At 65.4% G+C, this 57,671-nt stretch carries 52 protein-coding genes (1 of these 52 running past the window's edge); 26 read left to right on the plus strand and 26 right to left on the minus strand.

Features of this window, described 5'->3' with window-relative positions:
* Positions 1-334: 334 nt before the first annotated feature.
* From ABR323_RS19620 to ABR323_RS19640, 5 genes are all read right to left on the minus strand, one after another.
* Positions 335-676 carry a hypothetical protein gene (locus tag ABR323_RS19620; protein WP_439450500.1) on the minus strand — a complete coding sequence of 114 codons (342 nt, stop codon included), beginning with the start codon at positions 674-676 and terminating at the stop codon, positions 335-337.
* Entirely contained in the window at positions 673-1,620 is a 948-nt protein-coding gene (locus ABR323_RS19625) for an RHS repeat domain-containing protein (RefSeq protein ID WP_439450583.1), read from the minus strand. Before ABR323_RS19625 ends, ABR323_RS19620 begins: the two co-directional genes overlap by 4 nt.
* 11 nt (positions 1,621-1,631) lie before the next feature.
* Complete coding sequence (locus ABR323_RS19630) at positions 1,632-7,019, minus strand: hypothetical protein (protein WP_439450501.1); 5,388 nt, start codon at positions 7,017-7,019, stop codon at positions 1,632-1,634.
* Between the two features lie 223 nt (positions 7,020-7,242).
* Positions 7,243-8,247, minus strand: a complete 1,005-nt coding sequence (locus ABR323_RS19635) for a 2-hydroxyacid dehydrogenase (protein WP_439450502.1) — start codon at positions 8,245-8,247, stop codon at positions 7,243-7,245.
* 97 nt (positions 8,248-8,344) lie between these two features.
* On the minus strand, positions 8,345-11,215 hold the full coding sequence (locus ABR323_RS19640) for an autotransporter domain-containing protein (RefSeq protein WP_439450503.1): 2,871 nt from the start codon (positions 11,213-11,215) through the stop codon (positions 8,345-8,347).
* A gap of 230 nt (positions 11,216-11,445) precedes the next feature.
* Here ABR323_RS19640 and ABR323_RS19645 point away from each other — a divergent pair, with 230 nt between their 5' ends.
* From ABR323_RS19645 to ABR323_RS19665, 5 genes are read left to right on the plus strand one after another with little or no spacing between them, the layout of a single operon-like run.
* The gene (locus ABR323_RS19645; RefSeq protein WP_135272739.1) at positions 11,446-11,979 is read left to right on the plus strand and encodes an RNA polymerase sigma factor; all 534 of its coding nucleotides are present in this window, start codon (positions 11,446-11,448) and stop codon (positions 11,977-11,979) included.
* On the plus strand, positions 11,976-12,944 hold the full coding sequence (locus ABR323_RS19650; RefSeq protein ID WP_439450504.1) for a FecR family protein: 969 nt from the start codon (positions 11,976-11,978) through the stop codon (positions 12,942-12,944). Before ABR323_RS19645 ends, ABR323_RS19650 begins: the two co-directional genes overlap by 4 nt.
* Before the next feature lie 11 nt (positions 12,945-12,955).
* Positions 12,956-15,754 carry a TonB-dependent receptor plug domain-containing protein gene (locus ABR323_RS19655; protein ID WP_439450505.1) on the plus strand — a complete coding sequence of 933 codons (2,799 nt, stop codon included), beginning with the start codon at positions 12,956-12,958 and terminating at the stop codon, positions 15,752-15,754.
* Positions 15,755-15,800: 46 nt separating this feature from the next.
* Positions 15,801-16,757 carry a hypothetical protein gene (locus tag ABR323_RS19660; protein ID WP_439450506.1) on the plus strand — a complete coding sequence of 319 codons (957 nt, stop codon included), beginning with the start codon at positions 15,801-15,803 and terminating at the stop codon, positions 16,755-16,757.
* Positions 16,754-17,461 carry a hypothetical protein gene (locus tag ABR323_RS19665; protein WP_439450507.1) on the plus strand — a complete coding sequence of 236 codons (708 nt, stop codon included), beginning with the start codon at positions 16,754-16,756 and terminating at the stop codon, positions 17,459-17,461. Before ABR323_RS19660 ends, ABR323_RS19665 begins: the two co-directional genes overlap by 4 nt.
* Before the next feature lie 116 nt (positions 17,462-17,577).
* Here ABR323_RS19665 and ABR323_RS19670 read toward each other — a convergent pair whose 3' ends face one another.
* From ABR323_RS19670 to murJ, 8 genes are all read right to left on the minus strand, one after another.
* On the minus strand, positions 17,578-18,084 hold the full coding sequence (locus ABR323_RS19670) for a hypothetical protein (protein WP_439450508.1): 507 nt from the start codon (positions 18,082-18,084) through the stop codon (positions 17,578-17,580).
* A gap of 23 nt (positions 18,085-18,107) precedes the next feature.
* Positions 18,108-18,785, minus strand: a complete 678-nt coding sequence (locus tag ABR323_RS19675) for a lysoplasmalogenase (RefSeq protein ID WP_439450509.1) — start codon at positions 18,783-18,785, stop codon at positions 18,108-18,110.
* Complete coding sequence (locus ABR323_RS19680) at positions 18,782-20,665, minus strand: M61 family metallopeptidase (protein ID WP_439450510.1); 1,884 nt, start codon at positions 20,663-20,665, stop codon at positions 18,782-18,784. The genes ABR323_RS19675 and ABR323_RS19680 overlap by 4 nt, the downstream gene beginning before the upstream one ends.
* Positions 20,666-21,105: 440 nt before the next feature.
* Complete coding sequence (ispH, locus tag ABR323_RS19685) at positions 21,106-22,056, minus strand: 4-hydroxy-3-methylbut-2-enyl diphosphate reductase (RefSeq protein ID WP_439450511.1); 951 nt, start codon at positions 22,054-22,056, stop codon at positions 21,106-21,108.
* Between the two features lie 27 nt (positions 22,057-22,083).
* The gene (gene lspA, locus ABR323_RS19690) at positions 22,084-22,608 is read right to left on the minus strand and encodes a signal peptidase II (protein ID WP_135272732.1); all 525 of its coding nucleotides are present in this window, start codon (positions 22,606-22,608) and stop codon (positions 22,084-22,086) included.
* The gene (gene ileS / locus ABR323_RS19695; protein WP_439450512.1) at positions 22,608-25,439 is read right to left on the minus strand and encodes an isoleucine--tRNA ligase; all 2,832 of its coding nucleotides are present in this window, start codon (positions 25,437-25,439) and stop codon (positions 22,608-22,610) included. Before ileS ends, lspA begins: the two co-directional genes overlap by 1 nt.
* Positions 25,436-26,383, minus strand: a complete 948-nt coding sequence (locus ABR323_RS19700; RefSeq protein WP_439450513.1) for a bifunctional riboflavin kinase/FAD synthetase — start codon at positions 26,381-26,383, stop codon at positions 25,436-25,438. The genes ileS and ABR323_RS19700 overlap by 4 nt, the downstream gene beginning before the upstream one ends.
* Positions 26,384-26,458: 75 nt before the next feature.
* A complete protein-coding gene (murJ, locus tag ABR323_RS19705) occupies positions 26,459-28,063 on the minus strand; it encodes a murein biosynthesis integral membrane protein MurJ (protein WP_439450514.1) in 1,605 nt (534 codons plus the stop codon).
* Positions 28,064-28,180: 117 nt separating this feature from the next.
* On the opposite strand from murJ, the gene rpsT reads away from it, so the two are divergent.
* The gene (gene rpsT / locus ABR323_RS19710; protein WP_025873851.1) at positions 28,181-28,450 is read left to right on the plus strand and encodes a 30S ribosomal protein S20; all 270 of its coding nucleotides are present in this window, start codon (positions 28,181-28,183) and stop codon (positions 28,448-28,450) included.
* Between the two features lie 200 nt (positions 28,451-28,650).
* On the opposite strand, the gene cgtA is transcribed toward rpsT, so the two are convergent.
* The 3 genes from cgtA to rplU all read right to left on the minus strand — a co-directional run bounded on the left by cgtA (position 28,651) and on the right by rplU (position 30,490).
* Positions 28,651-29,703 (minus strand): Obg family GTPase CgtA, encoded by a 1,053-nt coding sequence (gene cgtA, locus ABR323_RS19715; RefSeq protein WP_324809013.1) that lies wholly within the window; start codon positions 29,701-29,703, stop codon positions 28,651-28,653.
* 194 nt (positions 29,704-29,897) lie between these two features.
* A complete protein-coding gene (gene rpmA, locus ABR323_RS19720) occupies positions 29,898-30,161 on the minus strand; it encodes a 50S ribosomal protein L27 (protein WP_439450515.1) in 264 nt (87 codons plus the stop codon).
* Between the two features lie 11 nt (positions 30,162-30,172).
* Complete coding sequence (gene rplU, locus ABR323_RS19725) at positions 30,173-30,490, minus strand: 50S ribosomal protein L21 (RefSeq protein ID WP_004148331.1); 318 nt, start codon at positions 30,488-30,490, stop codon at positions 30,173-30,175.
* Between the two features lie 319 nt (positions 30,491-30,809).
* On the opposite strand from rplU, the gene uvrA reads away from it, so the two are divergent.
* From uvrA to ABR323_RS19740, 3 genes are all read left to right on the plus strand, one after another.
* Positions 30,810-33,803, plus strand: coding sequence for an excinuclease ABC subunit UvrA (uvrA, locus tag ABR323_RS19730; RefSeq protein ID WP_439450516.1), 2,994 nt, complete (start codon positions 30,810-30,812; stop codon positions 33,801-33,803).
* Positions 33,803-34,210: an acyl-CoA thioesterase gene (locus tag ABR323_RS19735; protein ID WP_088435939.1), complete on the plus strand. Its 408-nt coding sequence runs from the start codon at positions 33,803-33,805 to the stop codon at positions 34,208-34,210. The genes uvrA and ABR323_RS19735 overlap by 1 nt, the downstream gene beginning before the upstream one ends.
* A gap of 97 nt (positions 34,211-34,307) precedes the next feature.
* Positions 34,308-35,033: an enolase gene (locus ABR323_RS19740; RefSeq protein ID WP_439450517.1), complete on the plus strand. Its 726-nt coding sequence runs from the start codon at positions 34,308-34,310 to the stop codon at positions 35,031-35,033.
* A gap of 87 nt (positions 35,034-35,120) precedes the next feature.
* Here the strand turns inward: ABR323_RS19740 and ABR323_RS19745 are convergent, their stop codons facing one another.
* Positions 35,121-35,567 carry a copper chaperone PCu(A)C gene (locus tag ABR323_RS19745; protein WP_439450518.1) on the minus strand — a complete coding sequence of 149 codons (447 nt, stop codon included), beginning with the start codon at positions 35,565-35,567 and terminating at the stop codon, positions 35,121-35,123.
* Positions 35,568-35,601: 34 nt separating this feature from the next.
* Here ABR323_RS19745 and ABR323_RS19750 point away from each other — a divergent pair, with 34 nt between their 5' ends.
* The 4 genes from ABR323_RS19750 (at position 35,602) to ABR323_RS19765 (ending at position 39,226) form a co-directional block, all read left to right on the plus strand.
* The gene (locus ABR323_RS19750; protein WP_012510409.1) at positions 35,602-36,378 is read left to right on the plus strand and encodes an enoyl-CoA hydratase/isomerase family protein; all 777 of its coding nucleotides are present in this window, start codon (positions 35,602-35,604) and stop codon (positions 36,376-36,378) included.
* Between the two features lie 88 nt (positions 36,379-36,466).
* Positions 36,467-37,387 (plus strand): acyl-CoA thioesterase II, encoded by a 921-nt coding sequence (gene tesB / locus ABR323_RS19755; RefSeq protein WP_004148214.1) that lies wholly within the window; start codon positions 36,467-36,469, stop codon positions 37,385-37,387.
* A gap of 4 nt (positions 37,388-37,391) precedes the next feature.
* Positions 37,392-37,901, plus strand: coding sequence for a pathogenicity-like protein (locus tag ABR323_RS19760; RefSeq protein WP_439450519.1), 510 nt, complete (start codon positions 37,392-37,394; stop codon positions 37,899-37,901).
* 107 nt (positions 37,902-38,008) lie between these two features.
* Positions 38,009-39,226: an RNA polymerase sigma factor gene (locus tag ABR323_RS19765; RefSeq protein ID WP_439450520.1), complete on the plus strand. Its 1,218-nt coding sequence runs from the start codon at positions 38,009-38,011 to the stop codon at positions 39,224-39,226.
* Between the two features lie 51 nt (positions 39,227-39,277).
* Here ABR323_RS19765 and ABR323_RS19770 read toward each other — a convergent pair whose 3' ends face one another.
* Positions 39,278-39,838 (minus strand): EF-hand domain-containing protein, encoded by a 561-nt coding sequence (locus ABR323_RS19770; RefSeq protein WP_439450521.1) that lies wholly within the window; start codon positions 39,836-39,838, stop codon positions 39,278-39,280.
* 156 nt (positions 39,839-39,994) lie between these two features.
* On the opposite strand from ABR323_RS19770, the gene ABR323_RS19775 reads away from it, so the two are divergent.
* The 3 genes from ABR323_RS19775 (at position 39,995) to ABR323_RS19785 (ending at position 42,310) form a co-directional block, all read left to right on the plus strand.
* Complete coding sequence (locus ABR323_RS19775) at positions 39,995-40,750, plus strand: arginyltransferase (RefSeq protein ID WP_135272720.1); 756 nt, start codon at positions 39,995-39,997, stop codon at positions 40,748-40,750.
* Between the two features lie 38 nt (positions 40,751-40,788).
* Complete coding sequence (locus ABR323_RS19780; RefSeq protein WP_439450522.1) at positions 40,789-42,006, plus strand: endonuclease/exonuclease/phosphatase family protein; 1,218 nt, start codon at positions 40,789-40,791, stop codon at positions 42,004-42,006.
* A gap of 67 nt (positions 42,007-42,073) precedes the next feature.
* Complete coding sequence (locus tag ABR323_RS19785) at positions 42,074-42,310, plus strand: hypothetical protein (protein ID WP_439450523.1); 237 nt, start codon at positions 42,074-42,076, stop codon at positions 42,308-42,310.
* A gap of 62 nt (positions 42,311-42,372) precedes the next feature.
* Here ABR323_RS19785 and purT read toward each other — a convergent pair whose 3' ends face one another.
* On the minus strand, positions 42,373-43,560 hold the full coding sequence (gene purT / locus ABR323_RS19790; RefSeq protein ID WP_439450524.1) for a formate-dependent phosphoribosylglycinamide formyltransferase: 1,188 nt from the start codon (positions 43,558-43,560) through the stop codon (positions 42,373-42,375).
* Positions 43,561-43,697: 137 nt separating this feature from the next.
* On the opposite strand from purT, the gene ABR323_RS19795 reads away from it, so the two are divergent.
* The 5 genes from ABR323_RS19795 to ABR323_RS19815 are packed head-to-tail and all read left to right on the plus strand — an operon-like array spanning position 43,698 to position 46,396.
* A complete protein-coding gene (locus tag ABR323_RS19795; protein ID WP_135272717.1) occupies positions 43,698-44,579 on the plus strand; it encodes an SPFH domain-containing protein in 882 nt (293 codons plus the stop codon).
* Positions 44,580-44,624: 45 nt separating this feature from the next.
* A complete protein-coding gene (locus ABR323_RS19800) occupies positions 44,625-44,804 on the plus strand; it encodes a hypothetical protein (RefSeq protein ID WP_004148134.1) in 180 nt (59 codons plus the stop codon).
* The gene (locus ABR323_RS19805; RefSeq protein WP_135272716.1) at positions 44,801-44,980 is read left to right on the plus strand and encodes a DUF4177 domain-containing protein; all 180 of its coding nucleotides are present in this window, start codon (positions 44,801-44,803) and stop codon (positions 44,978-44,980) included. The genes ABR323_RS19800 and ABR323_RS19805 overlap by 4 nt, the downstream gene beginning before the upstream one ends.
* A gap of 3 nt (positions 44,981-44,983) precedes the next feature.
* On the plus strand, positions 44,984-45,577 hold the full coding sequence (locus tag ABR323_RS19810) for a PH domain-containing protein (protein WP_439450525.1): 594 nt from the start codon (positions 44,984-44,986) through the stop codon (positions 45,575-45,577).
* A 9-nt stretch (positions 45,578-45,586) separates the two neighbouring features.
* A complete protein-coding gene (locus ABR323_RS19815) occupies positions 45,587-46,396 on the plus strand; it encodes a M15 family metallopeptidase (RefSeq protein WP_439450526.1) in 810 nt (269 codons plus the stop codon).
* A gap of 180 nt (positions 46,397-46,576) precedes the next feature.
* Here the strand turns inward: ABR323_RS19815 and ABR323_RS19820 are convergent, their stop codons facing one another.
* From ABR323_RS19820 to ABR323_RS19835, 4 genes are all read right to left on the minus strand, one after another.
* The gene (locus tag ABR323_RS19820) at positions 46,577-46,948 is read right to left on the minus strand and encodes a DUF423 domain-containing protein (protein ID WP_439450527.1); all 372 of its coding nucleotides are present in this window, start codon (positions 46,946-46,948) and stop codon (positions 46,577-46,579) included.
* A gap of 104 nt (positions 46,949-47,052) precedes the next feature.
* Positions 47,053-48,126 (minus strand): SRPBCC family protein, encoded by a 1,074-nt coding sequence (locus tag ABR323_RS19825; RefSeq protein WP_135272712.1) that lies wholly within the window; start codon positions 48,124-48,126, stop codon positions 47,053-47,055.
* A gap of 234 nt (positions 48,127-48,360) precedes the next feature.
* Positions 48,361-49,002, minus strand: a complete 642-nt coding sequence (locus ABR323_RS19830; RefSeq protein WP_439450528.1) for a response regulator — start codon at positions 49,000-49,002, stop codon at positions 48,361-48,363.
* Complete coding sequence (locus ABR323_RS19835) at positions 49,002-50,198, minus strand: sensor histidine kinase (RefSeq protein ID WP_439450529.1); 1,197 nt, start codon at positions 50,196-50,198, stop codon at positions 49,002-49,004. The genes ABR323_RS19830 and ABR323_RS19835 overlap by 1 nt, the downstream gene beginning before the upstream one ends.
* Positions 50,199-50,348: 150 nt before the next feature.
* On the opposite strand from ABR323_RS19835, the gene ABR323_RS19840 reads away from it, so the two are divergent.
* The 5 genes from ABR323_RS19840 to ABR323_RS19860 are packed head-to-tail and all read left to right on the plus strand — an operon-like array spanning position 50,349 to position 53,370.
* Entirely contained in the window at positions 50,349-50,945 is a 597-nt protein-coding gene (locus tag ABR323_RS19840) for a GNAT family N-acetyltransferase (protein WP_439450530.1), read from the plus strand.
* Positions 50,891-51,736, plus strand: a complete 846-nt coding sequence (gene minC / locus ABR323_RS19845; RefSeq protein WP_135272709.1) for a septum site-determining protein MinC — start codon at positions 50,891-50,893, stop codon at positions 51,734-51,736. The genes ABR323_RS19840 and minC overlap by 55 nt, the downstream gene beginning before the upstream one ends.
* 35 nt (positions 51,737-51,771) lie before the next feature.
* Positions 51,772-52,581, plus strand: a complete 810-nt coding sequence (gene minD / locus ABR323_RS19850; RefSeq protein ID WP_004148075.1) for a septum site-determining protein MinD — start codon at positions 51,772-51,774, stop codon at positions 52,579-52,581.
* 2 nt (positions 52,582-52,583) lie between these two features.
* Positions 52,584-52,844, plus strand: a complete 261-nt coding sequence (gene minE, locus ABR323_RS19855; protein WP_004148073.1) for a cell division topological specificity factor MinE — start codon at positions 52,584-52,586, stop codon at positions 52,842-52,844.
* Between the two features lie 46 nt (positions 52,845-52,890).
* Positions 52,891-53,370, plus strand: a complete 480-nt coding sequence (locus ABR323_RS19860) for a hypothetical protein (protein WP_439450531.1) — start codon at positions 52,891-52,893, stop codon at positions 53,368-53,370.
* Between the two features lie 214 nt (positions 53,371-53,584).
* On the opposite strand, the gene ABR323_RS19865 is transcribed toward ABR323_RS19860, so the two are convergent.
* The 3 genes from ABR323_RS19865 to ABR323_RS19875 form a co-directional block, all read right to left on the minus strand.
* Positions 53,585-54,814, minus strand: a complete 1,230-nt coding sequence (locus ABR323_RS19865; RefSeq protein WP_439450532.1) for a DUF819 family protein — start codon at positions 54,812-54,814, stop codon at positions 53,585-53,587.
* Positions 54,815-54,945: 131 nt separating this feature from the next.
* Entirely contained in the window at positions 54,946-57,024 is a 2,079-nt protein-coding gene (locus ABR323_RS19870; protein WP_439450533.1) for a prolyl oligopeptidase family serine peptidase, read from the minus strand.
* 228 nt (positions 57,025-57,252) lie between these two features.
* A protein-coding gene (locus ABR323_RS19875) for an OPT family oligopeptide transporter (RefSeq protein WP_439450534.1) crosses the window boundary here: on the minus strand, positions 57,253-57,671 show its end. Its footprint extends 1,546 nt past the window's final position; only the last 419 of its 1,965 coding nucleotides appear in the window; its start codon lies beyond the right edge, outside the window — the gene reads right to left on this strand; it ends in the stop codon at positions 57,253-57,255.

Consider the following 57,671-nt stretch of genomic DNA (forward strand, 5'->3'; position numbering starts at 1 on the left):
ATTACGAATGCGCCGCTCTACCAACTGAGCTATTCCGGCTTAGCTCGCTATTGTAGTGGCTGCCAAGCGCCAAGGTCAATTGCCTCGAGGGCACAGCCAAGACGATCTGCTGCACCCTCGGGATTTCCGCTGCGAACGGGTCGTCTGCCGCATCCTCTTCACTTCTTCAGCTGGTGCGCTGTCACATCGGGCGTGTTCCAGAAGTACCTCAGCATTGGCGCGACTGGAGTCTTCTAGGGCAGACGGCAGCTAGGCGGCACCATGTTCTTCCAACCCATCGCTCTACCTGTAACAAATCGTGGTCGTCCTCTCACATCCACTTGCTTTCTCCCATCTACTGGATCCTGAACGTGCATCCATCCTTGCCCACGACAACGTCCAATGCCTGACGAGCACCGGCGGCAACATAAATATCCCCGCCGCAATGGATCTCCTCCGACTGAGGTGATCGCCGATATACAACTTCCGCCGCCGAGTCCGTGACAACGTCCAGACGGCCAGACGCCTTCTCACCCGCCGGCAACTGTTCGGTGCCAAACGTGCTTCCTCCGGCCTGCAATCTGACCTGATAGATCGCCTCACCAGATTCATTGCTCAAACTTACCCCGAGACCCGGTGGCGAACTGCAGCCAATCAGGGACAACAGCCCCCACCCCAGCAAGATCGAACCTCTCATTTTCCCCACTCCTCTACGTCGGTGCTGAGCGACCCGTCTCCAACTGCTGACATGCATGCGGCCGCGCACGTGCGCCCAGAGCCACTATACCTCCGTCCAACTTCATTATTGAAAAGGTCCATAAGCACCTCACGTCTTGGGCCGCTACTCCATGCTTCGTGTATGTCGCCAACAGACTTAGCGCTGTTCTGACCAATTGTGTTCGCCATGTCACATGACCAAAGACAATGTCGAAATGCGTCTCCCTTGCCATTGTGCTGCCCTGGGAGGCCTGACTCCACCGCTGCAGCCAGTGATCTGTCCGCTGCAGACTTGGCTTTCCATGTTGGTAGCAGACCGATTGAATTCACAATCTGCTTCTTCTCGCCATTTGAATCGGATTCTTTGTAATCTCTGGATGATGCATTGGATACTGCCATCCTCGGAGCACCAGTTTCTCGCTTATCGTCGACAGGACTCCGCGCGGATGTTCGCAAACCCGCGACACCGCCAGAATCGCAGACGCCTTGGATTCTGGTTCCAGTGCATCCGATACGTCCATCTGGGTCAACGAATCGATACGGACTTCCATTTCCATACCTGTACCTGTTGAACTGCGCCATAGTCCCCCCATAGGCCGTCACAGGATCCACACTTAGAAACACACCCAACTGTGAATCCATGTACCGCTGCTGCATGTAGCTCAAGCCCGTCGAGGCATCACTTACATGACCGGTATAGCCAGGCCCGTCAGCAACCGGCTGGCCCACCACCGCGCCATACGGCTCATAGACAGTCCGCCGGATCACGTTGCCTGCCGCGTCAGTCTCAGCAACCGGCGAGCCCAAGGCATCGGTGTGGATATAGGTGACCGTCTCCGCAGCAGCCTGATTGAACAATCCAACGACAAGCAGCACTGCACCGGCAGCGGCTCGAACCAGCAGCGTCTTCATTCCTGCGATCATGGCGCCGCCCCTCAGTTCGACCAGGCCGAGCACGCCTGCGCATTGCAGGCACGCACCTTGTAACCACCCTGGCAGCGGGTATCGAGGTCATACCCGATACCTTCCGCCCTATAGGTCGCGCCTCCACTGCTTGAACGCATGTTGTAGTAGGTGGCGCCTGGTGACGCATTCCAGATGACCGAACAGATGTTGGGGCCGCTCTTGAGAATCTTCACACCGGTCGGCACGGGCGGTGCACTGGAAATGGCAACCAGGCCGGCAGCAGAGCTGGCGCTGCAACCTGCGGGATTACAGGCACGCCCGCGGTAGTAGAAGTTGCCTCCGCCCCCCTTGGTCAGGGAAGCCGTCCGATCCCCCGCAATCAGCGACCAGTTGGCGCCGTCAGTACTTTCGTCGATTTCATAACGCGTCGCGTCCGCCACTTCCAGCAGGGAGATCGAGTACGCCGCGCCGATTCCAACTCCATCCGGCACGCGCAGAACAGGGGTGCCCGGAGGGCCAATCACACGCACACCTGCTACTGCTGACCATGGCCCGCAGCCGGCAACGTTGCAACCGCGCACCTGATAGCCCCACTGGCCGGGCCAGCGGCCACCACGAGCCACCGAGGTCGCGCCATCCTCCTGAGCGAGGCCGAAGCCGCCGCCATTGAGCTGTTCCATCAGTTGATAGCTTGTTGCGGCAGGAATCGCTCCCCACGACATACTCACGGTGGAACTGTAGCTTGTACCGCCGAGATTGATTCCTGTCGCCTGGACGGGGGGCAATGTCACCACGATGGCGCCGGTGGCACTCGCCGCGCTGCAGCCGGCGTCATTGCATGCGAAGGCGCGGTAGACATAACGGCCAGCGATTCGCCCGCTGACGGCCAGCTGATTGCCACTGATCCGGTTGATCTCAGTCCACGCGCCGCCATTGAACTGTTCTTCGATGCGATAGCTGCTGGCCTGGGCCACGCTCGACAAAGAGAGGACAAAACTACCGTTGTAACTCGCGGCAGGCACTGACAGCGTCGGCACGGACGGGGCATACAGCGCTGTAACCGTCGCTTCGGCCGAGTACGCGCCGCAGCCCTGCGGATTGCACGCTTTGACCCGATAGCGATAGGCCCCTGCAGCCTTGCCGGTCACTGGATAGGTGCGGCCGGGGCCATCAAGCAGCACATTCCAGCCAGCGCCCACGGCTTCCTCAAGCACAAAGCGAGCGGCACCCTGCACCGCTGACCAGCTCAAGGAGTAGGTGCCGTTGATGCCTTGTGCCGGTGCCGTGATCACGGGCGCAGCCGTGGGGGCAAGCTCTACCTGGATGGAGGCTTCCACGCCCCACGCTCCACAGACAGTGCCATTGCAGGCACGCCCACGATAACGATACGTACCGGAGCCGCGTCCGGTAAGCGAAACCGTCAACGCGGTCCCTTGATAGACGGCCTGCCACGTTCCCGTCCCTGACTCCTGTACTTCGTAACGCTGCGCGCCTGCGACGGCAGCCCACTGCACGGCAAACGCACCATTCCCGCTGTATCCGGGAACAGTCACTACCAGGGCCGCAGGGGCGATATCCACCGCGCGCTTGGCAACAAGGCTACCGTTGAGCTGGATATAGTCGAGCCCCTTGGCTTGGCGCTGATCGTGCTGGTAGCGCAGTACGCCATCCTGACCATAGAAGGAGCGGATGTTGCCATTGGGCGCACTGGCCAGGGTCCGCCGCCCATGCGCGTCATACTGATAGGCCTCCTTCCCATCAACCTCGCGCAGGCGATTGCCGTAGTCGAAGCGGAACGCCACGCCGTTGCGAACCTTCAGGTTGCCTTGTGCGTCATACCCGAGCCCGGTCACGGTCGCACCACTGGCGACATCCCGCACATTCGTCAACCGATTGTTGAAGTCGTACTCAAAGGCCTGCCGCCGCGCGCCCACGCTGGCGGCGACAATGTTGTCCAGAACGTTATAGGCATAGCTCGCATTGCCAAAGCTGCTCGCCGTCACCGCGGTCAGACGATCCAGCCCGTCGTAACGCATGTCGCGGTTTCCGGGGGCCGCAGGCAAGCCATCACTGATGGCCGCCACGTTGCCATTGGCATCGTAATCGTAACCATCATCGATGACCTTGCCCCCCGCACCGCCATCCGTGCTCCTGTCGGGAAGACCACGCGCATTCTGCGTCATCTGATGGGCGACGCCGTTGCCGTAGGTGAAGCCGCTCATGCCACCATTCGCGTAATAGCGCACGTTGGTGGCGTAGGTTCCGGCCCGTGTCGGTTGCCCCAGCGCGTTCGGGCTATAGCTGATCGCCAGGCCTGACGGCTGCACATGGGTGGCCAAGGCGCCGTTCGCGTCGTAGCCGTAACCCAGTGCCCAGACCTCACTGCCGTCATGCACCACACTCTCGGAGGTCGGCAGCCCGCGCAGGTTGTAGCTGTACTCGTTGATGGTGCTGGCGCCGTTGTTGCGGGCCTGCACGCGCCTTACCTTCCCGCCCGGCCAATAACTCCAGTCCTGATCGCCCCGACCATCGGAGAAGCGCAACGTCACCAAGCGGTTCATGCTGTCGTAGCCCCGGTCAGCCCGGGATGGTGAGGCATAAGCGCCTTCGCTCTCGCACTGAGGGCCCAACAGCGTCAGGCCCGAGGCAGACCAGAGCAGATTGCCCGCAGCGTCGTAGCCCATACCCGTTGCACCGGTTTCGGGCTCCATGCTCTTGCACAGACGCTGGGCACCGTCATAGACATACTGTCGACGCACACTGATGCTGCCATCGCCATTGCGCCGCAGGATCGATAGCGGCTTGCCCAGCGTGTCGCGCTGGATCTCCGTCACCACGCCCTCGGCGTGGAGAATTCGGATGGGCGTGTCCTGGGCTGGCTTGCCATACATCAGATAATCGGTGGTGGTGGCAATGCCACGCGGATTGGTCACCCGTACGCTGCCTCCACCGAGCTGTTCCGTCGTAGTGACCAGGCGGCCGAGCTCGCTGTCCTGCTCACTGCGGACAGGGCGACCAAGTGCGTCATAACCGGTGTAGGTGCCGGGCAGCGCCGAACGGAAGTCGGATGCCGCGCGCGTGGGATAGGAAGTGAATATCGGCCGCCCATTGCTGTCATAGCGGGTCACCGTCTGGCGCAGGGTACCGCCGCGGTCCGCGGCGTCGAACGACTCTTCCAGCACCGGTCGCCACAGCCCGTCGTAGTACGTTACCGCGCGTGCATTGCCGGTACTGGACTCGCGCTTCCAGTGTCCCGCTTCCAGCCCGATCTCCGCTCCCGCTACCTGGAAGAACCGGGTAGTTGAGAGATTCCAGGCCACGCTGTCATTTGCGGCCTGGGTCGCCTGAACGATCCGCCCCATACCGTCGTAATCGAAACTCCGGCTGGCCCCATTGGGCTCCACCGCCGTGCGCACCCAGCCGTTGTCATCGACCTGCAGCGAGGCACTGCTGCCGTCCGGGAAGGCAACGCTCTGTGGCAGGCCACGCTTCCAGCTACCGAGGGCAATCGCATTACCCTTGCCATCGGCCACGGAAGCGAGCGTGCCATCCGGGTGATAGCCCAGCGTCTGCTGCAGCACGCCGAAGGCATAGGTCCGCTGCGGGCGTGCCAACGCGTCGAAGTCTGTACGTTCGGTCTCGATCTCAACGCCACCGACGGTCTGCGTGCTGCGCGCGACCTGACCGAGGATCCAGCGACCGGTATCGTCGAAATACGTGGTCCTCAACGTCCGCGCGCGTCCCAGCGAATTGCTTTCGGTCTGCACGACCGGTCGGACATTCGCATCGAACTGATCGGTCGTGTTGATGAAGTTGACGCCATCCTGGCTGAGGACGGACTGCTTCAGAGGGCGGATCTTGACGGCGAAGGAGTCATCGGCTGCGGTCATCGAACCGTAGCTGTCCGGGAACGGCCCTCCCTGGACCTCAGCCGAACTCATGTAGGTGTTGGTGGTGACCTGTACGATCTGGCCATTGGGCGCGCGAATCGCCTCCTGCAACAACTGCCCCTCGTTCTCGTCTATCTTTCGTCCAAACACACTGTGACGTCGCGTCCCGTCGGGCTCCACCATCGTCGACACTGCAGAGTTCGCCAGACCCGAGTCGTATCCGCCAGACTCGTATGTCCAGGTCAGGCTACCCAGCCCCGGACCCGACAGCGTCTTGCTGGTGATCGCAAAAAGGTCGAACGAATTGTATGCGCGCTGTGCGTAGCGCCCTCCCCCCATGTCCGCGCAGGCCGTACTTTTTACGCCCACCCTGGTACGGCGCACATACTTGAACTCGAATTGTCCACGCGTTCCCGACGGATGGGTCGCGACCAGAGTAAAGGCAGACTGCTCGAACATGGGCTTGGTACAGAGCTTGGGCTCTCCGTCCCAGCTCTGATATTCCGGATTCAGTCCTCCAAACCCGCCGTCCTGCCAGCTGTACTCATAGCCGAAGCGAGCACCATCCGGCTGCTGCACGGCGCGCAGTGCAGGCCAGCGCGCAAATCCCATTGCATTGTTGCCGTCGTTGTACTCGTAGGTCCAGGTCCGGCCATTGGCCGTCGCGCTGGCAATGCGATCCCCGGCATAGGCAATGGAGATGGCGCGACCATCACTGCCACGGATGCCAACCAGCTTGTCGCCCGAATAGTCATAGGCAACCCAGTTGCCATGGCGATCTTCGACTCGGCTGGCCATCAGCAGAACGCGCACCAGCTTTGAACCTACGCCCTGGCCGAGATCCATGAAACCCGCTGTTCGTTCAATACCCACATTGAAGAAGTAGCGATTCCCCGAAGCATCCACGCCCAGGAATCCCTCACCGGGATAGCCATTGGCCGTCGAGCCCAGGCAACTGAGGCGCATGTTGCTCCGAGTACCCCAGCGATACGTTTCGCCATTGGTGGGCTTCGGGTTGGACGCGTTGGCGATCAGCAGCATCTCCTGCTCGCCCTGGTCGGGGACACGCACCTGCACGCCAGTCCATATCTCGAAGGTGCCTACGCCGGTACGTGTCTTTGGGTAGAACGATTGCGAGCAACGCTGCGTCGCTCCGTTACCGGATTCATTCCACTTCCAGATGGAGTCGAAGGTGGCGTGCATGAACGGGACCTCGATGTCCCAGCTGCCAAATCCCCCCAATGGCTGCCGATCCTTGAAGGACTGCACGGCGAGACGACGCTGCAATCTCACCGGCAGCGCGTTGTTTCCTGGCAGGTCAATGTCAGTAACGACAAACTCTGTCGATCCGGAGCTCGGACTGATGCTGTCCCCGAACAGGCTCGAGGTCAGCGGCGCCTGCCCCTCACCCGTCTTGATCCTCTTGTAGTACTCGGTATGCGGCGTGACCGGGCTGCTTGCCCAGCTTGCCCCGGACGACACGACCAATGCCGCGCCCAACAACGCCTGCCACTGCCAGATACGCATGGAACATCCTTTTGTCCAAATGCGCCGGCGATCGCCATGGCTCGGCAATTCACCGACCTGTACTGGCGTCATGTTCTGGCCGGAAAACAGCTGCGCCGTCCCTTGCGCCCCCTGTATCTCTGGGAGGAACAATCCCTCCTCTCACGACAGCTTCATATGATACTCACTCAAAGTAAATACCCCGGCTTACCACTTAGGCCGAAGGCCGTGTCCGCAAGCGGGGTCACCCCACCTCAACCCGGTTCGCACACACCCGCCCACCCGCGAAATCCTGCAGATTCCCCAGCGTGATCGCCGAGATCTCCTGCAGTGCCTCCACGGTGAAGAAGCCCTGGTGGCCGGTCACCAGCACGTTGGGGAAGGTCATCAGGCGCTGGAAGGCCTCGTCGTCGATGATCTCGCCGGACAGGTCCTGGAAGAACAGCGCGCTTTCCTGCTCGTACACGTCGATCGCCAGATGCCCCAGCCTGCGCGACTTCAGCGCACGGATCACCGCGTGGGTATCGACCAGCCCGCCACGCGAGGTATTGACCAGCATCGCGCCGGGCTTCATCCGCGCCAGCGAGGCGTCGCTGATCAGGTGTTGGGTATCGGGTGTCAGCGGGCAATGCAGCGACACGATGTCGGCGCGCGCCAGCAGTGCATCCAGCCCCACCCTCTCGCCGACACCTGCGAAGGCCGCCGACGGATACGGGTCATGCCCCAGTACCGTGCAACCCATGCCCTTGAAGATGCGCGCGGTAGCCAGGCCGATCTTGCCGGTACCGACGATGCCAACCGTGCGGCCATGCAGAGTCCGTCCCAGCAGGCCATCGAGCATGAAGTTGCCTTCGCGCACGCGATTGTAGGCGCGATGAGTCTGGCGGTTGAGCGTCATCACCAGCGCCAGCGCATGCTCGGCCACGGCTTCGGGCGAGTAGGCCGGCACGCGTGCGACGAACATGCCCAGTGCTTTGGCGGTCGCAAGATCCACGTTGTTGAAGCCCGCGCAGCGCAGTAACACGGCACGCACACCCAACGCATGCAGGGCATGCAATACCGGCGCATCAAGCCGGTCGTTGACGAATACACAGACCGCCGCGCAATCCTGCGCCAGCGCAGCCGTATGCACGTCCAGCGCGGCATCGAAGTAGACGAACGAGAAGCCCTGCACGGACGCGTCGCGCTGGTTGGCCTCATCAAGAAAACGGCGGTCGTAGGGGCGGGCACTGAAAACGGCGATCTGCATGGTGGGGCCTGGGTGGAATGCCCTACCGACCATACCGCAGCACCTGCCCTGATGGGATGGCACCGGCGATGCCGTCATCGCCGGTGCCGGGTGCCACTTAGAACTTGTAGCCCAGGCCCAGCATCACGCCGTTCTGGATCTGCCCGTCGCGGCGCTCGCCCACGTAATCGGCCATGATCGACAGCCGCTCGCTGGCGCGGCTGGTCACACCCAGGTTCCAGGCCAGCACCTGCTCGCCCACCGCCTGGCTGCTGGCGCCGAACACCAGATCCGGTGCTGCGGCGAAGCCGGTGCTGTAGCGCGCCTGGGAATCGCCCAGTTCCTTCTGCCAGACCACCCGGGCGCGCGGGGTGATGCGCTCGCCGTTGTTGCCTTCGAAGGTCTTGAACAGCTGCAGACCGGCACCCACGCGGATGCTCTCCAGGCTACCGCTGCGACCAACCAATGCACCGGCACCCTGCCCTTCATTGAAGCGGGTGGCCGACGTACGTGCATAGTCCACCACCGGCAGCAGCGGCTGGATCACCACGCCCTTGCCGGTGGTGAACGAGAACGCGTGCTCCACCCGCGCGGAGATCGCATCGTTGCTGTACTTGGCACGCAGCGGCTGCTGCAGGCCATCGATGCCGTTGATGCTGCGGCGGGTATCGTGGCGCAGATCGGTGTAGCGCACCGCCGCAGACAGATAGCCCCGCGAGTACGTCGCATCCAGGTAGCCGCCGACGTCCAGCGCGCGGACATCACCGGTGAAACCAGAGCCATCACTGGCCTTGGTCGACATGTCGGCCGCGGCCACGCTGACGCCCAGGGTCACGCGGTCATCGGCCACGCGGGTGTCGGCACCGATCACGATGCCACCGATGTTGTGGCTCAGACCGGCCACACCACCGTCGGCATCGATGCGGCCATGACTGGCGAAACCACGCGCCCAGATACCATGGCTGCGTCCAGCATCACCGCTGCCCGCAACGCTGCCCGACGCCGGCTCGACCAAGTGCATGGCCAGCTGGTTGAACAGGCTGCCATGGCGCATGCCCGGCTGCGACGACACCGACTGTGCAACCTGCGAAGCCAGGCCGTCAGCATCACCGCCGCTGCGCATGGCCGACTGGTGCTGCTGCACGACGTTGCCGATGCTGCCCACCAGCGCATTGTCGGCCAGGCGCAAGCTGGCATGCACATCACCGCGCAGGGCACCGGCCTGTTGTGCGATCACATCGCGGTCGGCGAACTGCAGTGCGCCCAACAGCGACTTCAGACCGTTGTCCTGGCGATCGGAGGCAGTCGCCAGCGCGCGGCCCAGTCCATCGCCGGACGTGCCGTTGGCGAACAACCCCAACTGGTCGAAGCCGGGGTTGGCGGTCAGCCACAGGCCGTCAGCCGTCTGCTTCACGTTGAAGCTCAACAGCGAATTGTGGCGGGGACGGAACACATCACCGCTGATGCTGGCGCTGTAGCCGGTGTCGCCCAGGCGCACGGCCTCTTCGAAACCGCCCTGGTAGATCGGCCCCTCAACCAGATCACGACGGAAGTCTTGGCCGTAGTAGCCCTGCGCCACGTTCAGTTCGAGGAAGGCGCCCTTGGAGATCACCAGTGCGCCTTCGGCCTGCTCGTCATCGAAGAAGGTACCCACGCGCAGGCGGCCTGCAGCTGTACCGCCATTCTCGGTGACATCGAACAGCACCTTGCCGCCCGGCATGATGTTGACGTAGCCATGGGTGACCAGATCACCACCGCGCGGCATCAGCGTGCCGAACACGCGCAGGCGGTTGAAACCGTCTTCGCGGTAGGACGGGCCAGTGCCTTCGCCCAGTGCATTGAGATCCATCGCCGTGCCGGCAACGTCGCCGTGGCCAACCAGCATGCCTGCGCCAAGCACACGCACTTCCGAGGCGCGCAGGGCACCGCCTTCCAGGGCGATGGTGCCGTTGTCCACCAGCATGAAGTCCGCACCCGTGGTAGCGGACGTGCGCCAGGTGGCGCCATTGGTCACGCGGATCACACCCATGGCGTTGTCCAGCGTAGAGGCATCCAGATCCGCCAGCCGCAGTTTGGACAGCAGCAGGTCCTGGATATCCGGGTCATTCAGGTAACCCTGCACCGACAGCGGGCCGATGCCCTGCGGGCCGCGGCTTGAAGCGTTGTAGATGCTCTGTGCAAGGTTGATGTAGGTGGATTGCCAGTCGGTATTCCAGCGCGCGAAATCATCATCGACGAAGGCCTGCAGCTGGCGCCCGGTACGCAGGTAGCCGGGGTTGATATCGCCGCTCACGTTCGCGCTCACATTCAACGTGTCGCCCGGATCGCGGTACCCGTTGGCGGTGATGATCCTGTTGCTGTAGATGTCCTGGCCCGGGAATGATTCCAGCTTGCTGCCGCTGCCATCTGGATCAAAGGTGATGGAAGAACCGGTGCTGCGGGCCGGATCGCGGAACACCAGCAGCCCGTTCGGCTGTACCACTTCATACATGGCCTTGTGCAGCAGGCCGGCATCCATGCCACCGCCATAGTTGCCGGTGTAGATCTGGGTCATGCGCGGCGACGGCGTGTAGATCACCTTGCCGCCGCTGCTGGCCGCGTGGATCTGCACCGAGTCGATGATCGGCAGGTCGCCGGCCAGATAGCGCTCGACGCCACCGGACTGCATGATCGAGCAGGATGAAATGCAGTTGCCGGACACGATGGTGTTGAGGCCAGAGGTGCGGATCACCCCCTGCAGCCACTCGCCGGCGATCAACGCGCCACCATTGGAGGTGCGCAGTACCACTTCGCGGATCGGCCGGCCTTCGGCCTGTGCCTTGGCCAGCAGTGCCGGCAGGGACACCACGTCGGCGTAGGTCACATCGCCACTCAGGAAGATGCGATCGCCCAGCACGTGATAATTCATTGCCATGACGTCATCAGCCACGGACATGGTGGCGACACCCATCAGCCCGGCCAGGGCCAGGCTCAACTTCGAATACTTCATGTGTTCTCTCTCCACCCGCAACACGCGGGTAGAACGATCAACGCCGCAGCGGGGCGATCTCCCCCAGTGGATCCGGCGCCGAAATATGAATATATTCACAATGAGAATTCGATCGATGCACACTCTTCCCCATCCGGTCATCGTCGCGTAAAACTCGATGACGCATCTGCCACCGACACGCGAGGCCTGCCCTGTCCACCCCGTCCCCCCTGCTCCATCGCGCGCCGCAGCTGCCCGCGCCTGCGGATGCCTTCATCGCGTTCGTACGCGAAGAACGCGCGCCGCTGTGCGCGTTCCTGCGCACGCGGGGAGTCGGGCCCGAGGACGCGGAGGACATCGCACAGGACTGCATGGAGCGGTTGATCCGCTATCGCGCGCAGGGCCCGGACGAACTGCGCCTGCTGCTGTATCGTATCGCCCGCAACCGCCTGGCAGACCGCGGCCGTTCGCCGCAGTCGCGGCCGCACCTGCCGCTGGCCGAGCACGATGGCAGCGACGAGCCTTCCAGTACCTCGCCCGATCCATTGCGCCAGGCCGAGTCAGGGCAGATGCTTTCCCTGCTGCGGCAGGCCCTGTTCAAGCTGCCCGAACGCGCACGCGAGGTCTATCTGCTCAACCGCATCACCGGCATGAGCTATACCCAGATCGCGCGGCATTGTGGAATTACTGCCAAGACCGTGGAAAAACATATCGCCCGTGCCCTGCAGGGCCTGCGCCAGGAGTTGGGATCGGATCCGCTGCACAACGACAGGGATGGCCAATGAGTGGCACCGCGCACAGGGATGATGCACTGATGTTCGAACGCGCCAGCGCATGGGTAGCCCGCCTGGAAGCCCCGGACTGCACATCGGAAGAACGCGAAAGGTTCGAGGACTGGCTGGCCGAAGATCCGGCCCACGTCAGCGCCTGGATACAGGCTGAAACCCTGTTCCAGCAGGGCGAAGGGCTTGCGGCCGACCCCTGGTTGCGGACCGCCGCAGCGCGTGCCGCGCGACCTGCCCGCCGCCGCCTGCTGCCCGGCCTTGCTGCCGCCGCAGGCGTCTGCCTGGCCATCGGCATCGGATGGATGGTTGCGGTGGATGGCAATCCAACACCGCAGTTGTATGCCAATGACACCCTCCTGCCACGCCAATTGACCCTGGCCGACGGCAGCCTCGCCACCCTCGACGCCGGCACCACGTTGCGCGCCCGCTTCGGCTGGCGACATCGCGAACTGGATCTGGAACGCGGGCGCCTGCAGCTGCAGGTCGCGCCGTCCAGCAAGGCGCTGCAGCTGCGGGCGGGCAACAGCACGGTCCGTGACATCGGCACCACCTTCCAGGTCGAGCGCCTGCGCGATGGCCTGGTTGAAGTCGCACTGCTGGAAGGCGCGGTGCAAGTCAGCAACGGCACGGCCCAGCACATGCTGGCGCCCGGCCAGCAGCTGCAGGTGCTGCCCTCCGGGCGCATCCAGCCCGGCCCGGCGCTGTCGTCCAACGTGGCCGCCGAAGCGTGGCTGCACGGGCAACTGGTCTTCGATGCCACGCCACTGTCCATCGTGGTCGAGCGCATGAACCGCTATGGGCGCACGCCGCTGGTGATCGCCGATCCGGAGATCGCCGGGCTGGCGGTAAGTGGCACGTTCCGCGCGGGCGACGCACAGGAGTTGCTGTCCGCACTGGAACTGGGTTGGTCCGTGGCTGGCCAGACGCGTCCGGATGGCGCGCTGGAACTGCGCCGCACCTACTGAGGAGGCCGGCAGTGAAGGCAGGTCCGGGTGCGCTGCAGTGGGGGCTGCTCCGCGCCCTGCTTTGCCTCGCAGTGGGCATTGCGGCACTACCAGTGGCCGGTGCCAGCGAGCCTGCCGGCACGTTGGAGATCGACGTGGATGCCGGCCCACTGCTACCGGCACTGCAGCAATGGGCACGGCAGAGTGGCACCGCCCTGCTGTTCGACGCACGTGAACTGGATGATCTGCGCACCGATGGCAGCCGTGGCCAGCGCGATACCGGCGCCGCTCTGAAGCAGCTGGTTGCCGGCCTGCCGGTGAACATCCTGCGCACATCCTCGGGTGCCTTTGTCGTGCGGCGGGTCCATCCCGAAACAACTGCCGAGCAGCCGAAAGTGATCGCGACCCCGCGCTTCCCGCGCCCGGCGCCCAAGCCCATCGACACCCCACACCAGGTGGAACTGGCGCCCATCCACGTCACCGGCAGCCGGCTGCCGCGCTCCTCGGTGCAGACCACGCTGCCGGTCACCACCATCGATCGCGATGACATCCTGCGCAGTGGCTACGGCAACCTGTTCGACCTGCTGCGGCATCTGCCCGGCATGAACGGCCACCCTGCCATGAGCACCTCGCGCGGCGGCGATTCACAGTACCTGCCAGTGGGTGCAGCGGCCACGACCAGTCTCGACGGCATGGGCCCGCGGGCGACGCTGTTCCTGGTCAATGGCCGGCGCCTGCCGCGCTATCCGATGGTGTCGCTGGAACAGGGTGGGCTCACCGACCTCGGCGGCATTCCGCTGAGCTTCGTCGACCGGATCGAACTGGTGCGCGGCGGTGCCTCGGCCATCTATGGGGCCGATGCCATGTCCGGCGTGGTCAACATCATCCTGCGCGATCAGGCCGATGGACCCGAAGCGATGCTGCAGACTGGACTCAGCAGCCGCGGCGATGCGGGCCAGTACCGCCTGCAGGCCGCCACCGGCGGCGTGCGCGGCAACGGGGACCGCTGGTTTGCCGGCCTCGATCTGCACCGCGTCGAGCATGTCGCCGGCGACCAGCGCGACTGGCATGCGGAAACCTCGCTGTATCCCATCGGCGCGATCTTCGGCAACTGGTACGTGCCCGCCCGGCGCTGCGAGCCGCCCCTGAAGCGGCGCGAGGACGGCTGCTGGTTCGACAGCGCGCGGCCGCGCTCGCTGCAACCCGCCTCGGATACCGCTTCGACCTACCTGCACTACCGGCATGAACGCGATGAGGGACGCTACGCCTATGTCGAGGCACGGGCCAGTCACAACCGCCAGCGCTTCGACCTGGGCCCGACCGCCGTTGCGGTTGTCTCGCGGGGGATCACCTTCAACAGCGTCCTGCGTGAGGCCGGCAACGTGCGCCCCAGCGTCCGCGCCACCGATGCGGACGTCACCTTCGGCATCGGCCGTGACCAGGGCCGGCGCAGCTGGGAGGCGGGCATCAGCGCGCAGCGCAGCGAAGTCACACTGTCCACTGCTGGCACCGTACGCACGACGCGCCTGCTTGAAGCAACGCAGGCGCGCAGGTTCACTCCCGGCTTCGACGCACCTCCGGCGGCCGAGGTGGACACGCTGTTTCCGTCCATCCGCAACCGCGGCAGCACTGCACAGTGGCAGGGTTGGTGGGGCGTGCAGCGTGAGCTGATGGCGTTGCCTGGTGGTCCTGCACAGCTGGCCACCGGCATCGACTTGCGCCACGAACGCTGGACCTCGCGCCCCGATGCGCTGCTCAGCCAGGGGGACCTCGCATTGGGCCTGCCGCAGCAGCAACGCCGCCTGTCGCGACAAAGCAGCGGCGTCTACGCCGAGCTGGGCCTGCCGCTGGCACCCACGCTGCGCGCAGACCTGGCCGCACGCTGGGACCGCGACGGCGGCTTCATGGCGTTCTCGCCACGTGCCGGGCTGCGCTGGAGCCCGACGCCCCACTGGTCGTTCCTGCTGGCCAGCGGGCGCGGCTACCGTGCACCGAGCCTGTTCGAGCAACGGCGGCCTCCCGGCTACTTCGGCTCGATCTCGCTTCCGGTTTCCAGTGCCCTTCCGGAATGTGCAATCGCCACACGCGGTGGAAGCTGCAGCGTCACGGCCAACGTGGTGGAGAACGATGCACTGAAGGCCGAGCGATCACGCAGCCATTCGCTGGCGGCCACATGGACGCCCAACGATACGTTCTCGCTGTCGCTGACCCATAACATCGTCGAGCTGCGCAACGAGATCCTTGCACTGCAGCCGAGCGACGCGGTGTGGAATCGCAGCACCTGGGAGCTGGATGAAGACGGCCACCTGAGCAGCCTGCGCCTGTCGTTCGACAACATCGGCCGCACCACTTCCCGCAACTGGGTCCTGCGTGGCGAGTACCGCATCGACAGCGGCAGCAATGGCCAATGGTTGTTCTCGCTCGATGCGCTGAAACAGCAGGAACTGCGTCGCCGCCGTGACCACGAGGCCGCAGTGGACCTGCGCGGCCATGTGACGCCGGAGATCGCCGCCGTGTTGAACGTGCAATGGCAGAACAGCAGCTGGGACATCGCACTGCGCGGTAACCAGACCGGGCGCACGCGCGCATGGCTGCCGGGGGCCGAGTGCCCACAGAAGCAGGTCGACCGGAACCACTGCATGAACCCACGGCAGCTGCGCTGGAACCTGCACCTCGCACGTCGGCTGGGGCCGCGCATCGTCGCCGCGCTGGATGTGCACAACGTACTCGATGCACAACCGGTGAACTATCTGGTTGGCAATGGGGGACAGATGCCGGGGCTGGACGACCCACTCGGCCGCTATTACCTGCTGACCCTGCAATTCCGCTGAAGCGTAGTAATCTACGCGACCTGTTCCACCGCGGTCCCCTTCCCCCATGAAAGCCTATCTCTGGTTCTGGGGCGCGTTCCTGCTGTTCTTCGCGTTGCCTTTTCCCTGCATTCTCTATTTCGGCACCTCGTGGCCGGTGGCGCTGGTCGACCGCAGCGCACCGTGGCTGGCACTGTTGCTGCTCGCACTGTCCATCGCCCTGTGGCTGACGCTGCTGTGGGCGTTCCTGCACTACCTGCTGCTGGGGCCGCCGCGCGCACTGCACCGGGTGCAGTCGATCCTGGCCGACGGTGAACCGCGCAGTGCGCTGATCGAGCAGGCCGAACAGACCGGTGTGCAGGTGCGCGGCTTCGCACAATGGAAACTGCAGTTGTCCTTCAAGAATCTGTCCGGTACGCCGATCCGCGAACAGATGCGGGTGGTCGACAGCAAACCGCAGCTGCAGCGCTTCAGCGCCGGCAAGTACATCGATGCGCGCCTCGGGCGGACGCCAGGTGCTTTCCCCAACGTGGTGCTGGACGGCGCCCAGCCCGAACTGAATGTTGCGAGCCTGTGGCGGCGTGGCATCGGTGCTGGCATTGGCATCATCGCGGTTGCCGTTGCCTACGTGGGGGTCTATCGCCTGCAGAGTGAGGGGCTGGGCTGGACCTTTCTGTCGTTCGGTCACCCGCTGCTGGTGTGCCCGCTGGTGCTGTGTGGCTATGTGCTGGGCCTGCGCCTGCTCGGCCGCCTGCTGCACGCCGATGCGCGCGGCGATGCGCTGAAGTACCGGGGCATCGGCGCGGAGGCCAAAGTGCTGAAGGTCCGTCAGACCGGCACCTACCTCAACGAACAACCGCAGGTGGAGTTCCAGCTGGAATACATCGACCGCGAAGGCAACGTGCAGCAGGCCCGCGTGCGCCGCTTCATCCCGCTGATTGAACTGGCCAACATCCCGCGCGAGCACGTGACGCTGCTGTACGACCCGGATGACCGCAGCAACGTGCGTCTGGAGGGTGTATGAAACAGCCGCCCTCCACCCGCGCCGTCTTCCTGGTGCTGCTGCTGGTTCTGGCGGGCGTGGCCGTTGCCGGCGGCGCACTACAGACCATCAGCGAAACGCTGGGGCATCCGGTGCAGGCAGACCGGGGGTCAGCACCGGCCACCGCACAGCCGCAGCGCGAGAAGACCGCATCACTTGCGCCCGTCCCTGAGCCTCACCCCATCGCGATTCCCGAACGCAACAACCGCCTGTTCGATGCGGACTACTTGCTGGCTGCACGCCAGGCGCTCGAGCAGCTGCCGGCACTGGCTGGACAACGCTTGACCGTGTTCCACAGCATCCACTTCTACGACGATGGCCGCATCAACCTGGATCTGGTCGATCCGCAGCAGCCAAGCCACGTCGACAGCTACCACTTCGAGCGTGGCCAGTGGCGCAAGGGCAATCCAGTGAACCCACAGCAGTTCGCACCGACCATCAGCCTGCAGCGCAGCAGCACATCCCTGGCCAGCATCGATTTCGACGCCGTGCCGCGCGTGGCGCAGGCACTGCAGGAACAACGCAATGCCCTGCAGAACCCCGCATCCGAAGTCGGCCACGTCTACGTGATCGTGCGCAAGGGCGGCAAGCTGGTGTGGCTGCCGGATGAAGTCGCCGGCGACCGTGACTCGGTGCGGCTGCAGTTCGATGCGCAGGGTGCGCTGCGCGGCGTTAGTCGCCGGTAGACAGCGCGATCCAGTCCAGCCCCGGCAGCCGGTGCTCCAGCAGGTAGAGCAAGCCATTTGTTCGCTGACCAGAAGACTGGGACTAGCGGGCAGCCAATACGGATGCCCTCAATGGATCACAACTCCCAGTACTTGGAACCTTGGGCTTCATGCAGCCGGGATAGGAAGCCTGCAAGCGAGTCCGATGCTTCAGGCCAGTCTTTTCGCTCGTCCAAAGGCAGGCAGACCAGCACCGAACCAAAGGCGTTCATCACCAGTAGATCTGAGTCGCCGTAGAAGCGGCCAAATACGACATCGCCGCTCCGGAAATCCAACGGACGCGAACCAGCGAGAAAGGCCGTCTGAACGTGTGCATCCTCGACGCTGAGCATCTCCATGCCCCATTGACCGAATTGCTCGTCCTTGAACAATTCCGCCGAAGCGTACCTGTCCCAGAATGCGAGCAACTGCGCTGAACAGCCCTGGAATCGTCGGTCTGCTGGTACCGCAGCACTACGTTGCACAAAGGAAGATCGAAGCAGGAAAGGACACTCCCCATGCTGATGCATGGCGACCCGGGGCCGCGACCACTCCGCCCGTATGGCATCGATAACTGCAGCCAGCGCGTTGATTTCCCTATCCATCAGAAAATCATAACGAGGCCAGGCTACCGATGGCCAGGCACAACCGAGCGGGCGATGGCGTACTGCGCGCCGTAGTACGTGGACAGCACCAGCAGGCTGGCCAGCGGCAGGCCGCCGGCGAAGCGGTCCCAGGCCAGCAGGGAATCGCTGGCGACGAACAGCAACGCACCGGCGACAGCCCAGCGCGCACTGCTGGCTTCCACGGCATCGGGCTGCGGACTGCGCCACTGTCGTGCCAGGGCCAGCACCGCCATCGACGCCAGCACCACCACGTACGCCAGCACCGGCACGCGCATCGGCGCCGGCAGGTGCGGCCACAGGCCAATCACATTGAGCGCAGCGAACGCACCGAGCAGGACGCTGGCGCCAGCCAAGCCGCGCCCGGCGCGCAGGCCATCGCGGAAGGCAACGATGTAGCAGACATGCGCCAGCAGGAACGCGACCAGCCCCGGCACGAACGCGTCCATCGGCAACATCAGCGCGATATCCCCCACGCACGACAGCAGCATACCGGCCAGTACCGCGCGTCGATAGAACGGCTGCGCGGGATCGTGCACGCGCCAGGCGATGGCGGCAATCAGAAGCGTGGTGGTCGGCTTGGCCAGCCAATGCAGCCAGCGCCCGTCACCGTGGAGGAACGCGCCAATGATGGCGAGCGTCGCCATCAGCAGGATCACACCATCGCGGGCGCGCGGTTTCATCGCGCCTTCCACAGGTCCGCCAGGCGATCAGGCTTGCCGGTGATGCGCTCCAGTACCGGGTACTGCAGGCCACCGTGGTAGGCGATGTTCATCGTTTCGATGCGGTCGAACTGCTTCACCAGCAGCACGATCGGTGCCTTGTCCTTCGCCGCGCCGGCAACGGCATCCTTCAAGCGCTGGCTGCTGTACTCGCGGCCGCCCACCGCGATCACCTTCATGCCAGGTGCCAGACCAGCATTGAAGGCAGGGCTGTCCCAGATCACGTCACCAACCGTGCCGTTGTCGAGCACGGTCGCACCCAGCGAGTAAGCCAGCAGCGCCGCCTTGGCACGCTTTTCCTGCGCCTTGTAGGCATCGTTCGGGGCATCGCGATAGACCAGCTTCCAGCCCGCCAGCTCCAGGCCACCGGTCAACGAACCGTGGCCGTCCAGGCGGCCGCGCAGGAACGTCGCCCAGTCATACGGGGCGATGCCGTTCAAGGTCGCAACCACGTCGTCGAAGGTGTAGGGATTGACGTCCCAGTCACCATTGCCGACGCCGAAGAACGCACGCGCGAAATCGTCCAGGCTGCGACGGTTGCCGCTCAGTTCGCGCAGCTTGCCCTCCACTTCCAGCCACAGCATCTGGCCGCCGGAATAGTAGTCCTCGCTCATCTGGTAGTTGCGGTACGGCAGCGTGCGGCGCTGCGCGATGGTCGGGTCGTTGGTGGTGTCCTGCAGCGGTCGCCAGGCCAGCCCCGGGCGACCGCGGTCATAGGTCGCGGCCACATTGGCCAGCATGTCGCGCGCCTGCGCGGCCGACCACAGCCCCGAGCGCGCCGCCAGCACCTGGCCCCAGAACTGGGTCTGGCCCTCGTACACCCACAGCAGGCTGTCACCCATCGGCGTGTTGAAATTGGCGGTAGCCAGATCGGCGCCGCGACGGTACTTGCCGTTCCAGGAATGGGTGTACTCGTGCGGCAGCAGATCGCGCATCCACGCATTGCTGTCCCACTCGGTGAAGTAACCCGGATCGGCGCTGTTCTCGCTGGAACGGTGATGCTCCAGGCCGATGCCACCGAGGCGGTCGGTCAATGCCAGCAGGAACTCATAGTGGTTGTAGTGGCGCGCGCCATAGAGCTTGTCGGCCTGCTGCACCAGCGCGCGGTGCATCGTGATCTGCGCATCGCTCGGCTTCAGCGATTTGGCTTCATCGGCAAACACATTGAGGTGCACCGGCACCTTCGCGCCCGGATCGAGATCGATGCGCTGGTAATGCTCGCCGGCGAACAACGGCGAATCGACCAGGTGGTCATACGAGATCGGCTTGAACACCACGGTGTCGCCGTCGCGGCGCGCGGTTTCCAGTGCAGTGGCGAATGACCAGCCCTTGGGCAGGGTCACGCTGGCCTGCGCCTGCAGGTTGCGCGCATCGACGCCGGCCGGATACAGCGAATTGGCGTTCCACTGCAGGTTGAGCATTTCCGGGGTCATCACCACCCGGCCCTGGCTGCCACCCTGCGAGGACAGGAAATCGAAATGGGCGACGATCTCGCTCACGCCTTCGGGCACGTTCACCTTGAACGCGTAGACGTTGAACTGGTCGCGCTGCCAGGCCAGCGGCTTGCCGTTGGCGGTCACGCGCAGGCCTGCCAGTTTGTCGATCGGGCCGGTGGGCGAATGGTTGCCGGGAATCCACTGCGGGTACAGCAGGGTCATCGGGCCGGGCCTGGCCGGCACGGTGGCGGTCACCTTGAAGATGCGCCGGGCCAGATCGCGGGCGTCCACATCGATGCGCAGCAGGCCGGGAGCCGCCGCGCTCGGCGGTGGCGAGGTCTGCGCCAGTGCAGGCGTTGCTGCCAGCGCGAACAGCAACGACATCGCCAGGGCACGGGTCTTCATCGGGCAGGTTCCAACAACGGAGAATCTTCCGATGCTAGGCCTGTGCAGTGCCCTGCCCCATGGCCAAAGGTCATGGCCCGCGCAAACCCCACCAGAAGCGGCAAACCCGGCAACAAGGCCGTGAGCAGTAGATCCACGCCATGCGTGGATGGGATGGATCCTGAAGCCGTGCGAACCTAGGTTCGCACCCACCAGAGCGGTTTCAGTAGATCCACGCCATGCGTGGATGGATGGATCCAGAAGCCGTGCGAACCAAGGTTCGCACCCACCAGAACGGTTTCAGTAGATCCACGCCATGCGTGGATGGATGCATCCAGGAGCCGTGCGAGCCAAGGTTCGCACTCACCACAACAGTTTCAGTAGATCCACGCCATGCGTGGATAGGATGGATCCAGAAGCCGTGCGAACCAAGGTTCGCACCCACCCGAATCAGCCCGCGGTCAGTCGACCAGACGCAGTCGCAGTTCCTTCGGCAGTGCGAACACCATCGACTCCGGCTCGCCATCCAGCTCGCCCACGCCGTTGGCGCCCAGCTCGGCCAGGCGTGCCAGCACGCCATCGACCAGCACCTGCGGCGCCGAGGCACCTGCGGTGACACCGATGTGCTGCTTGCCCACCACCCATGCCGGATCGATCTCGTGCGCGCCGTCGATCAGGTACGACTCCACGCCTTCACGGCGGGCCAGCTCGCTCAAACGGTTGGAGTTGGAGCTGTTCGGCGAACCGACCACCAGCACCAGGTCGCAGCGCTTGGCCAGATCGCGCACGGCGTCCTGGCGGTTCTGCGTGGCGTAGCAGATGTCGTCGTTCTTCGGGCCCTGCATCGCCGGGAAACGCGCACGCATGGCCTCGATGATGCCGCGCGTATCGTCCACCGACAGCGTGGTCTGGGTGGTGTAGGCGAAATTTTCCGGCTGGTTGATCTGCAGCGTGGCCACCTGCTCCACGTCTTCAACCAGATAGATCTGGCCGGTACCGGCTTCGCGGTTCCACTGCCCCATCGTGCCTTCCACTTCCGGGTGGCCGGCATGACCGATCAGCACCACGTCACGGCCGGCACGGCAGTGGCGGGCGACTTCGAAGTGGACCTTGGTCACCAGCGGGCAGGTGGCATCGAACACCTTCAGGCCACGGCGCTCGGCTTCCTGGCGCACGGCCTGGGACACGCCGTGGGCGCTGAAAATGACCGTGTTGTTGTCCGGCACTTCGTCGAGTTCTTCAACGAAGATCGCGCCGCGCTGCTTCAGGTCGTCGACCACGAAGCGGTTGTGCACCACTTCATGACGGACATAGATGGGCGCGCCCAGCGTTTCGATCGCGCGCTTGACGATCTCGATCGCACGATCGACACCGGCACAGAAGCCACGCGGGTTGGCGAGCAACACATCCATCAGTCAGGTCTCCCGGCAGCGGCCGGCTTACGGTTTCGGGTTGGCATTATCCGCCTTTTTGGCGGACTTGCCTTCGAACAGGCCAAACAGGGCGATGCCGATGGCACCCACCACGATGGCCGAATCGGCGATATTGAACGAGGGCCAGGTGTAGCTGCCCACGTACCATTGGATGAAGTCGACCACGTGGCCGTGCACCTGGCGGTCGATCACGTTGCCGATGGCGCCGCCGATGATCAGCGCATAGGGCACCGCGGCCTTCCAGTTGCCACGGGCAGTGCCGCGCAGCCACCAGGCCATCAGGCCGCTGATGGCGATCGCCAGCACGGTGAAGAAGTGCTTCTGCCAGCCACCGGCGTCGCTCAGGAAACTGAACGCCGCACCGGTGTTATAGGTGCGGTACCAGTTCCAGAAGCCGTCGATGACCACCACCGGCTGGAACTCCGGCAGGCTCGACAGGACCCAGGCCTTGGACCACTGGTCCAGGCCGATGATGGCCGCCGACAGCAGCAGCCAGACCAGGGCGTTCGGATGCGGACGGGGCGCGGCCATCAGAACCAGCTCCGCACTTCACCGGCACCGGTGATGTTGCTCACGCAGCGGCCGCACAGCTCCGGATGATCGGCACTGCTGCCGACGTCGGCGCGGTGATGCCAGCAGCGCACGCACTTGGCCTTGGTGGTTGGCTGGGCGCTGACAAACACCTCGTCGGTGGTCGCCGGGCGCACCTGCACGTCGCCACTGATGAACAGGAAACGCAGCTCATCGGCCAGCGGCTGCCAGCGCGCGGCCTGCTCTTCGCTGGCGGCGATGGTGATCTCCGCTTCCAGTGCGGCACCGATCGCACCGTTGGCACGCATCGGCTCGAGCACCTTGGCCACCTGCTCACGCACGGCCAGCAGCTGGTCGAAGTCGGCGGCGTTGAGCTGTGCATCGGTCGGCAGCGGCGCCAGGCCGTCGTACCAGGTGGCAAACAGCACGTGGCCGGCACGTTCGCCCGGCAGATAGCCCCACAGCTCGTCGGCGGTGAAGGTCAGGATCGGCGCGACCCAGCGGGTGAACGCTTCGGCGATGTGGTACATCGCGCTCTGTGCCGAACGGCGACCGTGTGAATCGGTCGGCATCGTGTACAGGCGGTCCTTGGTCACGTCCAGGTACAGCGAGCCCAGGTCCACGCTGCAGAAGTTCAGCAGCAGCTGCACGATCTCGGCCATGTTGTAGCCGTCGTAGGCTGCCTTGATCTTCTCCTGCAACTCCCACGCGCGGTGCACGATCCAGCGGTCCAGCGCGACCATCTGGTCCAGCGGCTGCAGGTGCTGGGCCGGATCGAAGCCGTCCAGGTTGCCGAGCAGGAAGCGTGCGGTGTTGCGCAGGCGGCGGTAGGCGTCGGCGTTGCGCTTCAGGATCTCCTGCGACAGCGACATCTCGTTGCTGTAGTCGGCCGAGGCGATCCACAGGCGCAGGATGTCCGCGCCCAGCTTGTTCATGATGTCCTGCGGCTCGATGCCGTTGCCCAGCGACTTGGACATCTTGCGGCCGTGCTCGTCCACGGTGAAGCCGTGGGTCAGGCACTGCTTGTACGGCGCGCGCTTGTCGATCGCCACGCCGGTCAGCAGCGAGGACTGGAACCAACCGCGGTGCTGGTCGGAACCTTCCAGGTACAGGTCGGCCGGCTTGCCGAAGCCACGCGCGGCGAGCACGCCTTCGTGAGTGACGCCCGAATCGAACCAGACGTCGAGGATGTCGGTGACCTTCTCGTAGTCGCCCGCCTCGGCGCCCAGCAGTTCAGCGGCATCCAGCGAGTACCACACGTCGATGCCCTCGGCTTCGACGCGGTCGGCGACCTGCTGCATCAGCTCCACCGAACGCGGGTGGATCTCACCGGTCTGGCGATGGGTGAACAGTGCGATCGGCACGCCCCAGGTGCGCTGGCGCGAGATGGTCCAGTCCGGGCGACCGTCGACCATGCTCTGGATGCGCGCCTTGCCCCAGCTCGGGAACCAGCCCACGGTGTCGATGGCGGCCAGCGCATCGTTGCGCAGGTTGGCCTTGTCCATCGAGATGAACCACTGCGGGGTAGCGCGGAACACCACCGGCGTCTTGTGGCGCCAGCAGTGCGGGTAGCTGTGGCGGATCGGATGGAAGGCCAGCAGCGAACCGTTGTCGCGCAGCACGCCGACGATGGCCTCCTGCGCCTTCCACAGGTGCTGGCCGGCCAGCACCACGTCACCGGCCGGCGGGGTCGATTCCAGATACACGCCACGGCCGTCGACCGGAGTGATCTGGCCGGCGTTGTACTTGTCCAGCAGGCCGTATTTCTGGCTGACCACGTAGTCTTCCTGGCCGTGGCCGGGGGCGGTGTGCACCGCACCGGTACCGTCTTCGTCGGACACGTGTTCGCCGTTGAGCACCAGGATCTCGCGCTGCGGGTAGAACGGGTGCGACAGCAGCTGGTTTTCCAGCGCCGAGCCCTCGGCTTCACCGTGCAGCACCACCGCGTCCACGCCGTAGCGCTGCAGTGCGCGCTCGGCCAGCGCCGCGGCCAGCACCAGCCAACGACGCTTGCCGTTGTGGGCCGGACCTTCGGCCAGCACGTAGCGGATCTCCGCGCCCAGCGACACCGCCAGCGAGGCCGGCAGCGTCCACGGGGTGGTGGTCCAGATCGGCACGGCCACTTCAACGTCGGCCGGCACGCTCACGCCGAACGCTTGGCCGATGGCCTGCGCATCGCGTGCGGCGTAGGCCACGTCGATCGCCGGCGACTCTTTTTCCTGGTACTCGATCTCCGCTTCGGCCAGCGCCGAGCCACAGTCGAAGCACCAGTACACCGGCTTGGCGCCACGCAGCAGGTGGCCGTTGGCCACGACCTTGGCCAGCGCACGGATCTCGTTGGCTTCGAAATCGAAGCTGAGGGTCTTGTAGGGGTTGTCCCAGTCACCGGTCACGCCCAGGCGCTTGAAGTCCACGCGCTGGATGTTGATCTGCTCTTCGGCGAATTCGCGGCACTTCTGCCGGAACTCGACGGCGTCGAGCTTGGTGCCGACCTTGCCCCACTTCTTTTCGACCGCGATTTCGATCGGCAGGCCGTGGCAATCCCAGCCCGGCACGTAGGGCGCATCGAAGCCGGCCAGGTAGCGCGACTTGACGATGATGTCCTTCAGGATCTTGTTGACTGCGTGACCCAGGTGGATGCGGCCGTTGGCGTACGGCGGGCCGTCATGCAGCACGAACAGCGGGCGGCCGGCGGCATTGTCGCGCAGCTGCTGGTAGAGCCCCTGCTCTTCCCACCGCGCCAGAATGCCCGGCTCGCGCTTGGGCAGATCGCCGCGCATCGGGAATTCGGTGGCTGGCAGGTTCAGGGTGGTCTTGTAGTCCTGGCTCACGCAGTGGCTCGCAATCTATGTTCGGAAAGGATGGCACGCGCCTGTTCGGCGTCGCGGTGCATCTGGTCGGTCAATGCCGCCAGATCATTGAATTTCTCTTCGTCGCGCAACTTCGCTACGAACTCGACTTCGATGTGGCGCCCGTACAGATCGCCCTGGAAATCGAACAGGTGGGCTTCCAGCAACGGCTCCACACCCTCCACCGTCGGCCGCGTGCCGAAGCTGGAGACCGAGGGCCAGGGCTGATCGAACACACCATGCACCCAGGTCGCGTAGATGCCCGACAGCGCCGGGGTCTTCGGGAACCGCAGGTTGGCGGTGGGGAAGCCCAGCGTACGGCCAAGCTGGCGCCCACGCACCACCCGGCCGCTGATCGCGTACGGGCGACCGAGCAGGTCGCCGGCACGGGCAAAGTCGCCGTCCTGCAATAGCTGGCGGATGCGGGTACTGGAAATGCGCTCACCGTGCAGGTCGACCGCTTCGATCTCGCCAGCGGTGAAGCCCAGCTCCGCACCCAGCGCCTGCAGCAGGGCCAGGTCGCCACGGCGGCGGTTGCCGAAGCAGAACTCCGGGCCGATCCACACTTCGCGGGCACCCAGACGCTTGGTCAGCAGCTGGCGCACGAAGGTCTCGGCCGGCATCGCCGCCATCGCCGCGTCGAAACGCAGCAGGCCGATCGCATCGACACCGAGTTCGCGCAGGATCTCGACCTTGCTGCGTGCGAGGGTCAGCCGCGGCGGCGGCGTGCCCTGGGCAAAGAATTCACGCGGCAGCGGCTCGAAGGCCACAGCCACTGCGGCCACGCCCAAGGCGCGCGCGCGGGCAACCGCGTGGCGGACCAGCGCTCGATGGCCCAGGTGGAGGCCGTCGAATGCACCGATACAGACCACGCTTCCGTTGGGGAACAGCTCCCCGCCCTCGACGCTTCTGAACAGCCTGCTCATCAACTCTCGTTCCGGCCCGACCGGGGCCGCCGTTTCAATGGTGTAACCCTGAAGTATAGCCGCCACGGGCCGCGATCAATGCCCGCGCAGGTCGCGTGGGCGGAAGCCCATCGCCACCATGGCCACCGCGTAGGTCGCGCCACCGCCGCCCACCAGCAATGCAAGGGCACCGATCCGCTCCCACACGCCCATCGCCGAGAAGCCCGGCAGCCAGTACAGCAGCGCCAGCAGCACGCCGACCATCGCCATGCAGGCTACAACCAGCCGCAGCAGATAGCCGCTCCAGCCGGGCCGACGCTGGTAGACATCGGTCTTGCCCAGCCAGTACCAGAGCAGCCCCAGGTTCAGGTAACTGGACAGCGCGCTGGCAATGCCCAGCGCCAGATGCAGGCCTGGCTGCTTGCCCAGCGCGGTCATCACGCCCTGCGCCTTCAGCTCGTCGGGCACCATCACCTGGTACAGCACCGCCAGCAGGGCGAAGTTGAACACCATGTTGGCCACCAGCGCAGCCACGCCTGCACGCACCGGAGTCTTGGTGTCCTGGCGCGCATAGAACGCCGGCAGCACCACTTTCAGCAGGGCGAACGCCGGCAGGCCGAAGCTCAGGCCGTACACCGACAGCGCAGTCATGCGGGTATCGAAGGCGCTGAACTGGTTGTGCTGGAAGATGGTCGCGATCAGCGGTTCGGCCAGCAGCAGCAGACCTAGCATGGCCGGCACCGAAATCAGCAGGGTCATGCGCAGGCCCCAGTCCAGCGAGCGCGAGAAGCCCTCGCGGTCGGTGCTGACGTGATGACGGGCCAGCGCCGGCAGGATCACCGTGCCCAGAGCCACACCGAACACCCCCAGCGGCAGCTCCAGGAAGCGGTCGGCCAGCGACAGCCAGGACTGCGAGCCGTCAGTCAGCTTGGCGGCGATGACCGTGTCCAGCAGCAGGTTGATCTGCGCCACCGAGGAACCGAACAGGGTCGGCACCATCAGCGTCATCACCTTGCGCACGCCTGGATGGCTCCAGCCCCAGCGCGGCAGGGTCAGCAGGTTGATGCCCTTCAGTGATGGCAGCTGGAACAGCAGCTGCAGGACGCCGGCGGCCAGCACCGCCCAGCCCAGCGCCAGGATCTGCTTCTCCGGGGTGCCGCCCAGCCGCGGCGCCAGCCACAGCGCGCCGGCGATCATGCACAGGTTGAGGATGACCGGGGTCAGCGCCGGCATCGCGAAGCGCTGGAAGCTGTTCAGCGCGCCACCGGCCAGTGCGGTCAGCGAGACAAACAGCAGGAACGGGAAGGTCAGGCGGAACAGGTCGACCAGCAGACCCTGCTTCACCGGATCGGTATCAACGCCACTTGAGAAGACCGAGGCCAGCTGCGGCGCGAAAATCAGCGCCACGGCGGTGACCAGCATCAGCACCCCACCCAGGGTGCCGGCGGTACGGGCCATCAGTTCGCGCAGCTCGGCGTGGCTGCGGGTCTCCTTCACTTCCGTGAACACCGGCACGAAAGCGGTGGCGAAAGAGCCTTCGGCGAACAACCGGCGCAGGAAATTGGGTACCCTGAAGGCAACCCAGAACGCATCGGTGACCGCATTGGTGCCGAACGTGGTGGTGATCACCTGGTCCCGGACAAGTCCGAGTACCCGCGAGACCATGGTCATGCTGCTGAACGACAGCAGGCCTCGCAACATCTTCGGTGAACTCACTCAGCGTCCCTCTTGACAATCGACTTGACGTGCATTTCTCGGGCCATCATACTAGCTAGCTTGCTGTTCCCATAACACCGATTTTTTCAGGAAACCACCACCGTGGCCAATATCAAGTCCGCCAAGAAGCGCGCCAAGCAGACCGTCGTGCGCAACGCGCGCAACGTGGCTCAGCGCTCGATGCTGCGCACCGCTGTCAAGAAAGTGATCAAGGCGCTGGACGCCAACGATGCCGCCGGCGCCCAAGCCGCCTTCGCCGTTGCCCAGCCGATCCTGGATCGCTTCAGCGCGCGTGGCCTGATCCACAAGAACAAGGCTGCTCGTCACAAGAGCCGCCTGAACGACCGCATCAAGGCCCTCCAGGCCGCCTGATCCGGTTGGTTGCCGGGGCCCTGGCTCCGGCAGCACGCAAAAACCCGGCCCAGGTCGGGTTTTTTTGTTGCCTGCGATCTGGCCCGGTAGCGCCGGCCGCTGGCCGGCAACCCCAGTGAATTGCCGGCCAGCGGCCGGCACTACCGGGAAACAAAAAACCCGGCCGAAGCCGGGTTTTTCGCACGGAACCACAACAGGCATTACTGCGCGTTGCGGGCTTCCAGCTCGTCTTCCTTCTGGCGATCGAAGAACGCCATGATCCGGCTCATGATCGGGAAGGTGCCTTCACGACCCAGCGCGGAGACCAGGAACCACGGCTCCTTCCAACCCAGCTCGGCGACGATCTGCTCGGCGGCTGCCTTGGCCTCGTCCTCGAACATCAGGTCAGCCTTGTTCAGCACCAGCCAGCGCGGCTTCTGCAGCAGCTCCGGATCATGCTTCTCCAGCTCGCGCTCGATGGCACGCACCTGCTCGACCGGGGAAATTCCTTCGACGCCGCCTTCCATGGGGGAAATATCCACCAGGTGCAGCAGCAGGCGGGTGCGCTGCAGGTGGCGCAGGAACTGCGCGCCCAGGCCGGCACCGTCGGCGGCACCTTCGATCAGGCCGGGAATATCGGCAATCACGAAGCTGCGGTAGTTCTCCACCTTCACCACACCCAGGTTCGGGTACAGCGTGGTGAACGGGTAATCGGCTACCTTCGGCGTCGCCGCTGAAACGGCGCGGATCAGGGTGCTCTTGCCAGCGTTGGGGAAACCCAGCAGGCCAACGTCGGCCAGCAGCTTCAGCTCCAGCTTCAGCGTGCGCTCTTCGCCCGGCTCGCCCGGCAGCGCCTGGCGCGGCGAGCGATTGGTCGAGCTCTTGAAATGCATGTTGCCGAGGCCACCACGGCCGCCCTGGGCTACCAGCAGGCGATCGCCATGCTGGGTCAGGTCGCCGATGATTTCATCGGTGGCGACGTTGATGATCACGGTGCCGACCGGCACGGTGATGGTCAGGTCTTCGCCGCCCTTGCCATAGGCCTGGCGACCCATGCCGTTCTCGCCGCGCTGCGCCTTGAAGATGCGGTCATGGCGGAAGTCGACCAGGGTGTTCAGGTTCTCGTCGGCGCGGATGTACACGCTGCCGCCCGCACCGCCGTCGCCGCCGTCCGGGCCGCCGAGCGGAATGAACTTCTCGCGACGGAAGCCAATGCAGCCGTTGCCGCCGTTGCCGGCGAACACTTCGATTTCTGCTTCGTCTACCAGTTTCATTGTTTCGATGCCTGCGATGGGCGCGGCCTGTGCGCCGTCGCCTTGAATGTAGTGCCGGGCCCTGCCCTGCAACCGGGCGATGCCCGTTTTACCACTGATTCCAACGAAAAGCCCCGCCAAAGCGGGGCTCTTCATGCAGCGCTCTCTTCATCCAGCACGGCCATGCCGGAGCACGGCCGCTGGACGCAGCCGTATCAGGCTTCGACCGAGACGATGCTGACGGTACGACGCTTCTTGGCGCCCTTGACCGAGAACTCCACCTTGCCGTCCACGAGGGCGAACAGGGTGTGGTCACGGCCCAGGCCAACGCCGGAACCCGGGTGGAACTGGGTGCCGCGCTGACGCACGATGATGTTGCCGGCTTCGATGGCCTGGCCGCCGAAGATCTTGACGCCGAGGTACTTCGGGTTGGAGTCGCGACCGTTGCGCGAAGAGCCTACGCCTTTTTTATGTGCCATGACCTATCTCCTTACTTGCTGCCACCGGCAATGCCGGTGATCTCGATTTCGGTGTAGTACTGACGGTGACCCTGGCGCTTCATGTGGTGCTTGCGGCGACGGAACTTGATGATCCGGACCTTGTCAGCACGACCCTGGGACAGGACGGTGGCGGTGACCGCAGCGCCGCTCAGGGCGTCGCCGATCTTGATGCCATCGCTGTCGCCGAGCAGCAGGATGTTGTCGAACTTGATCTCGCTGCCGACTTCGACTTCGAGCTTTTCAATGCGGAGCTTTTCGCCCTGCGCCACGCGGTATTGCTTACCGCCGGTGACCAGTACTGCGTACATGACCAGACTTCCTCTGTAGTTATTGTGGTCTATGGACTGTCGCCATCGAGGGCGGACAGGAGCGGAATTGTACGCAGAGGCGCCAAGGCGGGTCAAGTCAACCCCCTGAACGACCGGGACGGCCGGCACGGCACGGGGTCAGATCCCTTTTCACATTGTGAAAAGGGATCTGACCCCTGCCTGTCGGGCGGTCTCAGCAGGTGAGACACCGGGCTGGCATTGTCGCCCATTGCCCCCATCTGGTCACCTCGGTAGGCTGACCGATTGCCGTTCCCTGCTGGCCCGGCATCCAGCCAACGCCCCCACAACCGGATCCCCCATGGCGATGGATTTCATCCGCATCCGCGGCGCGCGGACGCACAACCTGAAGAACCTCGACCTCGACCTGCCCCGCGACAAGCTGATCGTGATCACCGGCCTGTCCGGTTCGGGCAAGTCGTCGCTGGCGTTCGACACCATCTATGCAGAAGGCCAGCGCCGCTACGTCGAGTCGCTGTCGGCCTATGCACGCCAGTTCCTGAGCGTGATGGAAAAGCCGGACCTGGACCACATCGAGGGCCTGTCCCCGGCGATCTCGATCGAGCAGAAGTCGACCTCGCACAACCCGCGTTCGACGGTCGGCACGATCACCGAAATCTACGACTACCTGCGCCTGCTGTACGCACGCGTGGGTACGCCGCGCTGCCCGGACCACGGCTACCCGCTGGAAGCGCAGACGGTCAGCCAGATGGTCGACCACGTGCTGACGCTGGACCCGGAGCAGCGCTACATGCTGCTGGCGCCGGTGATCCGCGACCGCAAGGGCGAGCATGCCCAGGTATTCGACCAGCTGCGCGCGCAGGGTTTCGTGCGTGTGCGCGTGGATGGCCAACTGTATGAGATCGACGAGGTGCCGGCGCTGGCGCTGCGCCAGAAGCACACCATCGAAGCGGTGATCGACCGTTTCCGTCCGCGCGAGGACATCAAGCAGCGCCTGGCCGAGAGCCTCGAAACCGCGCTGAAGCTGGGCGACGGCATGGCCTCGGTGCAGTCGCTGGATGCGGCAGATGCAACCCCGACGCTGTTCTCCTCCAAGTATTCCTGCCCGGTCTGCGATTACTCGCTGCCGGAACTGGAACCGCGCCTGTTCTCGTTCAACGCACCAATGGGCGCCTGCCCCGGCTGCGACGGCCTGGGCATGGCCGAGTTCTTCGATCCCTCGCGCGTGGTCGTACACCCGGAGCTGTCACTGGCCGCAGGTGCCGTGCGTGGCTGGGACCGCCGCAACGCCTATTACTTCCAGCTGATCGCCTCGCTGGCCAAGCACTACACGTTCGACGTGGACGCGGCGTGGAACTCGCTGCCGGCCAAGGTCCAGCAGGCCGTGCTGTACGGCAGCGGCGATGAAGCGATCACCTTCACCTACTTCACCGAGGCCGGTGGCCGCACCCAGCGCAAGCATCGCTTCGAAGGCATCATTCCCAACCTCGAACGCCGCTACAAGGAAACCGAATCGCCGGCGGTGCGCGAGGAGCTGTCCAAGTACATCAGCGAACGGCCGTGCCCGGAATGCAACGGCGCACGCCTGAACAAGGCTGCGCGCAACGTGTTCGTGGCCGACCGTCCGCTGCCGGAGCTGGTGGTGCTGCCGATCGACGAGGCCCTGAAGTTCTTCAGCGGGCTGAGCCTGCCGGGCTGGCGCGGCGAGATCGCATCGAAGATCGTCAAGGAGATCGGTGAACGCCTCGGCTTCCTGGTCGATGTGGGCCTGGATTACCTGACCCTGGAGCGCAAGGCCGACACCCTGTCCGGTGGTGAGGCACAGCGCATCCGTCTGGCCAGCCAGATCGGCGCCGGCCTGGTCGGCGTGATGTACGTGCTCGACGAACCGTCGATCGGCCTGCACCAGCGCGACAACGAGCGCCTGCTCGGCACCCTCACCCGCCTGCGCGACCTGGGCAACACGGTGATCGTGGTCGAGCATGACGAAGACGCGATCCGCCTGGCCGACTACGTGCTGGACATCGGTCCGGGTGCGGGCGTGCACGGTGGCGAGATTGTCGGCCAGGGCACCCTGCAGGACATCCTGGAGGCACCACGCTCGCTGACCGGCCAGTACCTGTCGGGCAAGCGCGCGATCGAGATCCCGGCGCGCCGGCATACGCCGAACCCGAAGATGACCCTGCACCTGCGCGGGGCGACCGGCAACAACCTGAAGGGCGTGGACCTGGCGATTCCGTCAGGCCTGCTGACCTGCGTGACCGGCGTGTCCGGCTCGGGCAAGTCGACCCTGATCAACGACACGCTGTTCTCGCTGGCCGCCAACGAGATCAATGGTGCCTCGCATCCGATCGCCCCGTACAAGGAGATCGATGGCCTGGACCTGTTCGACAAGGTGGTGGACATCGACCAGTCGCCGATCGGCCGCACCCCGCGTTCGAACCCGGCCACCTACACCGGCCTGTTCACGCCGCTGCGCGAACTGTTCGCACAGGTTCCCGAGGCGCGTGCGCGCGGCTACTCGCCGGGCCGCTTCAGCTTCAACGTGCGCGGTGGCCGCTGCGAGGCCTGCCAGGGCGACGGCCTGATCAAGGTCGAGATGCACTTCCTGCCGGACGTGTATGTGCCCTGCGATGTGTGCCATGGCAAGCGCTACAACCGCGAGACGCTGGAGATCGTATACAAGGGCTTCAACATCAGCGACGTGCTGGAAATGACCGTCGAGGACGCGCTGAAACTGTTCGAGCCGGTGCCGTCGATCGCACGCAAGCTGGAAACGCTGGTGGACGTGGGCCTGAGCTACATAAAGCTGGGTCAGAGCGCGACCACGCTGTCCGGCGGTGAAGCGCAGCGTGTGAAGCTGTCCAAGGAACTGTCGCGCCGCGATACCGGCCGCACCCTGTACATCCTTGACGAGCCGACCACCGGCCTGCACTTCCACGACATTGAAGCGCTGCTGGGCGTGCTGCACAAGCTGCGCGACGAAGGCAACACGGTGGTGGTGATCGAGCACAACCTCGATGTGATCAAGACCGCCGACTGGATCGTCGATCTTGGCCCGGAAGGCGGCCACCGCGGTGGCACGATCCTGGTAACCGGCACGCCGGAAGACGTGGCGGCCTGCCCGCAGTCGTATACCGGCCAGTTCCTGGCCCGCATGCTGCCATCCACCAACGCACGCCCGGAACAACCGGCCGCCGTGGCCAACAAGCCCGATGCGCGCCCGCCGCGTAAGGTGAAGCCTGAGAAGCCCGCGAAGAAGGCCGCCGCCGCCAAGAGCACCGGCAAGGCCAGCAAGACCGCTACTGCCAGCAAGAAGAAAAAGGACGCCTGATGAGCAGCGAACACAAGATCCTGGCCCGCATCCCGATCAGCGTGCGCTGGCGTGACATGGACAGCATGGGCCACGTCAACAACGCCAAGTACATTTCCTATCTGGAGGAAGCGCGCGTGCGCTGGATGCTGGGTGTGGACGGCGTGTCGATGACCGACCGCATCGCACCGGTGGTGGCCGCGACCAACGTCAACTACCGGCTGCCGATCGTGTGGCCCAACGACATCCTGGTCGAACTGTTCGTCGAGCGCCTGGGCAACAGCAGCGTGACCATCGGCCATCGCATCGTCGACCAGCAGGACGACTCGAAGCTGTATTCCGACGGCAACGTGGTGGTGGTGTGGATGGACACGCAGACCGGCAAGAGCGCGCCGCTGCCGGATGCGATCCGCAACGCATCTACCTGAAACGCTCTGGTGGGTGCCGACCTTGGTCGGCACGCTTCGGCGGCAATGAGGTTGCCGGCCAGCGGCCGGCACGACCGACACCGATCAAAGGACTGACATGATCCACCAGACTGAACTGCGCGACCTGCTGCCCGGCATGGTCCCCTTCCCCACCGATGTCTTCCCTGCCGACCAGGCCTGGCTCGGCCAGCACCTGCTGCCGCTGCTGAGGATTGACCTGGGTGCGCTGCGACCGGAACTGGCGGGCCAAGTGGCAACGATGCTGTGCCCGATCGAGCCGTATGACGGCTGCATCGGCGAGACCACCGAAGAACACCACAACGATTTCACCGGTACCAACTGGATCGCCTTCGAACTGACCGCCGGCAACCAGATGCGCTTTCTCGGTGACGAGGGCTATTTCATCGGTGACCAGGTGCAGGACAAGCACGCCCTGAAGCACATCACAGAGATGCGCCAGAGCTACAGCAAGGCGCAGGCGTACTTCCAGCAACATCGGCGCTTGGCCAGCTACTCGCGTTATGGCGATGGTGAGCCAGGCGAGCAGGCTTATCTCGATGTGCTGGGCGGGCAGATTTCGACCGGCAACTGGATCGAGACTGCAGAGATTCCAGTCGCCTTCACGCTTGAATTCACTGAAGCTGCGGACGATCGGCATGCGCCGGACGATGCCGAGCGCGCGATCATTACCCGCGACGGCCACCCATTCTTCGCCGTGGCCGAAGTGGCCGGCTACAACTGGTGCGCCACCGGCGCCGATGCGATCGTGATGCTGTACGAGCCGGTAAGCCGCACGGTGTTGTTCTCGTACGACTGGTCGTAAGCCTCTACCGCGCTGCGCGCTCGCCGGGCATGGCCCGGCGCTACCGCGGTCGATTTGCCCATGATGCCCGGCGGAACGAGCGCCGCGTTAACGCGCGGCCTTGCGCACGATCAACGTCGCGCCGGCTTCACCTCCCCCCTCAAGCTGCAGCCGCAACGGCAGCGCCTGCCCCTCCTTCAATGCACCCTTGCCCTGCATCAGCATCAGGTGCAGGCCACCGGGCTTGAGTTCAGCGCGCGCGCCCGGTGCCAGCGGCAGGCGCTCGATCGCGCGCATCCGGCTGACGCCATCGACAATCGTGGTCTCGTGCAGCGACACATCACCGAAGCCGCTGCTGCTCGCACCAGTGATCGCCACCGCCTTGCTGCAGCCGTTGTGGATCACGCCGTAGCCCGCCGTCATCGGCATCGCCGGATTCGGCGGCAACCGCGCCCAGCCCTGCTCCACCGTGACGCACGCAGGTTCTGCCGCCGAAGCCGGTGCTGCAGCCGCACACAGAACCAACAGTACGCCAACGCATGGTTTGGTTATCATCGCCCAGGTTCCTTCTTCGCAACGAGACCGCAGCATGACGACGCTCATCGAGGTGATCAACCATGGACCCATCCGCGAACTGCGCCTGGCGCGGCCGCCGGTCAACGCACTGGACACCGAACTGTGCCGGCAGTTGATCCACGCCATCGAGCTGGCCATGGCCGAGGACGCGCACGGCATTGTGCTGTCGGGCAGCGAGCGCGTCTTCACTGGCGGCATGGATGTGCCCCATCTGCTCTCGCATGGCGATGACAAGCACAAGTTGTTGGACACCTGGAACGCCTTCTTTGGCGCCGTGCGCACGCTGGCCGAGAGCCGCATCCCGGTGGTCGCGGCGATCACCGGCCACGCCCCGGCGGGTGGCTGCGTGCTGGCCCTGTGCTGCGACTACCGGGTGATGGCGCGCAGCGCCGATCCGTCGCGGCCGTATGCCATCGGCCTGAACGAAGTACAGGTCGGCCTGATCGCACCGGAGGGCATCCAGCGCCTGCTGCGCCGTGCGGTGGGCGTGCACCGCGCCGGCGTCCTGCTGACCACCGGCTCGCTGGTGCCGGCCGAACAGGCGGTGCAGATCGGCCTGGTCGATGAACTGGCCGAGGGTGACCTGGTGGTCGCGCGTGCGGTGGCCTGGCTGCAGAACCTGCTCAAGCAGCCGCGCCAGCCGATGCTGCTGACCCGCGCGATCGCCCGTGCGGACCTGCACGTAGCGCTGCAGCCGGACCTGATCCAGCTCGACCGCTTCGTCGAAGCCTGGTTCGCCCCGGACGCACAGAACGCCCTGCAGGCGCTGGTCGCCCGGCTGGGCAAGTAACGGCCGCCCCCCGCCCGAGGTCAGAGCCCTTTCGCAAAGCGAAAGGGATCCGACCCCTGACCGGTATAATCGGGGCCTCTTCATTGCTGTGGCCGCCCCCTTGAACGACACGCCCGAACCCGTCGTCTCCGAGCTGATCGACCTGCTCACCCTGGAGCGGCTGGAGGACAACCTGTTCCGCGGGCAGAGCCGCGACATCGGTACCAAGTACGTGTTCGGCGGGCAGGTGCTGGGCCAGGCGCTGGCTGCGGCGCAGGCCACGGTCGACAACGGCCGCCACGTGCATTCGCTGCACGCCTACTTCCTGCGCGCCGGCAACATCGATCACCCGATCGTCTACGACGTGGACCGCACCCGCGATGGCGGCAGCTTCTCGGTGCGCCGGGTCACTGCAATCCAGCACGGCAAGGTGATTTTCTTCTGCGCGGCCTCGTTCCAGCAGGCCGAAACCGGCGCCGAGCACCAGCACAAGATGCCCGAAGTGCCCCAGCCAGAAGACATCGAGCCGAACCGCCCACTGCCGGCCGAAGTGCTGGAACGGCTGCCGATCAAGGTGCAGCGCTGGCTGTCGCGCGGCGGCCCGTTCGAGTTCCGCCATGTCTATCCGCGCGATGAACTGAATCCGCCCAAGCGCCCGCCCTACCACCAGGTGTGGCTGCGCCTGAGCGAGCCGGTCGGTGATGCGCCCGAGCTGCACCAGGCCCTGCTGGCCTACGCCTCCGACTTCCACCTGCTGGGCACGGCGACGTTCCCGCATGGCATCAGCTACTACCACCCGCACGTGCAGATGGCCTCGCTCGACCACGCAATCTGGTTCCACCGCCCGTTCCGCGCCGACGACTGGCTGTTGTACTCGCTGGACAGCCCCAGCGCGCAGGATTCGCGTGGCCTGGCCCGTGGCCAGTTCTTCACCCGTAATGGCGTACTCGTCGCCAGCACCGCGCAGGAAGGCCTGATCCGCGTCGTTCCCGACCAGGCCGCAGCCGCCGCCGTGCCGGCCAAGGATTGATCCGATGCGTCAGATTTTCAGCAGCCAGCGCGTGGAAACCGTCGAAGGCGTTGCCGAGCTCCTCCGCGAGCATGGCATCGAGGTCAAGGTGACCAATGGCCGTTCGTACAAGACCCGTCGCCGTGGCCAGTTCAGCTATACCGAGCTGGGCAACGCCAACGCCTACCCGGCAGTGTGGATCGTGCGCGCCGACGACCAGCCGCGCGCCCGCGAGATCCTGCGTGATGCACGCCTGCTCGATACCACCCGCCGCGATCACCCGACCGCCGAGTTCGCCTTCCGCGACACGCAGGAACAGGGCAGCGGCGGCCGCGGTTGGGCCTGGCGCATCCGTATCGGCCTGCTGGTGGTGATTGCCGGCGTGGCGCTGGTGATCGGCCTGCGCCATCGCGGCGCCCCGGCGCCGGCCGCCACACCGGCCCCTGCCGCCGCCCCGCAGGCACAACCGCAGCAGGCACCGCAGGCAGCACCGGAAGAGGAAGAAATCCGGGTCCGCATCCAGCCGTCGAAATGACGCACGGGTAGTGCCGGCCGCTGGCCGGCACTACCCGTGCAGAAGGCCGGTCACACTTCGCACGCGGCTCCGTCATGGGACACAATCCCAGCAGGAGAGCCGCCGCCATGACGACGTTCGCCGCATCGATCGACCAGACCCTGGAACACGAACTGCCTGCGGCCGCTGGCGGCTGCCAGCATGCCTATGGGCGCATCGTGCTGGCCTGCCAGAACACGGTCACCGCCATCGCGCTGGCCATCACCCGCGACCGCCAGGCCAGCGAGGACATCGCCCAGGAAGCATTCGTGAAGGGTTGGCAGCAGCTGCACCAGCTACGTAGTTCGACCAGCTTCCTGCCCTGGCTGCGGCAGATCACCCGCAATCTGGCACGCGACTGGCTGCGCGCGCAGCGCGGTCGGCCCCTGACCGGCGAGGCCGCCGAAGTGGCACTGGGCATGGCCGCCGACCCGACCCCGGGAGCGGCCGACCGCCTGCAGCGGGTGGAAGAAGAAATCGCCGCCGAGGACATCATCTCCTCCCTGCCCGCCGACAGCCGCGAAGTGCTGTTGTTGTACTACCGCGAAGGCCAGCGCTCGCAACAGGTGGCCGATCTGCTCGGGCTCAGCGATGCCGCCGTGCGCAAACGCCTGTCACGTGCCCGCGTGCTGGTGCGCGACGGCCTGTTGCAGCGCTTCGGTGAATTCGCGCGCAGCAGCGCACCGAGTGCAGCCTTCGCCACGGCGGTGGTGTCGATGGTGTTGGTGGCCGCACCCGGCACCGCCAGCGCCGCGATCCTGCTCGGTACCGGTGTCAGCGTGGGTGGCAGCAAGCTTGGGCTGGGCGGTGCCAGTGCTGCCGGTGGCACTGCGCTGGGTTCGCTGACCGCCACGCTGGGCCAACTGCATCTGTTGCCGGTCGAAAGCTGGGCCGCAATCATCGGCGGCGTTGTTGGCGGTGCGGTCGGCAGCTATGTGGGCGGGCGCGTGCTGATGTCCTACACCCAGACCGAAACCGAGCGCAGCGACGTACGCCGCTTCCTCTATCTCAACGTAGGCTCGAGCCTGGTCTGGTGCCTGGCGCTGCTGCTCGCGGCCGTGCTGCAGACACCGGTCTGGACGCAGCTGCTGGTACTCGCGGTGGGCCTGCTCGTCATCAACTACCAGTGCCTGGTGCCGCTGCAACGGCTGATGGCACCGATGATCGCGCGTGACTCGGCACGACGCGGACGTACCGGCATCAACTGGAAATATGAGTCCATGTACGGCCGCACCGGCATCATTGCGATGAGCCTGATGGTCATCGGCCTGGTCACGTATTCGCTGCTGCGCAGCGGCCGCCTGTAACAGACAACGCCGGCAGGACGCCGGCGTTGTCTTCTTCCACTGTGCTGAAACTCAGCGCTGCGGCTTCGGTGCGGCACCGTCGCGCGGGCCACCATTGCGCGGGCCATGGTGCATCGAGCCCTTGGCAGCATCGAACTCGGCCTTGCTCAGCTGGCCATCCTTGTTGGTATCGGCGGCAGCGAACCAGGCATCACGATGCTGCTTCATGCGCAGCTCGCGGTCGGCCTTGTCCAGGTAGCCGTCCTTGTTGAGGTCAAGCTGGTCGAAGCGCGCGGCCAGGCGCGGGTCGGCCTTGGCTTCCTCGCGGCTGATGCGGCCGTCCTTGTTGACGTCCAGCTTGGCCCAGCGCTCACCGCCATGGCCGCGGCGGCCATGCTGCCAGCGCGGCAGTTCATCGCGCGACAGCTTGCCATCCTTGTTCTTGTCCAGCTCGTCGAACTTCGCGGCCAGGCGCGGGTTGGCAGCGGCCTCGCTGCGGTCGATGACGCCGTCGCCGTTGGTGTCCAGCTTGGCCGGGCGCGGTGCCGGCGTGGTCGGGGCATCGGCAGCCAGCGCGATACCGGTAGCGGAAGTGCCAAGCAGCAGGGCCAGCAGCAGGGGGGTACGGATCATGGGGTCACTCCTGGGGATGGGGATTGCGTCGGGGTGATCACTTCACCCTCGGGAGACAACAACGCCCGGGCGCGACATCGGTTGACGCCGCTGCCGGTTCCATTCATCCGGCGGACAGTCGCCGCCACTGCGACAACCTGGGGCTATGCTGTGCCCATGGCGATGCACGGCGACAGAGACGACGAACTGCGACTTTTCCAGACCGGCGAGCACCCCTGCGGGTACTGGTCGGACCGGGTGGCACGCGACCTGGTGCTGGACCCGCACGACCGCCGCCTTGGTGGCCTGTACCCGCTGGCGCTCAGTTGGGGTTTCCGTCGCAGCGGCGACCTGGTCTATCGGCCGCATTGCGCGCACTGCCAGGCCTGCGTGGCGGTACGCATCCCGGTGGCCCGCTTTGCCCCGGACCGCAGCCAGCGCCGCTGTGCCGCCCGCAATGCCGATCTGGAAGTGCGGATCACCGCCGCCACCGCCCGCGACGATCTGTTCGCGCTGTACCACCGCTACCTGGCGCACCGCCACGCCAATGGCGGCATGGATGATCACGGCCCGCACGAGTTCGAGCAGTTCCTGATCGGCAGCTGGTCGCACACCCGCTTCATGGAAATGCGCCTGCCCGGCCACGACGGCCAGCCCAGCCAACTGCTGGGGGTGGCGGTGACCGACGTCACCGAGCATGGCCTGTCGGCGGTCTACACCTTCTTCGACCCGGACCACGCCGCGCGCGGGCTGGGCACCTTCGCGATCCTGCAGCAGATCGAGTGGGCCCGCCGCGAGGGCCTGCCGCACGTGTATCTGGGCTACTGGATCCGCGGCCACCAGAAGATGGACTACAAACGGCGCTATCGTCCATTGGAGGCCTACGATGGACGCCGCTGGCACGATTTCGACGACGAACTGGACGGGCGCTGACAAACCACTGACACCGGGCCAGGTGCACAATACGGCCCATGAACATGACTCGCCGCCATCCCCTGCTCCTCGCCCTGGCCCTGCTCTGTGGCGCCACCGCCCCCGCTTTCGCCAAGTCCCCTGTGATGACCGAAACGCCGTCCACTACACTGCGCCTGGCCACCTACAACACCTCGCTGTACTCCGACGAGACCGGCGGCCTGATCAAGGAACTGGAAGGCGACAGCGAGCACGCACGCAAGATCGCCGCGGTGCTGCAGCAGGCGCGCCCGGACCTGGTGCTGCTGAATGAATTCGACTTCGATGACGCCCATCGCGCCGCCGACCTGTTCCAGAAGCGCTACCTGGAAGTGGCCCAGCCCGGTGGCGGCAAGCCGCTGCACTTCGCCTACCGCTATCTGGCACCGGTGAACACCGGCGTGCCCAGTGGCCTGGACCTGGACAACAACGGCGTGGTCGGCGGTGAAGGCCGCAGCCGCGGCAACGATGCGTGGGGCTACGGCCTGCACCCGGGCCAGTACGGCATGCTGGTGTTGTCGCGCTACCCGATCGATGAAGCCAAAGTGCGCAGCTTCCAACTGTTGAAGTGGAGCGCGATGCCCGGTGCGATCCGTCCGGTTGACCCGCGCACCGGCCAGAGTTTCTACAACGACCACGTATGGTCGCAGCTGCGCCTGTCGTCGAAGTCACATTGGGACGTGCCGGTGAAGACCCCGGCCGGCGTGGTGCACGCGCTGGTCTCGCACCCGACCCCGCCGGTGTTCGATGGCCCGGAAAAGCGCAATGCCGCGCGCAACCATGACGAACTGCGCCTGTGGCAGGAATACCTGTCCAAGGGTGACAAACCGTGGCTGTGCGACGACAAGGGGCAGTGTGGCGGCCTGGCGCAGGACGCGCGCTTCGTGATCCTCGGCGACCTCAACAACGATCCGGTCGATGGTGATGGCCGCCACGAGGCCATCGTCGAACTGATCGAGAACGCCCGCGTGCTGCGCTACCCCACCCCGCGCAGCGTCGGTGGCGAGCAGACCAGCCTGGCCTATGCGGCCAAGGGTATCGAGCGCAAGGGCGCACCGTTCCACGCCACCGGCGATTTCGGCCCGAAATCCGGCACCATGCGCCTGGACTATGTGCTGCCCTCGACCGGTTTCGAGTACATCGGCAGCGGCGTGTTCTGGCCAGCCAATGAAAGCCCGGAAGCGAAGATCGCCGACGGCAGCGACCACCACCTGGTGTGGGTGGACGTGAAGCCGTAAGGCGTCTTTACAGAAGGCGGCGCCCCTTTGTTAGAGTCCTGCAACGGAACAGCAAGGGGAGCCGCACTTGAAGAAGAATCTGCTGATCATCGCCGGCGTTGCTGCGGTGATCGCGTTGCTGATGGCCATGCGCCAAGGATGGGTATTCACCCTGCTGCCCCTGGTGCTGATCGGCCTGATTCCGGCCGCAGTTGCCTGCTGGAAGGGCTACGCCGACCGCTTCGGTACCTGGTGGCTCTATGGCTCGACGCTGGGCATCGTGGCCATCATTCATGTGACCGTGCTGCCCTGGCGTAGACGCTAGTACTTGCAACGGCGGTTGCAGAGCCGAGCCCATGCTCGGCTCTGCGAAAAGCAGATGCAGGCTTAAGGACGCAGTTCGACGCCGATGGCGTCGGCGGCGTCGCGCGCGATCGAACGTGCTTCGTCGATGCTTTCCGCGCGCGCCAGGGTCACGCCCACGCGGCGATGGCCGTGCACGCTCGGCTTGCCAAACAGGCGCACGGCGGTATCCGGCACCTGCAATGCAGCGGCGACGTTGTTGAAGTACGGCACGCCCTCGCCATGGGCCAGCAGCGCACACGACGCCGACGGGCCGCTCTGGCGGATCACCGGGATCGGCAGGCCGAGAATGGCCCGCGCATGCAGCGTGAACTCGCTCAGTTCCTGCGATACCAGCGTCACCAGACCGGTGTCGTGCGGGCGCGGCGACACTTCGCTGAACCATACTTCGTCGCCCTTCACGAACAGCTCGACACCGAACAGGCCCCAGCCGCCGAGGTCGTCGGTGATCGCACGCGAGATCTCTTCGGCACGCGCCAGTGCCGCGCTCGACATCGGCTGCGGCTGCCAGCTTTCGCGGTAGTCGCCATCCTTCTGCAGATGCCCGATCGGCGCGCAGAACGAGGTGCCGCCGGCATGGCGCACGGTCAGCAGGGTGATCTCGTAGTCGAAATCGATGAAGCCTTCGACGATGCAACGACCGGCACCGGCGCGGCCACCAGTCTGTGCGTAATCCCACGCCGGAGCGATGTCCACCTCGCTGCGCAGGGTGCTCTGGCCCTTGCCCGAGGACGACATCACCGGCTTGACCACGCACGGCAGGCCGATGGCCGCCACCGCGGCGCGGTACTCGGCCTCGGAATCCACGAAGCGGTACGGCGAGGTCGGCAGGCCCAGGGTCTCGGCGGCCAGGCGGCGGATGCCTTCGCGGTCCATGGTCAGGCGCGCGGCGCGCGCGGTCGGGATCACCCGCAGGCCCTGCTCCTGCTCCAGCTGGACCAGGGTCTCGGTATGGATCGCCTCGATTTCCGGCACCACCAGGTGCGGCTGCTCCTGGGCAATCAGCGCGCGCAGCGCCATCGCATCCAGCATGTCGATCACATGCGAGCGGTGCGCGACCTGCATGGCCGGGGCATCGGCATAGCGGTCAGCGGCGATCACTTCCACGCCCAGCCGCTGCAGCTCGATGGCCACCTCCTTGCCCAGTTCGCCCGAGCCCAGCAGCAGCACGCGGGTGGCGGAGGGAGACAGCGGGGTTCCAAGCTTGGCCATGGCAGTTCCAGCAGCGATGTGAAGGCGGGTGGGCATTCTAGCTGGCCGGGCACCCCGGCCACGGCATCCGACGAACGGTAGTCGACAAGTGATATCACTTTGATATCTTTTCTTCGAACCCTCAAGGACGTACTGCCATGAAAGAGAAGTCGCTTTCCTCCCCCAGCGGTCTGGGCATGCTGGCCGTCACCCTGCTGGTCACCTTGGCCGGCGGCGCGCTGTTCGTGCTCGGAATCGCAGCCAAGGCCACCACCGGTTCGCCGAACCTGGTCATGCTGTTCGGCGGGCTGCTGATCGGCGCACTGGCACTGTTCGCCATGGCTGGCCTGTACACCATCCAGCCCAACCAGGCGGCGGTGCTGAGCCTGTTCGGCAAGTACGTGGGCACCGTCAAGGACAACGGCCTGCGCTGGAACAACCCCTTCTACAGCAAGCGCCGGGTCAGCCAGCGCGTGCGCAACTTCGAGAGCGGCAAGCTGAAGGTCAATGAGCTGGACGGCAGCCCGATCGAGATCGCCGCGGTGATCGTCTGGCAGGTGGTCGATGCCTCCGAGGCGGTCTACAACGTGGACGACTACGAGAGCTTCGTACACATCCAGTCCGAATCGGCGCTGCGCGCGATGGCCACCAGCTACCCGTATGACCAGCACGAGGAAGGCCAGCTGGCGCTGCGCAGCCACGCCAGCGAGATTTCCCAGCACCTGAAGAACGAACTGGCCGAACGCCTGGCCGATGCCGGCGTGCAGGTCCTGGACGCGCGCATCAGCCACCTGGCCTACGCCGCCGAGATCGCCCAGGCGATGCTGCAGCGCCAGCAGGCCAACGCAGTGATCGCCGCACGCACGCGCATCGTTGCCGGTGCGGTGGGCATGGTTGAAATGGCGCTGGCCGAACTGCAGAAGAACGGCGTGGTGCAGCTGGATGAGGAGCGCAAGGCGCACATGGTCAGCAACCTGCTGACCGTGCTGTGCTCGGACCGCGGCACCCAGCCGATCGTCAATGCCGGCTCGCTGTATTGAGCCACACTCGCAACGGGGCGCCCCACCGCCCCGCCAGGAGCCCCCATGAGTGAGAAGAAAGCCTACCCGCTGCGCATCAATGCCGAAGTCCTGGCTGCGGCGCAGCGCTGGGCCGATGACGAACTGCGCAGCCTCAACGCACAGATCGAGTACGTGCTGCGCGACGCGCTGCGCAAGGCAGGACGCCTGCCCAAACCCAAGGCATCGCCGGAGGACAAGGAATGAGCAAGCGCTGGAGCTACCAGACCATCGAGGTCAAGACGTCCATGATGGGCGTTCTCAAGGCCGAGGACATCCAGAGCGAACTGACCCGCCAGGGCCAGCTGGGCTGGGAACTGGTCAACGTCATCATCCCGGCGCCGATGCGCCCGGCGATGCTGGTGTTCAAGAAGGAGTCCTGAGCCGTGGGCGGCAGTGACCCGAAACCGTTTGATGTGGCCGAGAGCTCGCCGCTGCGGGTGCTTTGGGTCGTGCTGCCATTGCTGCTGGCATTCGTGGCGTGCGTTTATGCACAGCTGTACAAGGCACCGGCCACTGCGCCCTGGATCGAGGTCACGTTCTCGCCGCCCTGGTTCCGGATGGGCGGCAGCGCGGCGTGGAGCCTGGTGGTGATCGCACTGATGGGTATCGGGCTGGGCGCGGCCTTCTTCCGACGCCGGGTGGAACTGGCCGGCGACGTACTGGACGTGCGCTCGACGATGTACCGCCGGCGCGTACCGGTCACGCGACTGCGGCTGGACCAGGCCGAGCTGGTCGATCTCAGCCGTGACCGTCGCTATGGCATCCGCTTCAAGACCAACGGCTATTCAATGCCCGGCTTCCATTCCGGCCATTTCCGCCTGCTGGGCGGCGGCAAGGGATTCGCCCTGGTCACTGACCGTGCGCACGTATTGGCCCTGCCGGTCAGCGATGGCAGCACGCTGCTGCTCAGCATGGACCGGCCACAGGCACTGCTCGATGCACTACGCAAGGTGGCCGCATCGGCGCCACGGCAGTAAGCTGCGGCGATGCAACGACGTCCCCCCCTGCTGATCAATACCGAGGCCATCGAGCTGTGGCCGGCCGACCTGCTGCGTGCGCGCAGCAATCTGGATGCTCGCCTGCTGTCGCGGGCGAACTGGGTGCTGCGGCGCAAGCGCGATGGCCGCTACCTGGCAACGGTACTGGTGCACGGCGTGCATTCGCTGGTGCCGCACCTGCCTCGGGAGCCCGGGGTGGAAGAAGCACTGGCCCTGCTGGATGCAGCGGCGGCGCGTCCATTCGGCGCAACGCTGGAAGATCAGTGGCTGCCGCTGGCCGGGCTGGAACGGCGCCTTGAGCAGTTGGGCCTGGATGCGCATCACTATGCCGACGACAGCGGCCTGCCGCTGGAACCGGAGCCCTGCCTGCTGCATTTCGCGGGCCGCGACCGTTTCGCCCGTCCGTTGTGGCTGCGCCGCGGCGCCGCACAGGGCTGGCGACGGATGCGCCTGCATGCCGCGCAGGATGGCATTGCGCTGGACGCGATCTCCGGCTTCCGCAGCCATGCCTACCAGCTCGGCATCTTCGAACGGAAGCTGGCGCGCGGCTTGAGCGTGGCGGAGATCCTGAAGGTGAATGCCGCACCGGGGTTCAGCGAACACCACAGCGGCCACGCGCTGGACATCGGCACACCGGGCGACGCCCCTGCCGAAGAATCGTTCGAGGCCACGCCAGCATTTGCGTGGTTGCAGGAACACGCGGGCGGGCATGGCTTCCATCTGAGCTACCCGCGCGACAACCGGCACGGGATCGTCTACGAACCGTGGCACTGGTGCTGGAGACCGGCCAGCGGCTGAGCCGCTCGTGGCGGCCGCAAGGCGAACTCCATGGAGCCGTCCGCGACGGGATGAATCAAGCGAGCAAAGACAAAAACGGGTCGCTTCGCTCGAAGCCGAGCATGGCTCGGCGCTACAGAAGCTACCGCGCAACAATCCAATGCAGGGCCGAGTCGTGCGCGGTCGCTCACCGCATTGCCGTCATCGCCTCAACGCATTGATCGCCAGCAGCAGCCACCCGGCCATCATGCTGGTGCCACCAATCGGCGCCAGCCGCGTTGGCCACTGCCACAACGCCGCGCCCACCAGGCTGCCGGAAAACAGCAGCACGCCCAGCAGCAGCACGTACAGCGCCAGGTGCGCGATCGCCCCCTGCGCGCGTGGCCCCAGTGCCACCAGCACCGCGCCATGTGCGAACGCATAGAGCGCTGCCATGTTCAGATGCTGCTGTGCCAGCGGATCGGCCACTCCATGCGAAGCGTAGGCGGACAGGCCGATGGAAGCCGCCGCCAGCAACGCCCCCAGGCAGGCCAGCAGCGAGGGCTTACGCGCACGTCGTTCAAGATTGAACATGACTGCTCCTTGCGCAGCGCCCGATGCCGGGCGCGGGATGAAAAAAAACGCGCCGCAGGAAGCGGCGCGTTTTCGTGTCCAGCACTACATGGGTCAGCCGAGGCTTACTTGACGGCCCAGTAGATGTCGTACGTGGCTTCCGGGGTGAACGACTTGTCGATGCCGTCCTTCCAGGTCTCGTACGGACGGTCGATGACTTCGTTGCCCGAGGTCACGGCCCAGGCACGCAGGCCGCTGCGGGCCACGTCCAGACCCGCCATGTGGCCGGTGTAGGCCGCATGCGCCGAACGGTGCGGAGCAACGTGCACGTACTTGACCGGAGCACCGCCGTCGATCTTGACGGTCAGGGCTTCAGCAGTGGCACCTTCAGCACCCTTCTTCTTCACCGGCTGGGCGATGTCGAAGGCGTACTTCTCCTGACCGAAGTCCGTGGTGATGATGCGGAACGGGCCCGCCGCTTCAAGGCCATTGGCCTCGATCACGCGCTTGATCCACTCCTGGTTGTCCTTGATGGACTTGGTGATGCTGTCCTGGCCGCGGTCCACGTTGCCCGCGTTGACCACCAGCAGATCCTCAGCCGGCACATTGACGATGGCCAGATCGGTCAGCGGGGCTTCCGGGGTGCGGTAGTCCACGTTCGGAACGCTGGCCAGCATGTTGGCCATACGCGACAGGCCCATCTTGATGTCGTCGCCGATCTGGCGGCTGACATACAGACCGGCATAACGGCCGAACAGGTCGAAGCCGTACTTCACCGAGTAATCCTGGGTGATCTTGACGTTGCGACCGCCCTTGCCGGTCGGCTCCAGGGTGAAGGTGGTGACCTTGTCGTGACCCTTGGTGGCGTCGTCGATGGCGATCACAACACGCTTGTTTTCTTCGGCTTCGGTGATTTTCCAGGAACCGGTGCCCAGGTCCTTGGAGGTGAAGTCGAGGGTGGCACCGGTGCCGGAGACCGGGCCGGACAGCTTCAGTTCAACGGCGGGATCGCGCAGTACCAGCGGGTTCCAGTCCTTGAAGCGGCGCAGACTGCTGACCGTGTCGTACACGATCGTCATCTTGCGGTTGGTCTCGATGCTTTCGGTGATGTGACGCTCGCCCGGCAGACATACGCCAATGATGACGAACAGGCCAGCCACGATCCCCAAGGCGATCAGGAACTCGATAATACGGGTCATTCAGAGAGTCTCCGGGGCCGATCCCACGGCCGGGTTGATTGAAGCGAAGCGCCAATCCTAGCAGGCTTCGCGGGCATTGTTTATCGGGATTGGCGCACCGGTTTCCCTGCCGGCTGCGCATTTGTATGGACAAAGAATTCGAAGGGTAACGCATACCGGTGCCCGGCAAGTAGGGGGCAACCCCGGCCAGGGTCCGGGGCTACCAGCCAAGTTGTTGTCCGGGAACGATTTTTCTCAGACCAGCTGCAGTTCGAACGCCTTCAGTACGGCGCGCGTACGGTCGCGCACGCCCAGCTTGGAGAGGATGTTGGACACGTGGTTCTTGATCGTGCCTTCGGCCACGCCCAGTGAATTGGCGATCTCCTTGTTGGAGAAACCACTGGCCATCAACCGCAGGATCTCGGTCTCGCGGTCGGTCAGTGGGTCCGGGCGATCGAGGCTGACGAAGTCGTTGCGCATGTGCTCCAGGCCGGACAACAGGCGCTGGGTCACTGCCGGCTGCACCAGCGAGCCTCCGTCGGCCACCGTGCGGATGGCGCCGACCAGCTGCGCCAGGGTCACGTCCTTGAGCAGGTAGCCCTTGGCGCCGGCCTTGAGCCCGGCCAGCACCAGTTGGTCGTCGTCGAACGTGGTGAGGATGATGGTCGGCGGCAGCTGCTCCTGCCGGGACAGCATCTGCAGTGCCTCCAGCCCGGACATCACCGGCATGCGCATGTCCATCAGCACGACGTCCGGCCGGACCTGCGGTATCAGCTCGACCGCCTGCCGGCCATCAGCGGCCTCGGCCACCACCTCGATACCGTCGTCGAGCGCCAGCAGGGAGCGGATTCCCTGCCGCACCAGGGTTTGGTCGTCGACCAGGCAGACGCGAATCATCAACGCACTCCTTCAGGAACCTTGGTAAGGGCGGCCACCGGCAGCGTTGCCGGTACCGTCGCCCGCAGGCGGAAGCCTTCGCCGGGACGGGTCTCGACCTGCAGCTGGCCACCACATTGTTGCAGGCGCTCGCGCATGCCGCGCAAGCCATTGCCTACATTGACCATTTCCGCGCCGACACCGTCGTCGCGGGCCTCGATCACGACCCGATCGGCGGCTTCACGGTACACCTTGATCCACAGGTGGCGCGCGCCGGCATGGCGTACGGCGTTGGTGATGATCTCCTGGGTGCAGCGCAGCAGTACGTGGGCCCGCTGCGGGTCCTCCACGTTCAGCGAGTCCTCGATCTCCAGCTGGATGTCCAGCGAAGGCACGTTCTCGGTCAACGGCCGCAGTGCGGCAGCCAGATCGATGGCGCCGGTCTCGCGCAGCTGGCTGACCACCTCTCGGACGTTGCCCAGCAGCAGCTTGGCCAGGCCATGCGAACGCTTCACGTGTTCCAGGGCCTGGCCCTCGGCCAGGTGGCTGGCCACTTCCAGGTTCAGGGTCAGCGCGGTCAGCTGGTGGCCCAGCAGGTCATGCAGTTCGCGCGAGATGCGGGTGCGCTCGTTGACCCGGGCGCTCTCGGCCAGCAGGGCCCGGGTCGCGCGCAGTTCCGAGTTCAGTCGACGCTGCTCGTCACGGGCCTCGGTCTGCTGGCGGGCGACCAGACTGGTCACGAAGCTGAACATGGAGAAGCCGCCGTACAGCAGCGACTGCATCACCGCCTCGAACAGCGAAAAGCGCAGCAGCATGTAGTAGACCGGGGCCACCGCCAGCTGGCTGACCAGCAGCCACAGCACACCCAGGCGCACCGACAGCATCCACGGAATGACGCTGGCGGCGACCATCATCAGGATGCTGCCCAGGCCCGAGCCACTGAGGAAGCTCACCGCCAGCGCAGAGACGGTCAGCAGCAGCAGCAGGACGCGGTCCAGCCAGGTGGTATGGCTGTCGCTGCGCAGGGTGCGGGTCAACCAGTAGTAGGCGGTGCCGAAGGACAGGTAGGCGACGAACAACAGGATCGCCCAGCCGCCCATGTCATTGCGGCTGTGCAGGTTCTCGAACTGCGAGTACGCCAACGGCAACCCGACCATGACCCAGGTGAACAGGCCGGCCAGGCGGAGGACGCGTGTATGGCTGAGGACTCCCAACATGCCAGCACTCTACGGGCCCGGCCTGCGTCCCGCACCCCACGGAAGTCATGCCCGCCCGGTCGCCTGTTCATGCCGCAGCCCACCCCGGGCATGCAATAATCGTGCGCAGGGTCCTTTGATGGACCAACCGCGTTACCCCACGGAGTCACAATGTCGATTGTCATCCGCGACGTGCGCGAGCACGAGCTCGATTCCGTCCTGGCTTTGAACAACAACGCTGGCCTGGCCATCCTTCCCCTGGATGCGGCACGCCTGCGCCTGTTCCATGAAACCGCTGAATATTTCCGCGTCGCCGAGCGCGACGGCAACCTGGCCGGTTTCCTGATCGGCTTCGGCAGCGACAGCCAGCACGACAGCAGCAACTTCGCCTGGTTCAAGCAGCAACTGGACACCCCGTTCTTCTACATCGACCGCATCGTGGTCGCCAGCCGCCGTCGCGGCGGTGGCGTCGGCCGTGCGTTCTATGCCGACGCACAGAGCTTCGCCGAGCTGCGCTATCCGCAGATGACCTGCGAAGTGTTCCTCGACCATGGCGCCGATGCCGCCCTGCTCTTCCACGGCAGCTTCGGCTTCCGCGAACTGGGCCAGAACACCATGCCCCACGTCGATGTGCGCGCCAGCATGCTGGCCAAGGAACTGTGCAGTTACCCGTGGGTCCAGGAGACCTACGGTGACAAGCTGCCGGATGTGGCATGGACGCGTGCCCGGCAGCTGCCGGCGCAGGCACAGCGGCCGACGGGGACCTGAGCGTGGCGGTGAATTTCGATTACGAACAGGCCGGTGAACTGAAGATCGGCCAGGTGGGCATCGCCAACCTGCGCATCCGTACCCTTGATGTCGAACGCCTCGTGCAGGAAATGCACGAGCGCGTGACCCGTGCGCCGAAGCTGTTCGGCCGCGCGGCGGTGATCCTTGACTTCGGTGGCCTCAGCCAGGTGCCGGACGTGGCCACGGCACAAGCGCTGGTCGATGGCCTGCGCAGCGCCGGCGTGCTGCCGGTGGCTCTGGCCTATGGCACCAGCGCGGTCGACCTGCTCTCGCAGCAGCTCGGTCTGCCGCTGCTGGCCAAGTTCCGCGCCCAGTACGAGCGTGCCGAGGCCGAACCGGCCCCGCCGCCGCCCGCACCGGAACCGCGCCGTGCCGTCCGCGCCGAACCGAAGCCGGCCCCGGCCACGCCGGTGGCCAAGGTCGCCGATGCGGCCGCACCGCAGCCTGGCCGCATGCAGCTGGGCAACGTGCGTTCGGGTCAACAGCTGTACGCGGAAAACTGCGACCTGACCGTGATGGCCACCGTCGGCGCCGGCGCCGAGGTCATCGCCGATGGCAGCATCCATATCTACGGGACCCTGCGCGGACGTGCGCTGGCAGGGGCCCAGGGCAACACCGCGGCACGCATTTTCTGCCGTGATTTCCATGCGGAACTGGTCGCCATTGCAGGCCACTACAAGGTACTGGACGATGTCCCGGACAACCTGCGCGGCAAGGCCGTGCAGGTGTGGCTGGAACAGGACCAGATCAAGATCGCTGCGCTGGACTGACGCAGCACCCAAACAGAATCATCAGGAGAAGTCCTTTGGCTGAAATCATCGTAGTCACCTCCGGCAAGGGCGGCGTCGGCAAGACCACTTCCAGCGCAAGCCTGGCCTGCGGCCTGGCACGGCGCGGCAAGAAGGTGGCGGTGATCGACTTCGACGTCGGCCTGCGCAACCTCGATCTGATCATGGGCTGCGAGCGCCGCGTGGTGTACGACTTCGTCAACGTCGTGCACGGCGAAGCGACCCTCAAGCAGGCCCTGATCAAGGACAAGCGCTTCGACAATCTGTACGTGCTGGCCGCCTCGCAGACCCGCGACAAGGACGCACTGACCCAGGAAGGCGTGGGCAAGGTCCTGAAGGACCTGGCCGCCGACGGCTTCGACTACATCATCTGCGACTCCCCGGCCGGCATCGAGAAGGGTGCCTTCCTGGCGATGTACTTCGCCGACCGCGCCGTGGTCGTGGTGAACCCGGAAGTGTCCTCGGTCCGCGACTCGGACCGCATCATCGGCCTGCTCGATTCGAAGACCCACAAGGCCGAGTCCGGCCAGGACGTGCCGGCCTTCCTGCTGCTGACCCGCTACACCCCGGTGCGCGTGGAAAGCGGCGAGATGCTCAGCATTGCCGACGTCGAGGAAGTGCTCGGCCTGAAGGCAATCGGCGTGATTCCCGAGTCGGGTGACGTGCTCAACGCCTCCAACAAGGGCGAGCCGGTCATCCTGGATGTCGAATCCGCTGCCGGCCAGGCCTATGACGACGCCGTCGCGCGCATCCTCGGCGAAGAACGCCCGATGCGCTTCACCAACGTCGAGAAGAAGGGCTTCTTCAGCAAGCTGTTCGGAGGGTAAGCATGGGCCTGTTTGATTTCCTCAAAGCGAAGAAGACCACCGCCGAAACCGCCAAGAACCGCCTGCAGATCATCATCGCGCAGGAACGCAGCAACCGCGGCGGTCCGGATTACCTGCCGCTGCTGCAGCGCGAGCTGCTGGAAGTGATCAAGAAGTACGTCAACATCGACGTCGATGCGGTAAAGGTCGACCTGGTCAAGGATGGCCAGCACGACGTACTGGATATCTCCGTGGCGCTGCCGGAAGGCCCGGACAAACCCTGATCCCCGGCCCCGCCCGTGCCTGCACGGGCGGGGCTGCATGGCCCGCATGACCGACACCACGCCCGAACCGAACGTCACCCGCGTCGGCGATATCGCCTTCGCCGATGCGCAGTGCCTGCTCGCCGCACATGGCCTGCTGCTGCACCACGTCGCGGCCGGTGAACCGATTCCCGGCAGTTACTGGGGCGAGCCCGAGGCCGGCATCATCGCCAGCAACGTGTATGTGCGCGATGACACCCCCGTGCATTCGATGTTGCACGAGGCCTGCCACCTGATCGTGCTGCCGCCGGAGCGGCGCGCGCAGGTGCATACCGACGCCACCGACTCGGTCCCCGAGGAGGATGCGACCTGCTACCTGCAGATCGTGCTGGCCGGGCTGCTGCCCGGTGTTGGCAGCGAACAGCTGATGGCCGACATGGATGCGTGGGGGTATACGTATCGGCTGGGATCTACGAAAGCGTGGTTCGAGCAGGATGCGGAAGACGCGAAAGCGTGGTTGATCGAACGCGGCTTGCCGGTGGCGTAAAGCCGCGGGAGCGGTTGGCCATGGGCGCGTGGCGACGCGCTGGACCTTGCGGCGCCATTCTTTTCACTCGGCGCGGTTCGAGCAGGATGCGGAAGACGCGAAAGCGTGGTTGATCGAACGCGGCTTGCCGGTGGCTTAGATCACCGGTGGGTGCGGACCTTGGTCCGCACCATCCACGCATGGCGTGGATCTACTGTAGTGCCGGCAGCCCGGATCAGCCCTGCCCGGCCAGCGCGCGCAGGGTGATGCCAACGATGTAGGCCAGGTAGGTGCCGGTCGCATAGCCCATCGTGCCGAGCAGCACGCCCACTGGCGCCAGCGCCGGATGGAACGCGGCGGCCACCACCGGTGCCGAGGCCGGGCCGCCGATGTTCGACTGCGAACCGATGGCGAAGTAGAAGAACGGCACCTTCAGCAGCTTGCCCAGGCACCACAGCAACACGATGTGCACGCTGATCCAGATGATGCCGAGCAGGAACAGCCACGGGCGGTCCAGCAACGCCAGCAGGTCCATCTGCATGCCGATGCAGGCGATCAGGAAGTACAGCAGCAGCGAGCCCAGCCGCGACGCACCCGCCCCTTCCAGGTTGCGTGCACGGGTGAAGCTCAGGCTCAGGCCCAGCGTGGTCGACAGCACCACCACCCACACGAACGGTGCGTCCAGGCTGAACTGCGACGCCCAGCCGACGTTGGCCTTGAACCATGCCGCCAGTGGCGCACCGATCGCATGCGACAGACCGACGCCACCGAAGGCCACCGCCACGATCAGCATCAGGTCGGTCAGGCTGGGAATACGTTCGTGTTCGGCCTGGAAGCGCGCGATGCGCTCCTTCAGTTCATCGATGGCCGAGGTATCAGCGCCACTGCGTGCATCGATCTTCGCTGCACGTCCTGCCAGGAAGATCAGCGCGGCCATCCACACGTAACCGACGCCGACATCGACCACCGCGAACTGGCCGAAGGTGGTCGCATTGACGTCGAACACTTCGCGCATCGCCAGCATGTTGGCGCCACCGCCAATCCAGCTACCGGCCAGTGCGGCCATGCCGGCCCAGGTATCACCGGCCACGGTATCGGGATGGATCGCGCGCATCACCAGGAACGCCACCACCGCGCCGAGCATGATGCTGGCCGAAGCGCCCAGGTACATCAGCACCAGCTTCGGGCCGAGCCGCAGGATGCCCTTGATGTCCACCGCCAGGGTCAACAGGATCAGCGCCGCCGGCAACAGGATGTCGCGCGCGATCGGGTTGTAGAGCTTGGTGTTCTGGCCATCGATCAAGCCGACGGTGTTGTAGATGCCGGGAATCAGGTAGCACAGCAGCAGTGCCGGCACGAAGGTGTAGAAGCGCTTCCACAAGCCCTGCTCGCGCGAAGCGGTCCAGAACACGGCGCCGAGCGTGGCGGCGATCAAACCGAAGACGACGATGTCGTTCTGGATCATGCAGGTGCTCTTGGTAGTGCCGGCCGCTGGCCGGCAATCCGGTATGGGTGGGAAGCAGCATGTGGTTGCCGGCCAGCGGCCGGCACTACCAGTAAACAAAAGCGCCGCCCCGAAGGGCGGCGCTGCAGTCATCAGTTGCCGATGTGCTGCTTCAGCCAGGCATTGACGGTGTCATGCCAGAGGATGCTGTTGTTGGGCTTCAGCACCCAGTGGTTTTCGTCCGGGAAGTACAGGAACTTCGATTCGATGCCCTGACGCTGGGCGGCGGTGAACGCGGCCAGGCCCTGTTCGACCGGAATGCGGAAGTCCTGCTGGCCATGGATGACCAGGATCGGCTTCTTCCAGTCGGCCACGTGGTTGACCGGGTTGAACTTCTCGTAGTTCGCGGCCTTCTGGTACGGGGTACCGCCCTGCTCCCACTCGGTGAACCACAGCTCTTCGGTGGCGTAGCCCATCATGCGCTGGTCGAACACGCCGTCATGGTTGACCAGGCACTTGAACGGGCTGTTCCAGTTGCCGGCGATCCAGTTGACCATGAAGCCACCGTAGCTGGCGCCCAGCGCACAGGCCTTGTCACCGTTGAGGAAGGAATACTTCTTCAGCGCCGCATCCCAACCCTTCTGCAGGTCTTCCAGCGGGCGGTCGCCCCAGTGCTGGCTGATCGCATCGGTGAAGGCCTGGCCGTAGCCGGTGGAACCGTGGAAGTCGATCATCACCACGGCGTAGCCCTGGCCCGCATAGGTCTGCGGGTTCCAGCGGTAGCTCCAGCCATTGCCGAAGCTGCCCTGCGGGCCGCCGTGGATCAGGAACGCGACCGGGTAGGACTTGCCTTCCTGGTAGTTGTGCGGCTTGACCACATAGCCATGCACGGTGTCGTTGTTCCAGCCCTTGAATTCGAACTGCTCGTAGTCGCCGAAACTGACGTCCTTCAGCACGTCACCGGCGGCGGGGGTCAGCGCGCGCAGCTCGCCGATCGGCTCACCGGCAGCCGGCAGCAGGCCGACCAGCACCTGGTCGTTGCTCTTCAGGCTGTTGCGGGTGATCGCCACGCTGGTGCCGGCCACGTCCACCGAGGTCACGCTGCCATCGCCGATCAGCTTGGTGGCCTTGCCGCTGGCCACGTCGATCTGGAACAACGGGTGTTCGCCGAGATCGTCGGCGGTGGTGTAGATGCTGGTGCCATCAGCGGACAGCGCGATGCCGCCGGCCGATCGATCCCACTGCGGGGCGATCTCGCGCGTCTTGCCGCTGGCCAGGTCCATGGCCATCAGGCCAAAGCGGTCGGCCTCGAAGCCCGGGCGCTTCATCGCACGGTAGAACAGGGTCTTGCCGTCGGCGCTGAACACCGGGCCGGCATCCCAGGCCGGGTTGGAGGCGGTCAGGTTGACCGGCGCCTGCTTGCCCGCAGCGTCGAAGCGGTACAGGTCGAAGTTGGTCGACCACGGCTCCTGCTTGCCGGCCACGCGGATGCTGGCCACCACGCTGGCACCATCCGGCGACCACGCGAAATCATCGTTGCCGCCGAACGGCTTGGACGGTGCATCACCATCGATGGTCGCGCTCAGCGCCGATGCGCCCTTGACCGCGCCGGCCTTGGTCGTCGGCAGCGGTGCCACGAACAGGGTGTTGCGGCGGCCGTCGTTCCAGGTATCCCAGTGGCGCACGAACAGCGAATCGAAGACCTTGCCGCTGGCCTTGGCGCCGGCCACGTCCTTGAGCTTCTTTTCGGTGCAGGCCAGGTCCGAGGCACAGGACTGGAACACGCCGGCGCTGAACAGCACACGGTCGTCCTGCGGCGACACGTGGTAGCTGTCCACGTCGACCGGGAAGTCGGTCAGCTGGCGCGGGGTGCCGCCATTGATCGGCTGCGCGTACAGCTGCTGGCTGCCGTTCTTGGCGCTGAGGAAGTACACGGTCTGGCCATCGGCCGAGAGCGAAGCGGAATTGACGCTCCAGCCGGCCGGGGTGATCTGCTTCGGCGGCGCTGCGTCGCGGGTACGCAGGTTGCGCGCGAACAGCGCGGTGGAGGCCTTCAGGTTGGCGTCCACGCTGCGCTTGGCGAACACGACGGTGCCGCCGTCAGCGGTCAGTACCGGCGCGGAGACGCGGTCCATGGCCACCATGTCGCGGACTTCCAGGCCACGGGCAGCAGCAACGCTGGGCAGGGCAGCCAGCAGGCTCAGTGGCAGCAGGGCATGACGCAGTTTCATCGGGGTCTCCGCAGGACGGCAAAAAAAACCGATGGTAGGCCCGTGCGGCCGGGGCTGCCAAGGCCATCGGTCATGGCCGCCCGTAGGGATTGGCCCCGCCGCCAGAAAAGGCAAACCGCGCCGTAGCACGGTTTGCTTGGGACAACGGTAGTGCCGGCCGCTGGCCGGCAACCATGGGGCGTCACGGGTTCCAGGGTTGCCGGCCAGCGGCCGGCACTACCCGTTCCCTTACGCCACGGCGCGTTTGCCGGTGCGGTAGATCAGCCAACCGACCAGGAACAGCACGGCCAGGCCGATCCACTGTGCGGCCGGCAGATGGAACGGCACGGCCAGCACGTCGGCGCGGCTGCTGACCACGATCGGCACCGCAATGGCGATGCCCATCAACGCTTCACCGGTAATCAGGCCGGCGGCGAACAGCACGCCCGGCTTGTGCACGCGGTCGCGGCCTTCTTCGTCATCGGCACGCACCTTGTGGAAGCGCTCGACGAGGTAAGCGATCAGGCCACCGAGGAAGATCGGCACCATCAGCTCCAGCGGCAGGTAGATACCGATGGCGGCCGCCAGCACCGGCACGCGGAAGCGCGCGTTGCGCGACTTCAGCCAGCTGTCGAAGGCGATGATGGCGGCACCGATCAAGGCACCGA

This window comes from Stenotrophomonas sp. ATs4, from assembly GCF_051861585.1.
GTDB lineage: Bacteria > Pseudomonadota > Gammaproteobacteria > Xanthomonadales > Xanthomonadaceae > Stenotrophomonas > Stenotrophomonas maltophilia_AS.

Bases quoted from the DNA above. Each gene is read 5' to 3' on its own strand.
- ABR323_RS19620 (WP_439450500.1), bottom strand. From the start codon at position 676: ATGAGAGGTTCGATCTTGCTGGGGTGGGGGCTGTTGTCCCTGATTGGC.
- ABR323_RS19625 (WP_439450583.1), bottom strand. From the start codon at position 1,620: ATGATCGCAGGAATGAAGACGCTGCTGGTTCGAGCCGCTGCCGGTGCA.
- ABR323_RS19630 (WP_439450501.1), bottom strand. From the start codon at position 7,019: ATGCGTATCTGGCAGTGGCAGGCGTTGTTGGGCGCGGCATTGGTCGTG.
- ABR323_RS19635 (WP_439450502.1), bottom strand. From the start codon at position 8,247: ATGCAGATCGCCGTTTTCAGTGCCCGCCCCTACGACCGCCGTTTTCTT.
- ABR323_RS19640 (WP_439450503.1), bottom strand. From the start codon at position 11,215: ATGAAGTATTCGAAGTTGAGCCTGGCCCTGGCCGGGCTGATGGGTGTC.
- ABR323_RS19650 (WP_439450504.1), top strand. From the start codon at position 11,976: ATGAGTGGCACCGCGCACAGGGATGATGCACTGATGTTCGAACGCGCC.
- ABR323_RS19660 (WP_439450506.1), top strand. From the start codon at position 15,801: ATGAAAGCCTATCTCTGGTTCTGGGGCGCGTTCCTGCTGTTCTTCGCG.
- ABR323_RS19665 (WP_439450507.1), top strand. From the start codon at position 16,754: ATGAAACAGCCGCCCTCCACCCGCGCCGTCTTCCTGGTGCTGCTGCTG.
- ABR323_RS19670 (WP_439450508.1), bottom strand. From the start codon at position 18,084: ATGGATAGGGAAATCAACGCGCTGGCTGCAGTTATCGATGCCATACGG.
- ABR323_RS19675 (WP_439450509.1), bottom strand. From the start codon at position 18,785: ATGAAACCGCGCGCCCGCGATGGTGTGATCCTGCTGATGGCGACGCTC.
- ABR323_RS19680 (WP_439450510.1), bottom strand. From the start codon at position 20,665: ATGAAGACCCGTGCCCTGGCGATGTCGTTGCTGTTCGCGCTGGCAGCA.
- ispH (WP_439450511.1), bottom strand. From the start codon at position 22,056: ATGGATGTGTTGCTCGCCAACCCGCGTGGCTTCTGTGCCGGTGTCGAT.
- lspA (WP_135272732.1), bottom strand. From the start codon at position 22,608: ATGGCCGCGCCCCGTCCGCATCCGAACGCCCTGGTCTGGCTGCTGCTG.
- ABR323_RS19700 (WP_439450513.1), bottom strand. From the start codon at position 26,383: ATGAGCAGGCTGTTCAGAAGCGTCGAGGGCGGGGAGCTGTTCCCCAAC.
- murJ (WP_439450514.1), bottom strand. From the start codon at position 28,063: ATGTTGCGAGGCCTGCTGTCGTTCAGCAGCATGACCATGGTCTCGCGG.
- cgtA (WP_324809013.1), bottom strand. From the start codon at position 29,703: ATGAAACTGGTAGACGAAGCAGAAATCGAAGTGTTCGCCGGCAACGGC.
- rpmA (WP_439450515.1), bottom strand. From the start codon at position 30,161: ATGGCACATAAAAAAGGCGTAGGCTCTTCGCGCAACGGTCGCGACTCC.
- rplU (WP_004148331.1), bottom strand. From the start codon at position 30,490: ATGTACGCAGTACTGGTCACCGGCGGTAAGCAATACCGCGTGGCGCAG.
- uvrA (WP_439450516.1), top strand. From the start codon at position 30,810: ATGGCGATGGATTTCATCCGCATCCGCGGCGCGCGGACGCACAACCTG.
- ABR323_RS19735 (WP_088435939.1), top strand. From the start codon at position 33,803: ATGAGCAGCGAACACAAGATCCTGGCCCGCATCCCGATCAGCGTGCGC.
- ABR323_RS19740 (WP_439450517.1), top strand. From the start codon at position 34,308: ATGATCCACCAGACTGAACTGCGCGACCTGCTGCCCGGCATGGTCCCC.
- ABR323_RS19745 (WP_439450518.1), bottom strand. From the start codon at position 35,567: ATGATAACCAAACCATGCGTTGGCGTACTGTTGGTTCTGTGTGCGGCT.
- ABR323_RS19750 (WP_012510409.1), top strand. From the start codon at position 35,602: ATGACGACGCTCATCGAGGTGATCAACCATGGACCCATCCGCGAACTG.
- ABR323_RS19760 (WP_439450519.1), top strand. From the start codon at position 37,392: ATGCGTCAGATTTTCAGCAGCCAGCGCGTGGAAACCGTCGAAGGCGTT.
- ABR323_RS19765 (WP_439450520.1), top strand. From the start codon at position 38,009: ATGACGACGTTCGCCGCATCGATCGACCAGACCCTGGAACACGAACTG.
- ABR323_RS19770 (WP_439450521.1), bottom strand. From the start codon at position 39,838: ATGATCCGTACCCCCCTGCTGCTGGCCCTGCTGCTTGGCACTTCCGCT.
- ABR323_RS19775 (WP_135272720.1), top strand. From the start codon at position 39,995: ATGGCGATGCACGGCGACAGAGACGACGAACTGCGACTTTTCCAGACC.
- ABR323_RS19780 (WP_439450522.1), top strand. From the start codon at position 40,789: ATGAACATGACTCGCCGCCATCCCCTGCTCCTCGCCCTGGCCCTGCTC.
- purT (WP_439450524.1), bottom strand. From the start codon at position 43,560: ATGGCCAAGCTTGGAACCCCGCTGTCTCCCTCCGCCACCCGCGTGCTG.
- ABR323_RS19795 (WP_135272717.1), top strand. From the start codon at position 43,698: ATGAAAGAGAAGTCGCTTTCCTCCCCCAGCGGTCTGGGCATGCTGGCC.
- ABR323_RS19800 (WP_004148134.1), top strand. From the start codon at position 44,625: ATGAGTGAGAAGAAAGCCTACCCGCTGCGCATCAATGCCGAAGTCCTG.
- ABR323_RS19805 (WP_135272716.1), top strand. From the start codon at position 44,801: ATGAGCAAGCGCTGGAGCTACCAGACCATCGAGGTCAAGACGTCCATG.
- ABR323_RS19815 (WP_439450526.1), top strand. From the start codon at position 45,587: ATGCAACGACGTCCCCCCCTGCTGATCAATACCGAGGCCATCGAGCTG.
- ABR323_RS19820 (WP_439450527.1), bottom strand. From the start codon at position 46,948: ATGTTCAATCTTGAACGACGTGCGCGTAAGCCCTCGCTGCTGGCCTGC.
- ABR323_RS19825 (WP_135272712.1), bottom strand. From the start codon at position 48,126: ATGACCCGTATTATCGAGTTCCTGATCGCCTTGGGGATCGTGGCTGGC.
- ABR323_RS19830 (WP_439450528.1), bottom strand. From the start codon at position 49,002: ATGATTCGCGTCTGCCTGGTCGACGACCAAACCCTGGTGCGGCAGGGA.
- ABR323_RS19835 (WP_439450529.1), bottom strand. From the start codon at position 50,198: ATGTTGGGAGTCCTCAGCCATACACGCGTCCTCCGCCTGGCCGGCCTG.
- ABR323_RS19840 (WP_439450530.1), top strand. From the start codon at position 50,349: ATGTCGATTGTCATCCGCGACGTGCGCGAGCACGAGCTCGATTCCGTC.
- minC (WP_135272709.1), top strand. From the start codon at position 50,891: ATGGACGCGTGCCCGGCAGCTGCCGGCGCAGGCACAGCGGCCGACGGG.
- minE (WP_004148073.1), top strand. From the start codon at position 52,584: ATGGGCCTGTTTGATTTCCTCAAAGCGAAGAAGACCACCGCCGAAACC.
- ABR323_RS19860 (WP_439450531.1), top strand. From the start codon at position 52,891: ATGACCGACACCACGCCCGAACCGAACGTCACCCGCGTCGGCGATATC.
- ABR323_RS19865 (WP_439450532.1), bottom strand. From the start codon at position 54,814: ATGATCCAGAACGACATCGTCGTCTTCGGTTTGATCGCCGCCACGCTC.
- ABR323_RS19870 (WP_439450533.1), bottom strand. From the start codon at position 57,024: ATGAAACTGCGTCATGCCCTGCTGCCACTGAGCCTGCTGGCTGCCCTG.